This window comes from Thioalkalivibrio sp., from assembly GCF_041685615.1.
Lineage (GTDB): Bacteria > Pseudomonadota > Gammaproteobacteria > Ectothiorhodospirales > Ectothiorhodospiraceae > Thioalkalivibrio.
Window position 1 is genome coordinate 1 of sequence record NZ_JAWLFK010000007.1, and the last position, 55,700, is coordinate 55,700.

The window sequence follows — 55,700 nt, forward strand, 5'->3', positions numbered from 1 at the left end:
CGGAGTGCTCGCCCTCGGGCGTGCGCTGGTAGCCATGGCGGATGGCGACGGTCTGCGGGTCGTAATCAGTGGGGTCGAAGTCGGTCATCGCGGCATCCTTGAATGCGGGATGCGACAGTGTATCAGCGTGCCGGCTGCAGACGGTCCGCCACGCGGGTCAGAAGCTCGTAGCTGATCGTGCCCGCCGCGCGCGCGACGCGTTCCACCGGCAACCCCTCGCCCCACAGCGTCGCCATGTCGCCGACCTGCGCCTCGGGCACCCCGCTCAGGTCCACCGCCAGCATGTCCATGGAGACACGCCCGATCAGCGGGCAGATCCGGTTCTTCACGCGGACCGGGGTACCCGACGGGGCGTGGCGCGGATAACCGTCGGCATAGCCCATCGCGACGATCCCGGCCCGGCCAGGTCCGCTGGCCGTCCAGGTCGCGCCATAACCGACCGACTCGCCGGGCTCCAGCGACTGGGTCGCGATGATCGGGGCGCGAACGGTCATCGCCGGGCGCAGGTCCCCCTCGGGCCCCTCGGGCGGGCACGCTTCCGGGACCGAGGCCGGGTGCGCGCCGTAGAGCATGATGCCGGGGCGCGCCCAATAGTCACCGGGTGCGGCCGCATCGCCGCCGCGGCCCCAGCCCGCGAACAGGGAAGCCGAGTTGGCCACGCTGCGGTGTCCCGGAAACGCCGCCACCGTGTCGGCAAAGCAGGCCAGCTGCCGGGCATTCTGCGGGTGGTCGGGCGCGTCGGCGCAGGCCAGATGGGTCATCCAGTGCAGCCCCTCGTGCCCGTGCCCGGCGGTCTGCAGGCGCGCCGCCACGTCGGCCGCTCGCCGCGGATCGAAGCCCAGGCGGTTCATGCCGGTGTTCAGTTTGACCCAGACCTCGGGGAGTGTGGCACCAGCGGCATCGAGGAGGTCAAGCTGCGCGGGATCGTGCACAACGGGCTGCAGGCCGAATTCGGTGCAGGCATGAGACTCGGTGACGTCCCGCGGCCCCTGCAGGACCAGCAGCGGCCCGTCGAAGCCGGCAGTGCGCAGGGCACGCGCCTCGCCCACCTGGGACACGGCGAGACCATCGCTGTCCGGTCCCAGCACCCCGGCCGCCCACAGCAGACCGTGGCCATAGCCCTCGGCCTTGATCACCGACCACGTGGGGACACCCGGGGCCAGGCGGCGCGCCACGGACAGGTTGTGCCGCAGGGCTTCCGGATGGAGATGGAGGGTGGCCGCGCGTTTCACGCCGCTGGTCAGGCCTGGTGGCCCATCTCGCCGTAGACGTCGGGGGCATAGTTCTCGAAGCGCGTGAACTGCCCGCGGAAGGTCAGGCGCACGGTCCCGATGGGGCCGTTACGCTGCTTGGCGATGATAATCTCCGCCGTGCCCTTGTCCGGGGATTCCTCGTTGTAGACCTCGTCGCGATAGACAAAGGCGATGATATCGGCGTCCTGCTCGATGGCCCCGGACTCGCGCAGGTCGGACATCACCGGGCGCTTGTTTGGCCGTTGTTCCAGCGAGCGGTTGAGCTGCGACAGCGCGATCATCGGGACGCTCAGCTCCTTGGCCAGGGCCTTCAGGCCGCGCGAGATCTCGGAGATCTCGTGGGCGCGGCTCTCGCCGGCCCCGGGAAACTGCATCAGCTGCAGGTAGTCGACCACGATCAGCTTGAGCCCCTTGTGCTCGCGCATCAGGCGGCGCGTGCGGGCGCGCAGCTCGGTGGGCGACAGCGCCGGGGTGTCGTCGATGTACAGCGGCGCCTCTGAGAGCATCTGCACCGCGCTGGTCAGGCGCGGCCAGTCGCCATCCTCCAGGCGACCGGAGCGCAGCTTCTGCTGGTTGATCCGCCCCATCGAGGACAACAGGCGCATCGCCAGCTGCTCGCCGGGCATCTCCATGGAGAAGATCGCGACCGGTTCGGCGTTCTTCATCGCCACGTACTCGGCGATATTCATCGCGAACGAGGTCTTGCCCATAGACGGGCGCCCGGCCACGATCACCAGATCGCCCGGATTCAGCCCGGACGTGAGGGCGTCCAGGTCCTCATAGCCCGTGGCGATCCCCGTGATGGGGTTTTTGGTCTCGTAGAGTTCTTCAATCTGGTTCACCGCCGCCGTCAGCAGCGGTTTCATCCCGCGAAACCCCTGGGCACCCCGAGCGCCCTGCTCGGCGATACGGAACACCTTCTGCTCCGCCACGTCCAGCAGTTCCTTGGAGTCGCGACCGTCGGGGGTATAGGCGGAATCGGCGATCTCGGTGCCGACCGAGATCAGCGAACGCAGGATGGAGCGCTCGCGGACGATATCGGCATAGGCCACGATGTTCGCGGCACTGGGCGTCTCGGCAGCCAGGCGCCCGAGGTACGCCATGCCACCGGCCGGTTCCAGCTCCGCCGTGCGGTCGAGCTGTTCCGACACGGTCACCATGTCGAACGGGGCATTGCGATCGGCAAGCGTGGACACCGCCCGGAAGATCAGGCGGTGGTCGTGACGATAGAAGTCTTCTGCGGTGATGCGGTCCGCCACCCGGTCCCAGGCGGCGTTGTCCAGCATCAGGCCTCCGAGGACGGCCTGCTCGGCCTCCTCGGAGTGCGGGGGGACCCGCGGATTCGGGGCCATGGGCGAGTTCACGCAGCGAACCCGCCCATCTGCCGGGTATCAGCGACCCGGTGGGGCCACCCTCCCGACATCCGGTGAATCACTCTTCGCCGATCACGACGACGCGGATGTCGACGTCCACGTCCGAGTGCAGGTGCAGGCCGATCTCGAATTCGCCGGTCGTGCGCAGCGGGCCTTCCGGCATGCGCACTTCGCGCTTCTCGACTTCGGTGCCCTTCGCGCTCAGGGCATCGGCGACGTCGGCCGGGCCAATGGAGCCGAACAACTTGCCTTCGCCACCGGACTTCGCGGTGATCTCGAGCACGGTACCGTCCAGCTTTTCCTTGCGCGCCTCGGCCTCGGCCAGGGCCTCGGCGGCCGCCTTCTCCAGTTCGGCCCGGCGCGCCTCGAACTCGGCGATGTTCTCGGCGGTGGCGAACGTGGCCTTGCCCTGCGGCAGGAGATAGTTGCGCGCAAAGCCCGGACGCACGTTGACGCGGTCACCCAGGGTGCCCAGGTTGTCGATCTTTTCCAGCAGAATGACTTCCATCTTTGGTATTCCTGTAACGTTTGATCAGCCCCCGAAGGGGCGCATTCTACACCGGTCGTGGACCGGTCTCACGGATTGTTGTCACCGTCCTGCCCGCCTGGTGCGGAACCAGGGCCCAGGCGCGAGCGGATATCCGCCCAGGCGTCGATGACCCCGATGGTCGCCAGCAGCAGAAACAGCTGTGGCAGCGCCAGGGCCAACAACACATACATCCCCACTAGCCAGAAACTGCTCATCCCCTGGCGGAAGGTCAGCGCGTGCATGAGCGCGATCCCCTGCAGGAAGAACAGCACCGCCAGGATGAACGCCAGCTCGGTGGCCAGCGGCACCGGCCCCAGATGACCGATCCCTGCCAGCAGCAGCGTGGCCGCGCTCATTGCGTGTCCGAACTGCAGCGCCCGGAACTCCTCGCCGAATGCCCCCGGGTTGTACAACAGCGCCTGCCAGTAGCGGCCCAGCACCACGGCCAGCGTCAGGCTGAGCAGCAGCATCCCGGCGAACAGCCCGGTCAGGTACGGGGCGGCACGGCGCAGCCCCGCCTCCAGTTCCTGCGGGCCGGTCTCGCTGCCCTCGACGAGCGGCCCCAGCAGGGCCATGCCGGCCTCGGCCCAGGTGGACTCGAGATCCGGGACCAGCATGTGTACGGCCAGCACCCCGATCCCCGCGATCCCCACGGCGGCCTGCATCGTCATGCGCCACGAGACGGTGCGCCGTAGCAATTCGGCGAGCAGCGCCACCGGCGCCCACTGCACGATCCCGGCGATCACACCCGCGAACAGCGGGGCCTCGGGCATCAAGGCAAACATCGCCACCCCGAGCACCAGCGCGGAAAGCACCATGACCAGTAGCGCCTGCCCGAGACCGATGCGCAGCCCCACCAGGGCGATCAGCGCACTGCTGAGGAGCGCGACCGGCGGCAGGAACAGTCCCGCCACGCCAAAGCCGGCGACCGCGCCCACGGCACGGCCCCGGCTCTTCATCGCGAATTCGGCCAGTACGCGCATGGCGACGGCCCCCGGCGAACCGGTACGTGACTTAGTGGTTGTCGCTGTACGGCAGCAGGGCGAGGAACCGCGCGCGCTTCACGGCGGTGGCCAGCTGACGCTGGTACTTCGCGCTGGTGCCGGTCACGCGACTGGGCACGATCTTGCCGGTTTCGGTGACGAAACCCTTGAGCAGGTTCAGGTCCTTGTAATCGATGTAATCGATGCCTTCGGCGGTGAACTTGCAGTACTTGCGGCGACGCGGAAAACGGGCCATGTCAGATCTCCTTCAATCAATCGATCAGCGAACGGGCGGGGCTTACTCGGCGGCGGCCGAGTCGTCGGAGGCGGCTTCACCACCCTCGTCGTCGCGTTCGCGGCGACGGCCCTTGGAGCCTTCCTCTTCCTGGCCCTTGGCCAGCGGGGAGGTCTCGGTCACGGCCTCTTCCATGCGCATCGCCAGGTGGCGCAGCACGGCATCGTTGAACCGGAAGGCACTGGCCAGCTCTTCCATCGCCTCTTCCGAGGCCTCGATGTTCATGAGCACGTAGTGGGCCTTCACCAGCTTCTGGATCGGGTACGCCAGCTGACGGCGACCCCAGTCTTCCAGACGATGGACCTTGCCTTCATGACCTTCGACCAGGCCCTTGTAGCGCTCGATCATCGCCGGGACCTGCTCGCTCTGGTCCGGGTGGACCAGGAATACAACTTCGTAGTGACGCATCGGGAACTCCTTGCGGGTATCAGCCTCCCGTCCACGCGGTGAGGCAAGGGTTCGACCCCGCGGGCACACCCGCGGGGCAGAAAGGCGCGATACGATAACCGAAGCGCGCGGCAACAACAAGCCAAAGCCGGGGAAACGGACGTGGACGCCACACCGGGAGGCCCGAAGGCGGAAGCCTTTCCTCAGGCCAACCCTGGCACCGGTCCGGCCTGGCGCTGACGCACCGCCTCGAAAAGGGTGACGCCCGTGGCAACGGAGACGTTGAGACTCTCCACCGTTCCCCGCATCGGCAACGCGACCAGATGATCGCAGGCCTCCCGGGTCAGGCGGCGCAGCCCCTCGCCCTCGGCCCCCATCACGATCGCGCTCGGCAGGCGCAGGTCCACCTGGTAGAGGCTTCCCTCCGCCTCGCCGGCCAGGCCCACGGTCCACATGCCGGCGTCCTTCAGGGATGCCAGCGTCCGCGCCAGATTGCCGACGGTCACCACCGGAACGGTCTCGGCCGCGCCGGAGGCCACCTTGATCGCCGCCGGGGTCAATGCCGCACTGTGGTGGCGTGGCATGATGACCGCACCGGCTCCGGCCGCATCGGCGGTACGCAGGCAGGCGCCTAGATTGTGCGGATCGGTCACGCCGTCGAGCACCAGCAGCAGGTCGAGGCCATCGCGAACACGCCGGACCAGGGCCCGTTCATCCACCGCCGGACGCGGTGTGCAGTGTACGATCACGCCCTGGTTCTGGAAGCCGGGGTGTTGCTGGTCGAGGCGCTCGCGACCGACCCGTTCGACCGACAGGCCGCAGTGCCGGGCCCGCTGCAGCAGGCGCTCCAGGGCGGGTTCCACCGGATCGGTGGCCAGCTGCAGGCGCTTGACCCTTTCCGGGGCGTGCTCCAGCACGGCCGCCACCGCATGGATCCCGCCGAAGGCCTCCGCGCGGCTGCCCTTGCCCCCCTTGCTCATCGCCCGACTCCGACCGCCCGGAGCTCACCGGTCAGGAACCCCGAGTCGACGCCCGGGGCTACCGGGGCCGCGCATGACCGTGCGGACGGATGCGGGCGCACCGGTCGCCTCAGGACGAGGACGGACGCCGACGCCGACTCCGGCGACGGCCGGAGCCCGCGGGCTTCTTGTCCGCCGGCTGTACCTCGGGCTCGGCGATGGTATTGCCATCTTTGTCGGCCTCGGGCCGCGGCGGCGGAACCGCCTCGTTGCCGGGTTCCGGGGTATCCGGGGTGTCGTCGTGCGGCTCGCTCGGCGGGCCCGCTTCGTTCCCCGGCTCGGGCCCGTTGTCCGGGCCGGACTCGCTGGCCGGATTCGACTCACCGGACGCGGCGCCGCGGCGGCGCCCGCCGCGACGGCGGCGCTTTTTCTTCGGCGCCGGGACCTCGTCGTCGCCAGCGGACGCCTCCGGTCCGGGCGTTGCCGACCCGGCAGCGGCCTCCACCGGGGCGGCGTCCGCCTCCTTGCGGCGCTTGCTGCGGCGGCTGCGCTTCTTGGGAGGCGCATCCGTGGGCTTCGGCTTGCCCGGCTCCTCGGCCAGGGCCAGGTCGATCTTGCGATCATCGAGGCTTACCCGCGCGACCTGGACCTTGAGCTCGTCGCCAATGCGGAACACCCGGCCTCCGCGCTCGCCGGTCAGGCTGTGACGCGCCGGATCAAAGTGATAGAAGTCGTTGTCCAGGCTGGTCACATGCACCAGGCCCTCGATGTAGACATCCTTGATTTCGACGAACAGGCCAAAACCGGTGACCCCGGAGACCACGCCAAGGAACGTCTCGCCGACCTTGTCCTGCATGTACTCGGCCTTCAGCCAGGCCACCGCGTCGCGGGTCGCGTCGTCGGCCCGGCGTTCGGCCATCGAGCAGTGCTCGCCCAGCTGTTCCATGTCACCGTGCGAGTACGGGAATGCCTTGGCGCTGCCCTTGCGCAGGACATGGCGGATGCCACGGTGCACCAGCAGGTCCGGATAGCGCCGGATCGGCGAGGTGAAATGGGCGTAGTCGTCCAGCGCCAGACCGAAATGGCCGTCCAGCTCCGGTGCGTAGACTGCCTGGCTCAGCGAGCGCAGCAGGACGGTCTGGATCAACTGCTGGTCGGAACGCTGGCGCGCCGCCTTCAGGACCGCGGTGTAATCGGCCGGCGTGGGTTCCGCCCCGCCACCGAGGCTCAGACCCGCGCCGTTCAGGAATTCGCGCAGTTCCTCGACCTTGTCCGACGGCGGCTGGTCATGGATGCGGTACAGCGCCGGCACCTTGTGCTTCTTCAGGAAGCGCGCAGCGGCGACGTTCGCCATGATCATGCATTCTTCGACCAGGCGATGGGCATCGTTGCGCTCGGTCGGGACAATCTTCTCGATCTTGCGGTCCTCGCCGAAGACGATCTTCGTCTCGGTGGTATCGAAGTCGATCGCGCCACGGCGATTACGCGCCGCGTGCAGCGACTTGAAGACCTTGTGCAGAGTCTCGAGGTGGGGCAGCACATGGGCGTTCTTCTCGCGCAGGCCCGAATCACCCTCAAGCATGGCGGCTACGTCCTCGTAGATCAGGCGCGCGTGCGAGCGAATCAGGCCCTCGTGGAAGCGGAAGCTCTTGAGGGCCCCACGGGCGCCGATCTCCATCTCGCAGATCATGCTCAGGCGGTCCACGTTCGGGTTCAGCGAACACAGGCCGTTGGACAGGGCCTCGGGCAGCATGGGGATGACGTTATTCGGGAAGTACACCGAAGTGCCGCGGGTTTGCGCCTCGCGATCCAGCGCGGCATCGCGCGCGACGTAGTGCGACACGTCGGCAATCGCGACCCACAGGCGCCAGCCTTTGCCTTCCGGCTCGCAGTACAGGGCATCGTCGAAGTCGCGGGCGTCGTCGCCATCGATGGTGACAAACGGCTTCTCGCGCAGGTCGAGGCGGCCCTTCTTGTCCGCCTCGGCCACCTCGGCACCGAGCTCGTCGGCGGCGGCCGTGACCTCGTCTGGCCATTCGTGGGGCAGACCATGGGCACGGATCGCGATGTCGATCTCCATGCCCGGAGCCATGTGCTCGCCGAGGACCTCCTGCACGTCGCCGCGCAGACGCGCGGTGCGCGAGGCCGACTCGCGGATGCGCACGACCACGATCTGGTCGTCCTCCGCCTCGCCCAGGCCATCCGGCGGCACGAGGATGTCGTGGGTGATGCGCTTGTTGTCCGGGGTCAGGATGCCGACGCCGTCCTCGATCTTCAGGCGCCCCACGACCTGCGTGGTGTTGCGCTCCAGGACCTCGACGATCCCGCCTTCACGCCGGCCGCGGCGGTCCACGCCCATGACCCGGGCAAGGACCCGGTCGCCATGGAACACGCCACGCATCTGCTTGGGCGACAGGAACAGGTCATCGTCCTGCTCGTCCGGCACCAGAAAGCCAAAGCCATCCGGATGACCGATCACGCGGCCACGGATCAGGTCTTCCTGGTTGACGGGCAGGTAGGCGCCACGACGGTTGCAAAGGGCCTGGCCGTCGCGCTCCATCGCCTTCAGGCGGCGGCGCAGGGCCTCGAGACGATCATCATCGTCGATCTGCAGCCGCTCCGCGATCTCGTCATAGGACAGCGGATTATCGGCTTCCTGCAGGAGCCCGAGGATGAACTCGCGGCTGGGGATGGGATTGTCGTACTTCTGCGCCTCGCGCTCGAAGTTGGGATCGGCGGGGGTCTTGCGACGTTGTCTTGGCATTCAGTGAACTCTGTGGATGTTGCAATGGGCAGCCCGTCGCCGGGGATCCGGCCGGGCGCGCAAGGGAAACGCTGATTCTTGTACACGCTCGCGACTTGGTCACTGCTGCGCGCCGACAAGGCGCACCGCGCGAGGTATGGCCAGGCCACACCGCAAAGCAACACCGCGAGCAGGCCCGTTCCCGTCCATGACGGGCGGTCGAGCCACCCCTTGCCGTCACTTGCCGGGCGGGTGGCCCTGGTTCCCCGAGCCTGCGCCGCACCCCGCATCAATCAAGAGCGGGCGGGCAGAACCACTGCCTCGACAGCGGCGTCTGGCCCCGGAAACAGGGGGGCGCCAACGCGAGCGTGTACATGTATCAGCGTTCCCCAAGGCGCCCATTATGAGGCATGCGGAATTTTGTTGCGCGGGCGGCCCGCTCGTGCCACCTGGCGCATGCCACCAGCGGCCATTTTCGCGCCCAGGGGCGTTGACAGCCTCACGACCGCGCACTATATTGCGCGCTCCTGAAGCGCAGGACACACGGTTTTCCCTGTGTGTCGTCCCTCGTGCCGAGGTGGCGGAATTGGTAGACGCGCTAGCTTCAGGTGCTAGTGGGGGTAACCCCGTGGAGGTTCAAGTCCTCTCCTCGGCACCATTTCTATGCTTCAACCCAATCCCGATCGAACTTGTCGACGCGGCATCCATATCGATGGCGTGATGTTGCTGTGTGGGCATCCTGCCGCCGCCTGGCATTATCCCGCCCGGGCCGCACACCCGGGGCCAGCCCGGTGTGCGAACTAGGCGTTCACGGGCGCGATCAGGTATCGAACGGGTCCCGCAGGACCAGGGTTTCGTCCCGGTCCGGGCCGGTGGAGACCATGTCCACCGGTACTCCGACCACCTCGCTCAGGCGCTCCAGATAGGCGCGCGCATTGGCCGGCAGCTGGGCGTATTCGCGGATCCCGACCGTGGACTCCGACCAGCCGGGCATCTCCTCGTAGATCGGCGTGCAGGCGGCATAGGCCTCGGCCCCGGACGGCGGCGCCTCGCGCATCTCGCCATCGCAGCTATACCCGACGCAGATCTGCACGTTCTCAAGCCCGTCCAGTACGTCCAGCTTGGTCATGCACAGCCCGCTGATGGTGTTCACCTTGACCGCGCGCTTCAGTGCGACCGCGTCGAACCAGCCACAGCGGCGCGCACGGCCGGTGGTGGAACCGAACTCGTTGCCCTGGCGCGCCAGGTGCTCGCCCATATTGTCGAACAATTCGGTCGGGAACGGTCCCGCCCCCACCCGCGTGGTATAGGCCTTGGTGATGCCCAGCACATAGTCGATGTCGCGCGGGCCCACCCCGGAACCGGTGGAAGCCCCCCCGGCCGTGGTGTTGGACGAGGTCACGAACGGGTAGGTCCCGTGATCGATGTCCAAGAGCGTGCCCTGGGCACCCTCGAACATCACGTCCTTGCCCTGCTCGCGCAGTTCGTGCAGGCGGCCCGCCACGTCGGTGACCATCGGCTGCAGGCGCTCTGCGTGCGCCAGGCACTGCTCCAGCACCTCCTGCTGATCGATCGTCGGGGCCTTGAAGTAATGCTTCAGCGCGAAGTTGTGATAGTCCATCACCTCGCCCAGCTTCGCAGCCAGGCGTTCGCGGTGGAAGAGGTCATCCAGGCGCAGGCCGCGGCGGGCAACCTTGTCCTCGTAGGCCGGGCCGATCCCACGGCCGGTAGTGCCGATGGCCGCCTTGCCCCGGGCTTTTTCCCGCGCGTGGTCCAGGGCCACGTGGTAGGGCAGGATCAGTTGACAGGCATCCGACAGGCGCAGGCGCTCGGCGACGGGCACGCCCCTCGCCTCCAGTTCCTTCATCTCGGTAAGCAGGGCCTCGGGCGAGAGCACGACGCCATTGCCGATCATGCACTCCACGCCCTGGCGCAGGATGCCCGACGGGATCAGGTGGAGCACGGTCTTCACGCCGTCGATCACCAGGGTATGACCGGCGTTGTGTCCGCCCTGGAAGCGCACCACGGCGGCGGCGTCCTCGGTCAGACGGTCGACGATCTTGCCCTTGCCCTCGTCACCCCACTGGCTGCCCAGTACGACTACAAAACGTCCCATCGCCATCAATGCTCCACCACTGTCCATTCCCCGGCGTGCTGTTCCAGACGCGCACCCGCGGATGATTCATTGTCCTCGCCGTCCAGATCCCGGACCACGCGCATGCCGCGCGCACGCAGATCCGCAATCGTCGCCTCCAGCGCGGCGTCGCCGGCAGCGGGCGCCCGTACGGTCTGGCGCGCCGGCTCGCCGCCCCGGCGCCGCACGAAGGCACGCAAGTCAGTACTGAACCCGGTGGCCGCCCGCGCCCGACCGAAGACGCGGCCGATATCGTTATAGCGTCCACCGCGGGCGATGGCCTGGCCCGAGCCCGGCACAAAGGCCGCGAATACGAGCCCCGTGTGATAGGCATAGCCACGCAGTTCGGCCAGATCCAGGTGCAGATCCAGCTCCGGTTCGCAGGCCTCGAGCCGCGCAACCACGGCCTGGAGGTGATCCAGGGCCTCCGCCAGCTCGCCCGGCGCACCCGCCAGGGCTCGGCGGGCCTCGTCCAGCACCCCGGCATCGCCGTTCAGATCCACCAGGGCGCGCAGGCGCGCGCAGGCCGCCGGGTCCATGCCGGAGGCCTGCCAGGCGGCTAGGGTCTGCTCGATCTCGGGCACGCTCTTGCGCTGCAACTGGTCGAAGAAGTCCTGTTCCTGGGCCGCATCAAGACCGGCGTCCCGCGCCAGTGCGCGGTAGATTCCGACGTGGCCCAGATCCATGCTCGGGCGTTCTGCACCGCAGATCAGCAGGGTCGCGAGCATCAGCCGGATGATCTCGAGATCGCTGTCGATCCCGTCATGGCCAAACAGCTCCGCCCCGGCCTGCAGCGGGCTGCGCGAGCCCGACCACTCGTCGGCACGGGTGCGCAGCGTCGAACCTACGTAACACAGCCGATTCGGGCCCTGAACACGCAGGCGATGCGCATCGATGCGCGCCACCTGCGGGGTCAGGTCCGCTCGCACGCCCATCATGCGCCCGGTGAGCTGGTCGGTCAGCTTGAAGGTCTGCAGGTCCAGGGCATGGCCGGCGCCCGTCAGGAGCGACTCCAGATACTCGGCGAGGGGAGGCATGACCAGGTCATAGCCCCAGGTATCGAACTGGTCCAGCACCCGCCGGCGGAGATCCTCCAGGCGGCGCGCAGCGTCCGGCAGGGCCTCCTCCAGCCCGTCCGGCAACAACCAGCGGTTGATATCGGTCATGTCGTCCCTGCCCTTGTACTGTGATCCACCAACGTCCGGCAAAAGTCGGGCCCGGAAACGTCCGGGCCCGACGCTGACGGCGACCTTCGGGACAGCCGTGGGTGGCTGCCCGGGTCCACGCCCCGCGTTATCGGGCTGGCAACGGGGCCGGGCGCTCGCCACCGGGGGCGTTGAAGTACTGGAAGAACTGCGAGTTCGGTTCCAGGATGAAGGTGCTGTTTTCGCCGCTCATGCTGTTGCGGTAGGCAATCAGGCTGCGATAGAAGCGGAAGAACTCCTGATCCTCGCCAAACGAACGCCCCAGAGTCTCGGTGGCAATGGCGTCACCCGCACCACGGATCTCTTCCGAGTCCCGATAGGCATTCGCGAGGATCACCGTGCGTTCACGATCGGCGCGCGAGCGAATACGCTCCGCCTCTTCCTGACCGCGGGCACGGAAGTCCTGGGCGACACGCTGACGCTCGGCGCGCATGCGCTCGTACACGGACTCGGACACCTCCTCCGGCAGGTCCATGCGGCGGATGCGCACATCGACCAGGTCAATCCCCAGTTCCTTCGCCGTCTCCAGCGCGGTCTGGCGCACAGCACCCATGATGGTCAGGCGTTCGCCCGAGACCACGTCCTGCAGTTCGAAACGCGCGAACTCGTTGCGCATCCCATCGCGCAGGATCTGCGCCAGGCGTTCTTCGGCCAGGCGCTCGTCCCCGCGAGTGGCACGGTAGAACTGGCCGACATCGTCAATCCGCCACTTGGCGTAGAAATCGACGATGATGTTCTTCGCTTCCGAGGTCAGAAACCGATCCGGCGGGATGTTCAGCGTCATGATTCGGGCGTCGAACTTCTCGACGTTCTGGATCAGCGGAAACTTGAAGTGCAGCCCCGGGCTCGGGTCGACCTCGCGAATCTCGCCCAGGGCGAACTTGATCACGCGATCGCGTTCGTCGACCGTGTAGGTCGACAACGCGACCACGATACCAAGCACGATCACGGCAATACCGGCTATGCGGAGCATTAGCGCACCTCCCGCGAACGCTGGGCGGCCGGGTTGCGATCACCCTGCGCGCCGCTCGTACCCGAGCCACTGTTGCTGAAGACACTGCGACTGGTATCCAGCGGTCGCGGTGTCGGCGTATCGCTGGAGCTGTTTCCGGTGCTCGACGTGCCCTCGAACAACTGATCCAGCGGCAGCATCATCAGATTGTTGCTGCTGCCCACGTCCAGCATCAGCTTTTGCGAACCCTCAAGCACGGCCTCGACCGCCTCCAGATACAGACGATCGCGGGTTACGTCCGGGACTTGCTGGTACTCCGCCAGCAACTGGTCAAAGCGCGAGGCATCACCCTCGGCGCGGGCCACCACCTGGTCGCGATAGCCCTCGGCCTCCTCGATGACGCGGGCAGCCTGACCCCGAGCGCGCGGGATCACGCCATTGGCGTACGCCTCGGCCTCGTTGCGGAAACGCACTTCGTCCTCGCGGGCACGAATAGCGTCGGCAAAGGCCCCCTGCACAGGCTCCGGCGGCTGCGCCTGCTCCATCGACACGGCGGTCACGATGATGCCGGCCCCGTAGGCGTCCAAATTCTCCTGCATCACCACCCGCGCGGACGAGGCGATCTCCCCGCGACCCTCGCCAAGGATGAAATCCAGATTATTCTTGCCGATGCGCTCTCGAATGGCCGACTCCATGACCTGATTCACGGTGGTGTCGGGGTCGCGAACATTGAAGAGATAATCGACCAGATCGAGGATCCGGTACTGCACGGCGATGTCGACATCGATAATGTTCTCGTCGCCGGTCACGATCAGCGCGCGATGGGAGAGGGTGCGCACGTTGTCGACATTCTCGATCTCTACGCGCTCGATCGGGTACGGCAGGTGCCAGCCCGGCCCCGGGTTGTTCACTTGCTGGAATTCACCGAAACGCAGCACGACGCCGCGCTCACCTTCCGAAATGATATGGAAACCGGATGCCAGCCAGATCACGACGGCGATGATCAGGCCGAGGCTCACCAGCGCCTGGGCGCCTCGCCCCATGCCACCGCTTCCGGAACCACCACCACTACCACCCCCGCCGAAGATGCCGTTCAGCTGCCGCGACAACTTGCGCATCATTTCTTCGAGGTCCGGGGGCTGATTGCCGCCCCCTCCGCCACCGCTTCCGCGCTGGCCGCCGCCCCCCCCACTCCAGGGGTCACGGTTGTTGTTTCCCGGTTCGTTCCAGGGCATGGACTGGACTCCGTCACTCGCTCAGGGCTGCGCCCGACGCGGCATCTACCGACACCGACAGGCATAAGGGGCCACATTCTAGGGAGCCACCCCCGGTCCGGCAAGCGCGCCCGGGCGGAATTGAGGGTATAGCACCGGCTCAGCGCCGGGAAGGGCTGGCCGCCTCCACGATGACGAAGGCCTGCGCGTACTCGCGCTCGTCGCTGATACTGAGGTGGATGGCACCGGCCCCCAGGCGCTCGGCCGTGGCGCGGGCGCGTCCCTCCAAAATGAACTCGGGTCGACCGCGGGCATCATGGATGACTCCGGCGTCGATCAGGGCCATGTCCGCCCCCACCCCGCAGCCGAGTGCCTTGGACAGGGCCTCCTTGGCAGCGAAGCGGCGGGCGAGAAAACCGGCCGGATCCTGCGCCGGCAGTGCCGCGCGCTCCAGCGGGTGCAGGATACGTCCGGCCAGGCGGGCGCCGTGGCGCTCCCACATGCCCTGCATGCGCGCCACCTGGACCAGGTCGGTCCCGATGCCGAGGATCACGGCTGGCTCAGACCGGGTACTGCCCGGCCGGCAGTCCCGCGCGGGCGGCATCCATGAGGCCGCGCATGTGGCTGACGGCTTCGGGCAGGCCGGTGAACAGGGCCCGGGCGACGATCGAATGCCCGATATTGAGTTCGTGAAAGACCGGGTTGGCCGCGATCGGGCGCACGTTGTCATAGTCCAGGCCATGGCCGGCGTTTATCAACAGGCCCATCCCCTGGCCAGACGCCGCCGCCTCGTTGAGGCTGGCGAGCAGCCGCTCGCGCTCGCCGGCATCATGGGCATTCGCGTAGGCACCGGTGTGCAGCTCGACCACCGGCGCGCCGATGGCCACCGCGGCCTCCAGCTGGCGCCCATCCGGCTCCACGAACAGCGAGACCTCAATCCCGGCGGCGGTCAGCGGCGCGACGAACTCGCGCAGCCGGTCAAGCTGCCCTGCGGCGTCCAGACCGCCCTCGGTGGTCAGCTCCTCGCGCTTCTCCGGCACGATGCAGCAGGCGTCCGGGCGCAGCTTGAGGGCAATCGCCTGCATCCCCTCGGTTGCCGCCATCTCCAGGTTCATCGGGACCTTGAGCCGGGGCTTGATACCGAAGACGTCATCGTCCTGGATATGCCGACGATCCTCGCGCAAGTGCAGGGTAATCGAATCCGCGCCGCTCGCCTCGGCCAGGCGCACCGCCTGCATCAGGTCGGGATACGGCGTGTGCCGCGCCTGGCGGATCGTGGCGATGTGGTCGAGATTGACCCCGAGCTTCAGCGGAACAGGATGCGACATGATGCGGTGCCCTTGTGTGGGTGCGGTCCGGAGAGCCTACAGCAGACCGCGGGTGCGCAGCGGACGGCCGGCCAGATGGGTATCGATCAGCCGGCGCATGAAGTCGCGGCTGACGCGGGCCTGATTATCGGGCACGTCGCACCCGCTGGCCAGCGACCGCAGGGCAACGCCGGGGATCGCCTCGCCACGACCGGCGGCCGCCGGTTCCAGGCCGGCGTCCGGGTCGTAGCGATACCAGGCATCGGGGTCCAGCGCGGACGGCTCCAAATGTTCCAGCCCGGAATCCAGCGGCGCGAGCAGGGCCCATTCGGCCCGACGCAACACGGCATCGGCGCGCTCGCCAGCGGCAAGCCGGGCATAGGCAGACAACAGCGCAGGCAGAGCCTCCGGGATCGGGGCCTCGCGCGGGTACAGCCGCAGGATCAGTTCGTTGAGGTACAACCCGCAGATCAGGGCACGCCCGGTCAGCGGGAAGACCCGCTGCTGCTCGGCCACGCTGAGGGTGGGCAGTTCGCCCCGCCCGCGCCAGGCCAGATCCAGCAGCGCGAAGGGCTGCACCGACCCGGCCTTGCCGCGCACCACGGCCGAAAGCCGGCCGGTCCCGGCGGTGAGCAGTTCGAGCACCCGGCTGTTCTCGCGCAGCGGCCGCGCGTGCAACACCACCCCCTGGGTGATTGCCGACGCCGCGCCACTCATGCCCGTCTCAGGGCCCTCATCGTGGTTCCTCGATGCCGAGCTCGCGCAGGGCACGCGGGTTGCGGGTCCAGTCGGCTTCCACGCGCACGTTCAGGCGCAGCATCACCTTGCGTCCCAGCAGATCCTCCAGCTGGACACGGGCCGCCTGGCCAATGCGCTTGAGACGGCGACCGCCCTTGCCGATCACGATGCCCTTCTGACTGTCGCGCTCGACCAGGATCACGGCGTCGATGTGGGTAGTGCGCGGCTCGTCCGCCCACGCCTCCACGCGCACCGCCACCGAGTACGGGACCTCCTGCCCCAGGTGCTCCAGCATGGATTCGCGGATCATCTCCTCGGCGCGAAAGCGCTGCGGGCGATCCGAGAGCTGGTCTGGGTCGTACAGAAACGGGCCCTTTGGGATGTGCGTCCGGATCTCCGCGATCAGCCCCTCCAGGTTGGAGCCGGTTTTCGCCGACAGCGGAACCACTCCGGTGTAGTCGAAGGCCGCGGCGCGAGCCTCGATGAACGGCAACAACTCTTCCTTCGCGCGGAACTGGTCGACCTTGTTGATGACCAGCAGCGCCGGGCGTCCGGAATGGCGGATGGTCTCCTCGATGCGCTCGTCACCGGGACCGAATTCGCCCGCCTCGACGATGAAACACGCCAGGTCGGCATCGGCCAGCGCCTGGCTGGCCGTGCGGTTGAGAACCCGGTTCACCAGCTGGGTCCGTTCGGTGTCGATGCCGGGGGTGTCCATCAGCACGACCTGATCCCGCCCCTCGGTCACGATGCCGAGGATGCGGTTGCGCGTGGTGTGCGGCCGACGGGTCGTCGCCGCCAGCTTCTCGCCGACCAGGCGATTCATCAGCGTGGTCTTGCCCACGTTGGGCCGGCCGATCAACGCGACCAGGCCGCAGCGTGTCGACTCGCCCGCTCGGCCTTCGTCGATTTCGCTCATTGTTCCTGTACCTGTTGCAGGCGTCTCAGGGCGGCCTCGGCCGCGGCCTGCTCGGCGCGGCGCCGCGAGGAGCCCTGGCCGCGCTGCCCCCAGCCCTGGGTCGGCAGGTGCACCGCCACGGTGAACTCGCGCTTGTGATCGGGGCCGGCCACCTCCAGCACCTCGTAGACGGGCAGCTCCGCATTGCGGCCCTGGAGCTGCTCCTGCAGACGCGTCTTGGGGTCCTTCAGCGATTCGGCCGACGGCAGATCGTTCAGGCGTTCCACGTACAGCGCCAGGGTGAATTCGCGCGCGGCCTGCATGCCCGCCTCGCGGTAGGTCACCCCGATCAGGGCCTCGACCGCGTCGGCCAGGATGGAGTCGCGCCGCTGGCCGCCGCTCTTGCGTTCGCCCTGGCCCAGATTCAGCGTACCCTCGAGACCGGTCTCCCGCGCGAGCGCCGCCAGCGATTCGCGATTGACCAGCGCGGCGCGCAGACGGGTCAGGTCCCCTTCCGGGGCATCCGGCAGCTTTTCGTACAGGGCGTCGGCAATCACCAGGCCCAGGACGGCGTCTCCGAGGAATTCCAGACGCTCGTTGTTGCGCCCGCCGGCACTGCGATGGGTCAACGCCTGGCCTACGCCTTCGCCGTCGCGCACGGCCGGCGGCAGCAGACTGCGAAAGTCACGACTCACGGAAACACCCTGCAAGGCATGCAACGAATCGACACCGCCCCGGTCAGGGAGCGAGCGTCTCGCTGTTCGAGAAGCGCGCAACCACGTCCACGTTACCGAGGAACTCGCGGCGCACCTCGTACTCCAGATGCAGACGGCGACCGTCCCCGTTCTCGGTCACGCTGAAGTCGCCTTCCTCGATCCCGTCATACACGGAGTTGATCTGGAAGCGGCGATCGATCTCGCGCCAAAGCTCGCGTTCGCTCTTGTCGGCGGCACCGGTCTGGGTGGCCACGTCCTGCATGATGGAGCGGACGGTCAGGAACTGGGTGTACTGCGTGCCCATCTTGATCACGAAGGTGCCGACCAGCAGCGCCAGGAAGATCAGCGCAAGAACCGTGACGGCGCCCGCGCCCTGCATCGAATGTCTGGAATGTCGCATGAATGCCCTGCCCCCTGTATGCCTGTACCCGCGGAACGGGCCTATCGAATCGCCTGGCCGATGCGGGAAAAGTCCAGATGCCTTTCATTGTAATCCCAATGCAACCAGATAAAGAGCGCGCGGCCGACCAGGAGTTCCTCGGCGACGAAACCCCAGACCCGGCTGTCATTGGAGTTGTCGCGGTTGTCGCCGACCATGAAGTAGTGCCCTTCGGGAACCGTGACCGAGCCATCCGGGCTCGCTTGCTGTTCCCGCATCAGGGTGTTGTAGGTGCGGCCGTCCAGCGTCTCCTCGAAGATCGACGCCCCCGACATGACCTGCCCGGAACCCTCGCCCTCGAAGGTGCCCACGCGCTCGGCCGGTTGCGGCTCACCATTCACGTACAGCACGCGGTCGCGGAAGGCGATGGTATCGCCCGGGAGGCCGATCACCCGCTTGATGTAGTCCTCCTGCGGGTTGCGCGGGAACTTGAAGACCACCACCTCGCCGCGCTCCGGTTCGCCGGTGTCAAAGACCTTGGTACGCGTCACCGGCAGGCGGATCCCGTAGGAGAACTTGCTGACCATGATGAAGTCGCCCACCAACAAGGTGGGCATCATCGAACCGGAGGGGATGCGGAACGGTTCGGCCACGAACGAGCGCAGGATCAGCACGATCAGCAGTACCGGGAAGAACGAGCGCGAGTAGTCCACGAACCAGGGTATCTCGCGCTGACGCTCCGGGCTTCGGCGGCGCCGAAGGATCACCCAGCCCAGCCAGATCAGTCCGGTCACGGCGGTTGCCAGCACCAGGATCAGTTCGAGATTTGCCATGCCGTGTCCTCTGTTCCCGGCGCGCCGGGGATTGCCTGGCGCCCCGTCCGGGCACCATGCCTTATTGTCACTTCTTGTCGTCGTCCACCGACAGCACCGCGAGGAAGGCCTCCTGCGGCACATCCACCCGGCCGATCGACTTCATGCGCTTCTTGCCGGCCTTCTGCTTCTCCAGCAACTTGCGCTTGCGGGTCACGTCGCCGCCGTAGCACTTGGCCAGCACGTTTTTGCGCATCGCCTTGACCGTGGCGCGGGCGATGATCTTGGACCCGATCGCCGCCTGGATCGCGACCTCGTACATCTGGCGCGGGATGATCTTGGCCATGCGCTCGATGATCTCGCGCCCGCGCGACTCCGCATGGTCGCGATGCACGATCGCCGAGAGCGAATCCACGCGATCGCCGTTGATGAGGATGTCCACGCGCACCAGCGGCGCCGCCTGGAAGCGCAGCGGCTGGTAGTCGAACGAGGCATAGCCACGTGTCGCGGACTTCAGGCGGTCAAAGAAATCGAGCATCACCTCGGACATCGGCAGCTCGTAGGATAGCTGCACCTGGCGCCCGAGGTACTGCATCTTCGTCTGCACCCCACGCTTTTCCACACACAGGGTAATGACCGCGCCGACGTACTCCTGCGGGACCAGGATGTTCGCCTCGATGATCGGCTCGCGGATCTGCGCGACCTCGTTGTTCGCCGGCAGTTCGGACGGATTGTGCACCGAAACCACTTCGCCGTCGTTGCGCTCCACCTCGTAGACCACAGTCGGGGCGGTGGTGATCAGGTCCAGATCGTACTCCCGTTCCAGACGTTCCTGCACGATCTCCATATGCAGCATGCCGAGGAAGCCGCAGCGAAAACCGAAACCAAGCGCCTGCGAAGTCTCCGGCTCGAACGACAGCGCGGCGTCGTTCAGGCGCAGCTTGTCCAGCGCCTCGCGCAGGTCGTTGAAGTCATCCGCGCTGACCGGGAACAGCCCGGCGAACACCCGTGGCTGGATCTCCTGGAAGCCCGGCACCGGCTCGTCCGCGGGGTTGTTGAAATCGGTAAAGGTGTCGCCCACCTTGGCCCCGGAGATGTCCTTGATGGTCGCGATCAGGTAGCCGACATCACCCACCTCCAGGGTCTCGCGGTCCACCGGCTTGGGCGTGAACACGCCGACGCGGCTGACCTCGTGGGCCCGTCCCACCGACATCGCCTTGATCTTCTGCCCGGCGCGGAAGCGACCGGCCTTGACCCGCACCAGCGCGACCACGCCCAGGTAGTTGTCGTACCAGGAGTCGATTACCAGCGCCTTGGGCGCGGCCTCGGCATCCCCCTCCGGCGGCGGGACGCGGCGCACGATCTCCTCCAGCAGTTCGGCGATGCCCTCGCCGGTCTTGGCGGAGACGCGCAGGGCGTCGGTGGCCTCGATGCCAATCACGTCCTCGATCTCGGCCGCCACGCGATCGGGCTCGGCGGCCGGCAGATCGATCTTGTTCAGCACCGGCACGACCTCCAACCCCTGATCGATCGCGGTGTAGCAATTGGCGACACTCTGCGCCTCGACACCCTGCGAGGCATCCACTACCAGCAGTGCGCCCTCGCAGGCGAACAGCGAGCGCGAAACCTCGTAGGAAAAATCCACGTGCCCCGGGGTGTCGATGAGGTTCAGCTGGTAGCGCTGGCCGTCCTGGGCGTCGTAGTACAGCGACACGCTCTGTGCCTTGATGGTAATGCCGCGCTCGCGCTCCAGATCCATCGAGTCCAGCACCTGCTCCGACATCTCGCGCTCGGTCAGGCCGTGGCAGCCCTGGATCAGGCGGTCCGCCAGCGTCGACTTGCCGTGATCGATATGCGCAATGATCGAGAAATTGCGGGTGAGGCGGGTGTCGGTCATGCAGGGCCCAGTTGGTCCAGCAGCGCCTTTCGGTCGAGGAAATGGCAGCAGAGAATGTCGCCGTCGACCGCAAGCACCGGGACCTTGACGTTGAAACGCGCCTGCAGGTCAGGGTCCTCGTCGATGTCGACGACCGTAAGCGCGAAAGTATAACGGCTTTTGAGGGACATGATCTCGGCCAGCATGTCATGGCAGAGACCGCAGCTCTCGCGGTGATACAGCGTCAGTTGGGTCATGCGCAAACAATCGGGAGGGCTGCCGACCGGGTCGACAGCCCTCCCTCTCCATGTCGGCCCCGGAGCCGGAGCTCCGGCGACGGTTTCAGTCCCGCGGGATGCGCAGGGCGATATAGGTCGGATTGTCGCCGCGGTAGACCAGCACCGGCACCGTGCGCCGGTCGCCGACATTGGCGATCAACTCTTCCAGCGTTTCCGCCGAGTCGACCGCGTGGCCGCCGAACTGCACGATCACGTCGCCAGGACGCACCCCGGCGGAGCGCGCAGGATTGTCGACAACCTCCTGCACCACCAGCCCCGCATCCACGTCCAGGTCCGCGGCACGTTTGGCGTCCAGCGGCTCCAGGACCATGCCCAGCAGGCTTTGCGATTCGGTCCGCTCCGGCGCCTGCTGCTGCGACCCGCCACGCTGCGCAGAGATGTCTTCGGGCAGGCGTTCGATCTCGACCGTAATGGTGCGGGTCTCGTCACCCCGGCGCACCTCGACCTCGGCCTCGGTACCGACCGGCGTACGGCCCACGATGGGCGGCAGCGCGGAGGAGTTGGGCACCTCGATGCCGTTGAAGGACAGGATCACGTCACCGGTCTCGAAGCCGGCCTTCTCCGCCGGGCTGTCGGCCTGCACACGGGCCACCAGCGCACCCGTGGGCTTCTCCATACCGAAGGAGTCGGCCAGTTCGCGCGTCACTTCCTGGATCAGCACGCCCAGCCAGCCGCGCTGCACCTCGCCGTGTTCGCGCAACTGCTGCACCACATCTTCCACCATCTCGATGGGCACGGCGAAGGACAGCCCCATGAAGCCACCCGTGCGACTGTAGATCTGGGCGTTGATACCGATTACCTCGCCGTCGAGGTTCAACAGCGGCCCACCGGAGTTGCCGGGGTTGATCGCCACATCGGTCTGGATGAACGGGACATAGTTCTCGGTCGGCAGGTTGCGACCCTTGGCACTCACGATGCCGGCCGTTACCGAGTGATCGAAGCCGAACGGCGAACCGATCGCCAGCACCCATTCGCCGACCTTCAGGTCGGACGACGAGCCCAGCTTCAGTGTCGGCAGGTCCTCGGCGTCGATCTTCAGTAGCGCCACGTCGCTTTGCGGATCCTTGCCGACGATTTCGGCGTCAAACACGCGACGGTCGGACAAGTGCACCACGACCTCGGAAGCCCCGTCCACCACATGGTTCGCGGTTACGATGTAGCCATCCTCGGTGTAGATGAAGCCAGAACCCAGCGAATTGCGCTGGAAGGTCTCGGGGGCCGGCCGGCCCTCGCCGCCCGGGGCTCCGAAGAAGCGTTCGAACAGGTCCTCGAAGGGCGAGCCCTCGAAATCCGGCATCTGGCTGCGATGCGGATTTTCGCGCTCGCGGGTGGTGGCAATATTCACCACCGCCGGGCTGTGTTCCTCGGCCAACGGCACGAAGTCCGGCAGCATGCGCGCCGAGGCCGGTAGCGACAGAGCCAGGAAGGTCAGGGCCACCAGTGCCCATTGCATCGGTTTCGTCATCATCATCCAACCCGCATTGGGACGTCGTAAGTTCATGGGTCTAGAAAGCCGGTCCCGCCCACAAGTTCCCGCGGACAGGTGCACCCTGTCAGGGACGCGGCGAGACCACGGACGCGGTCGGGTCGCGTACCCCCGCGGCCGGGTGGCGCGCCAGCAGCACCGGGGCCAGATCCGGGGCCCGGCGACGCAGCCAGACACGCACGACGAAAAGGCCCGCAGTGAAGCCCGCAACACCGGCAAGCAGGTGCGCGCCCTCCCAGAGGCCGGGCGCGACCAGCATCAACAGGGCCGGCGCCGCCACCAGCCCGGCCAGCGGGAACAGGTACATCGCCAGCGCTCCCGACACCAGGGCCTGATCACGGATGCCCAGGGTCACAGTATCCCCCGGCTGCAGCGTCCCCGGGTGGCCGATGGACACCTCCACCGCCTTGCGCCCGAGGACTTCGGAAAGTACCCCGCTGCCGCAGCCGGTGCGGGCCGAGCAACTGCCGCAGGTGGACTGGCGTTCGATGCGCACGCGCGCGGTGTGGCCCTCGACCGAAAGCACGGTGCCCTGTTCGCGAATCCAGTCACTCATGCGTGCGCGCCGCTATCCTTCCTCAATGGCCGGAGTGGTACACGACCGCGTCCAGCACAGCCTGCACCGTGGCACGCGGGACATCGCCCACTGCGGTCACCTGGTGTCCCGCGATTGAACGGGCGGCGCCATGGGTCGCACCAGCGCGGGTGGTGCCCTCGAACATCTGCTCACCGCTGGTCTTTTCGATATACACCGAAACCGAAGCGAGCCCGTCGCTCAGCACGAAGTGGCGCATGTGGGTTTCATTCTCCCCCACCCGGCGTTCGGTCGCGGCGATTGCGGTGAAGCCGTCCGGAAGATCTCCGAAGCCCCAGCCGTCCATGCCGGTCTGTTCGTCCCACTCCGGCTTCTTGTGACCATGATCGGCCCGCACCTCGATCCGCTCGACATCCTCGCGGGTGGGCTCGAGGGCCGCCTCCGCGACTTCCTCCAACCGTTCAAGGTCGGTGAAGGCCAAACGCTCCAGCAGCTTGCCGTGTCCGTCGTACAGCTCGCTCAGCAGCGGGATCGCGGTGGCCACGTGCAGGCAGTAGCGATGGCTGTAGCGCAGAGTGTCACGGGCACGCGCCAGCATCATGCGGCAGTCGAGACCGGCCACGCGATCTGCGCCCATATCCTTTAGTTCATAGTGGTCATGATGCTCCAGCAGGAATACCGGGGCACCGGCCGGCCAGTGCGGGGCCTCCCCGGCTACCGCGCGAGCACCCTTGAGGGCACTCCGCCGGTCGACGGAACGCAGGATCTCGCGCGGGGCGCCGGTCAGGGTTTCGAGGCGTTCGCGATAGCCGCCATTCTCGGCGGCATGCACCACGCGAATCGCATCCAGCAGGCCATCGCGCTGGAGCACAAAGGTACCCTGATAGCTTTCCGAATGCAGGCTGCCGGTCATGCGCTGCAGCCAGTCGGCGGGGGACTGCTCCCCCGCCAGGGCCGGCAACGAAAGGCAGCAGAACGCGGTGGCGGCAACCAGGGCGAACGGCAGGCCGCGGCGCATCACGCGTTACTCGTCACTCACCGAATAACGAACCTGACCCAAGGCGGCGGATCCCGGCCCGGTCAGCTCCGCGTGGTTCTCGAGATAGCGCGCAAAGCGCGGATCCAGCCCTTCGTGCTCGGCGGCCGGAGCGTCGCCACCGGTGGTGCTCGCAGGTTGCACGCCGTCCGCGACCTGCGCAGGGGCAGTGGTCTCGCTACTGGCGACCGGAGCGGTCTCCGGAGTGTCCGACTCGGGGCCCATCATCTGCATCCCGACCAAGGTGACCATCGCGACCGCGGCGGCCACCCCGGTCCCGGCCACCGGCTTCAGCCAGCGTGGCTGGGCCGGCTTCTGCGACACCGCCAGTGGCGCCTCGTCGGCCAGGGCCGCGTGGATGCCGTCCATGAAATTCGCGGGGGCGGTGCGGCGCATCCCGCCGCGCAGACTGTCGCCGATCAAGTGATAGCGTTCCCAGCGGGCGCGGTCCTCATCGGACCTCACCAGTTCGTCCGTCAGGCGACGTGTCTCGAAGTCATCCGTTTCTCCGTCCACCAGGGCCGACAGACGTTCATTCTTGGAGACTTGTTCTTTCATGGCGCTACTCGTCAGTTGTCGTCTAACAATGGACGCAAGGTCCGGTCGATGGCCTCGCGGGCCCGGAAGATGCGCGACCGGACGGTGCCGATCGGGCATCCCATCGTCTGCGCAATTTCCTCGTAGCTCAGTCCTTCGATCTCGCGCAGCGTAATGGCCATCCGAAGGTCGTCGGGCAGTTCCTCGATGGTGCGACGCACCGCCCCTTCAATCTCTTCGGACAACAGCTCCCCCTCCGGGGTTGCACTGTCCTTCAGGGCGGAGTCACCGCCCATCTGTTCCGCGTCCTGCGCATCGACCTCGGCCTCGGGCCGACGCCGTCCCTGGGAGACAAGGTGGTTCTTGGCCGTGTTGATGGCGATCCGGTAGAGCCACGTATAGAACGCACTCTCGCCGCGAAAGTTCGCCAGCCCCTTGTAGGCCTTGATAAAGGCCTCCTGGGCCACGTCCAGGGCAGCTGCATGGTCATGGACATAGCGCCCGACCAGATTGACGATCTTGTGCTGGTATTTCAGCACGAGAATGTCGAAAGCCGCCTTGTCGCCCTTCTGAACTCGCTTGACCAGGGCCTCGTCGGAAGCCTTCTCGCTCATGCGGGGACTCCCGCCAGCCCACCGGTCTCCGGTAATCTATGGTGCATGGACCGCCTGACTCGCATTAAGTTCGCTTTGCGCACAACACTGTTGCGCAAGGGCCACATTTTGCTCTGGCAACAAGCGCAGCACGTTACCTGACCCATGGGGACAGTACAACAACCGCGCCTGACGGACGTCCTCGTGATCGGAAGCGGCGCGGCGGGGCTCTCCGCAGCCCTCCATCTGGCCCCGCATCGGCGCGTCACCGTGATCAGCAAGGGCCCGGTGGACGAGGGCTCAACCCGCTATGCCCAGGGCGGCATCTCGGCCGTCCTCGACCGGACCGACTCGTTTGACGCCCACATCCAGGACACCCTGGACGCCGGCGCCGGCCTGTGCGATCCGGACGCCGTGCGTCGCACCGTGGCGGCCGGCCCCGAGGCGATCCACTGGCTGCTGAATCTCGGGGTGCCATTCACCCGCGAGCCACTGGAGGGGCGCAGCCGTCTGCACCTAACCCGTGAGGGTGGGCACAGCGCGCGCCGAGTCGCTCACGCCGCGGACGCCACCGGCCGGGCCATCGAGGAGGCGCTGGTCCGCAATGCCTCGGGCCTGGGCAGCATCGAGGTTTTCGAGCGCCACGTGGCCGTGGACCTGATCACCCAGGCGGTGGACGGCACACGCCGCGTGGTGGGGGCCTACGTGCAGGACGCCCGGACCCGCGAGGTGGAGACGATCCTCGCCCCGACCGTGATCCTCGCCACCGGCGGGGCCAGCAAGGTCTATCTCTACAGCTCCAATCCCGACGGCTCCACCGGCGACGGCATCGCCATGGCCTGGCGCGCCGGCTGCCGCATCGCGAACATGGAGTTCATGCAGTTCCACCCGACCTGCCTGTTTCATCCAAGGGCCAAGTCGTTCCTGATTTCCGAGGCGGTGCGCGGCGAGGGCGGGCTCTTGCTCCTGCCCGATGGCGAACGCTTCATGCCGCGCTTCGACGAGCGTGCAGAACTGGCCCCACGCGACATCGTCGCCCGTGCGGTCGACCACGAGATGAAGCGTCTCGGCATCGACCACGTGAATCTCGACATCAGCCACAAGCCGGCCGAGTTCATTCGCGAGCACTTCCCCACCATTCTCGAGCGCTGCCTGGAATTCGGCTTCGACATGACGCGCGAGCCGCTTCCCGTGGTGCCGGCAGCGCACTACACCTGTGGCGGCATCATGGTGAACCATTTCGGCCAGACCGACCTGCCGGGGCTCTACGCCGCCGGCGAGGTCTCCTATACGGGACTGCACGGCGCCAACCGCATGGCCAGCAATTCGCTCCTCGAGTGCCTGGTCTATGCCAGTGCGGCGGCCGATCACATCCTCTCGCAGACCGACCTGCCCGCCCCCGAACGGCTGCCAGTGCCGCCGGCCTGGGATGAATCCCGGGTCACCGAATCACAGGAAGAGGTGGTCGTCGCCCACGACTGGGACGAACTGCGCCGGCTGATGTGGGACTACGTGGGGATCGTGCGCGCCCGCGAGCGCCTGCACCGCGCCGAGCGGCGCATCCGCATCCTGCAGGAGGAGATCCACGAGTATTACAGCCACTTCCGCATCTCCCCGGACCTGCTGGAGTTGCGCAACCTCGCCATGGTTGCGGAGATCATCGTGAAGAGCGCCCTGTCGCGCAAGGAGAGCCGCGGACTGCACTTCATCCGCGACTACCCGGACACCGACCCGGCCCTGGACGGCCAGCCGACCATCCTTTCCCCCGAAAACGCCCTGCGCCCGGGCGACACCCGCCGCCCTTAGGGAAACACTGATTCTGCAGGGTCGTGATCGCGGCCCCGTCAGTGCGAAGAGCACCGCGATGAAGCAACCTCCCAACGCTGGCAGTGCGCCGGGATCAGGTGGTTAATCGATACCGATTAGACGTTGCATTCGCCCTGCGGGCCAAGTGTGTAGCCGCGTCACCACCACTTTTCATATTTCAGCTGCGCCTCGGGAATGCCCCATTCCGCCAGCAGGGTGGCCATATCCTCGATGAACTCGCGCGAGCCACAGAAATAGAACAGTGCATCGCGAGGCAGATCGAGCGATTCCAGCAGCCGATGGCTGATGCGCCCGGTATGTCCCAGCCAGTCCTCGGCCTCGCGCGTAACCGTCAGGCTGACGTCGATATTCGGTGCCTCCGCCATCGCCCCCAGCTCCTGCGGGAAAAGCACCTCGTCCTGGTGCGCGACGCTGTACACCAGATGGGCGTAGACCTCGGGCATATCGGCGTGGATCGCGCGCAGGATGCCGAACAGCGGCGTCACGCCGATGCCGGCGCCCAGGAGCACGACATTTCTTGCCATGCCGGGCTCGAAGAAGAAGCTGCCCTGCCCCGGGGTGATGTACACAGTGTCGCCTTCCTGCGCGACCGCGTGCAGGTGATGCGTCGCGTGATGGTGGTCGGCGTACTTGATGGCCAGTTGCAGGCGACCGTCCGCACGCGGCGCGGAAACCACCGAGTAGCCCCCGACGAAGGGCTTGCCTTCGGGCTGCGGGATCACCAGGTCCAGCCACTGCCCCGCCTTGCTGGTAAAGCGCTGCGGATCCGCCGCGAGGGTGAATACCTTGATCAGCGGCGTAACCTGCTCGATCGTCTCGATCCGGGCCGGCAGGAAATGATCGGGCAGTTCGACGGCATCGGTCATGTCGGGTCCTTGGTATCGAAGTCGTTCCGGGCAGCGCGCTCGCAGCGCCGCGCCTCTTGGTAAAGGGCCTCCTGGTCGGAGAAATCCAACGTGTCCAGGCTCGCGCCGCGGGCGACGGCCAGGGCCTCCATGCGGCGGAAGCGGGCCTCGAACTTGCGCGTGCTGCCGCGTAGCGCGCCTTCCGGATCCACGCCCAGGTGGCGCGCCCAGTTGCTCACGGCAAACAGCACATCGCCGACCTCCTCGGCGACACGCTCGGGCGGCTCGCCCTGGTCCACGGCCTCCTGCACCTCGGCCAACTCCTCGTGGATCTTGTCGACCACCGGCGCCGGGTCGTCCCAGTCGAAGCCCAGCCGGGCGGCACGACGCTGGCTCTTGACCGCCCGCGACAGGGCCGGCAGGGCCAGCGGGATATCGTCCATGGCGCTGGTCTGGGCGCGATCGGCACGCTCCCGTGCCTTGTCCGCCTCCCAGGCCGCCTCGCGCGCCGCATCCGAGGCGTGCTCGACATCCGCAAACACGTGCGGATGCCGGCGCACCAGCTTGTCGCCGATGGCGCTCGCAACATCGTCCAGATCGAAGCGACCCGACTCCTCGGCAATGCGGGCCTGGAACACCACCTGAAACAGCAGGTCTCCCAGCTCGTCGCGCTGCTCGCGGGTATCCACGTCCGAACCCTGGTCGCGGGCGATCACCTCGGCCAGCTCATAGGCCTCTTCCAGGGTGAACGGCACAATCGTGCCGGCGGTCTGCGCCCGGTCCCAGGCACAGCCCGACTCGGAATCGCGCAGCCGTGCCATGATCGCCCGCAGGCGATCGAGCGGCCTCGGCTCGTCAACGGGTGTGTGTTCGGTCATCGCGGGAGTGTACGGGGTCCGGCAGGCGGTAAAAACCGCCCACCGGATCAACATTCGGAACCGGTGGCTCCTGGCGGGGCCACCGGGCGGGGTCGGACTACCCCTGCTGATCGGTTTCGCAGAGGCGCTTCTTTTCGTCCGGCAGGTTGTCGGGGCAGATTCCGCAACCCTCGTTGCCGGGCAGGGCCCAGTCGATCTTCTTCGGATATGGCAGGTCCATCTCGTCCATGATCTTGACGAACTCCGCCTCCGCCTTGCCCTTGCCCAGGCGCGGGTTGCGCATCTTCTCCTGACCGATGGTGGTGATCTGGCGCTCCTCGTAATCGTGCGCGGGATACACCAGGGTCTCGTCCGGGAGGGTGAAGAACTTGTCGTGGATCGAGTGATAGAGCGTCTTGGCATCCCCCGACTGGAAGTCAGTGCGGCCGCAGGCCTCGATCAGCAGCGCGTCGCCGGAGAACAGCATCTTCAGGCCCACGTGGTCCATCAGATACGCGTGGTGCGCATCGGTGTGCCCCGGGGTGTAGAGCGGGTTGACCACCAGGTTCCCCACCTGGAAGGGCTCGCCCTCTCGCAGGCCGAAGTCGCGACAGGGGAGTTCGTCCATCGCCGGCCCCCCCAGCTTGCAGCCGGTCTTCTCGCGCAGCATCCGTGCGCCGGTGATATGGTCGGCGTGGATGTGGGTCTCGATCACGTAGTCGAGGCTCAGCCCCATCTCCTGCAGCACGCGCAGGTCACGGTCGACCGTCTCGATAACCGGGTCGATCAGGGCCGTCTTCCCGGTATCCGGGCAACTCAGCAGGTAGGTGTAGGTGGACGACTCGTCCTCGAACAGTTGCTTGAAGATCATTGCCTTTGCCTCCATGGCCCGGCGGGCCGGTCGATGATGACCTGATGCTAGCGAGCCGGTTCGGGTCAAACCAAACCACCCCGACTTTCCATGCAGGTGTTCCGATGTGAGCCCCGCACCGGGGTACGAGTTCCGCGTGTGGGGGCACTTCATGTCGGGCCTGGCGCCCGGCTATCATCCGCGACTGACATTCGCACTCATCATCCGCACGCAATCGGGGGACACATCATGGAAGCCAGCCAAGTGGCCGAACTCATCCGCGCCGGCCTGCCGGAGGCCGAAAAGGTCGAGGTCACCGGCGGCGAGGGCAAATTCGAGGCCCTGGTCGTCAGCCCGCAGTTCGCCGGCATGAACGCGGTCAAGAAGCACCAGACCGTCTACGCCACCGTGCGCGATCAGATCGACTCCGGCGAGGTGCACGCCCTGTCCATTCGTGCCTTCACCCCCGAGGAGGCACCGGGCGCCTGAGGCGCCCGCTTCGCGCGCCGATGCTGTCGCCCAAGGGCCGCGAGGAGATCGAACGCCTGCTGGAGGGCGGTCTGGTCCATGACTGGGGCGAGGCCGAAACCACGCTGCGCAATGTCACGCGCATGCTGCTGACCACCCGTCCGGACCTCCTGCGCCTGTACTTTACCCACGAGGCTTGGGAAGAGATCACCGCCTGGCCGCAGAAGAAAGCCGCCAACGCCATCATCGCGGCCCTGCGCACCGGGGTGGTGGACACCCTGGGACGCCCGGCCATCGCCAACCGCGAGCAGGCCCGGTTCTACCTGCTGTGCTTCCAGGACGATCTCGCCGAGCGCGTTGACGCCTGGTGCCGCGAACACCCCGACGAGTGTCCGCGCCGGAGCCGCAAGCACACCACCGCCCTGCCCGGCCGCCACGACGCATGAGTCCCTCGGGCATCCAGACCTGCGGCGATCCCGCCCTGCAGGCCCACCTGGCGAACCTGCTCGCGCGCTACGGCCTGCGTCTGGTGCCACACCCGGCCCGGTCCCCGCTGCCCGGCAGCTGGTGGGGCGAACCCGAGGCCGGAATCATCGGCCACGAGGTGCACGTGCGCCCCGACACCCCGATTCATTCGGCCCTGCACGAGGCCGCGCACGTCATCTGCATGGATGCCGCGCGCCGCGCCATCCTGCACACCAACGCCGGCGGCGACGATCTCGAGGAATGCGGGGTGTGCTATCTGCAGATCCTGCTGGCGGACGAACTTCCCGGCGTCGGCCGTGAGCGGCTGATGCAGGACATGGATGCCTGGGGCTACAGCTTCCGCCTCGGCAGCACTGCCGTCTGGTTCGGCGAAGACGCGGCCGATGCGCGCCGCTTCCTGCAGGTCCATGACCTGATCAACGCCGACGACCGGCCGCGTTTTGCCTGCCGCGGGGCCGTGTCGCCGGTTCCCGTGGCGCAATCGGATGCTACACTGGCGCCATTCGAATAGCCCGCGCATGCGCGCACTTGCCGCTGCTCACCACCCGCGGCAGCGGCGCGGGAATGGATTGGCACAGCACGGATCGGGAACCACCCCATGGATAGCACCAGCATTGACGCCCTGCTGCAGGACCTGGATCTGACCTCCAGCCTGTCGGAGCAGGCCCGCGGTGAACTGGCCTCGGCCTGCCAGGCCCGGGAGCTGGACGCCGGGCGGCGCTTGCGCCCCCAGGAGGTCGAGGACCGTTACTTGTTTCTGCTGAGTGGACAGCTGGTGCGGGTGAGCGGCGGCGCCCCGGCCCGCATCACACTGGACGCGGCCGATCCCGACAGCCCCCTGCAGATGTTCGACCACAACATTGGCCCGCAGGATTTCCTGATCACCGAGCAGCCCTGCCGGATACTGGAGATCCCGACGTCTGCACTGGAGAAGGCCCACAGCGCCTCGCTGGTCGTGCACGACACCGATCTGGACGACACCGAGGGGGCCTTCTTCGGCGAGCTGTACGACCTGATCACCAGCAACCGCCTGGAACTGCCGACCATGCCGGAGATCGCCCTGCGCATCCAGGAACTGACCAACGACCCCGACGCGGACCTGGACAAGCTGACCGAAGTCATCCAGCGCGACGGGACCATCGCCGGCGCCCTGCTGCACGCCACCAACAGCCCTCTTTTCCGCGCCGCCAAGCAAATCCAGTCGGTCCGCGACGCGGTCAACCGCCTGGGCTTTCGCAACACCCGCATGCTGGCGATGAACATGGCCCTGCGCCAGGCCTTCAAGGCCAAGCATGCCTCCACCCGCTACGCGATGGAGGCGAGCTGGAAACACGGCGCCCTGCAGTCCGCCTACAGCTATCTGATCGCCGACTCGCTGAAGCTCCTGGACCGCGAACGGGCCCTGCTGGCCGGGCTGGTCGCCGGCATCGGCGCGGTCCCGATCGTCCAGTTCGTGGAGCTGCGCGAGGATCACCCCGACACCGAACGCGTGCAGTCGCTGGTGCGGCGTCTGCGCAACCTGGCCGGCGTCCTGGTCATCAACTACTGGGATCTTGGCGGCGACCTGGTCACCGTCGCCGAACACGCAGGGGACTGGGGCTATCGTGCACCCGAGCCCGATTACGCCAGCATTGCCCTAGTCGCCGAATGGGCCGCCCGCCGTGCCGAGGGCGAGACCGTGCCCGATGCCGCGGAGGTCGCCGCGTTTGCCACCCTCGGCATCACGCCCCCGGCGACGGGCGAACCGATCGCCTTCCTCGAAGAGCGCGCCGATGACCTCGCGGAACTCCGCGCCATGTTCAACGTCTAGATCGCGGTGATCGAGGAACGCCTTCCCCAGCTGCGCCCGTTCGCCGAACTCAGCGAGCGCGCCCGCAACAAGCTGCTGCAGCACGCCCGCACCATGACGGTGGACCCGGGCTTCAAGCTGCATGCGCGCGACGAATCCCGCAGCATGATCTTCCTGCTGGAGGGCCGCATGATCCTCGCCAGCGGCCGCAACTCGGTCATGCTGAAAGGCGACTCCAGCGAGGCCCTCAATCCGCTGTTCGACACCCACGACTACCATAGCCACGCGATTGCGGCGACACGCGCGACGCTGGCGATGCTGGACCGCAAGGTCTTTGAGACCCTAGTGGACGGCGGCGGACAGGAGAGCGTCGAGGTCAGCGAGATCGAGTTGTCCGACCTCGAGGGCGAGTTGTTCAGCAGCATCTATACCCATGCCTATTCGGGGGAGCTGGCCCTGCCCCAGCTACCCGAGGTCGCGCTGCACCTGCAGCAGGCCCTGAAGGACCCGGATCTCTCCATCGCCGGCGCGACCCGCATCATCGAGGAAGACCCGAGTGTCGCCGGACGCCTGCTGAGCGTGGCCAACAGCCCGGCCATGGGCAGCCGCCGCGAGGTCGCCCGCCTACAGGACGCGGTCGCCCGCTTGGGCCTGGAACGCACCCGCCAGCTGGTGATGGCCCTGGCCATGCACCAGGTCTTCATCGATCGCGACAGTCCCTACCATGACCTGCTGGAGCGCCTGTGGCGCCGCTCCGCCCGCATCGCGGCCATCAGCTGCGTCCTGGCCGACCAGAGCGAGGCGATCGACCCGCAGACTGCCCTGCTCGCCGGCCTGCTGCATCGAGTGGGGGCCCTGCCCGTGATCGCCGAGATCGCCCGCACCCACCCGGGACGCACACCCGAAGATGTCGAGCGCGTACTATTCCGCCTGGAAGGCCTGATCGGGGAACTGGTTGCCCGACAATGGGATCTGGCTTCCGATATCATAAACGCCATTCGCGATTCCGGCGGTCCGGAAAGCCCCGAGGCCCCGGTCCTGACGGACATCGTGCGGATCGCCCGCGCCGCATGCCCGCGGGATGCCGAGGACGACCCGCTCGCCGACCGCATCCCGCTCGCCGACCTGCGGGCCGTGGAACGGCTCGGCTTCGTCCTCGACGAGGACGGCAGTCTGCCGGCCATCGAGACCGCACAACAGGAAGTCGAGGCATTGATCCGTCAGGTCGCCTGACCCGGTGCCGCCCCACGCCGGCCGACTGCATCCCGGCCGCCAGAGAGATTCAGGGAAGTTCCATGGACACTCGCACCCGCCCCCAGCCCGGAGAGAAACAGCGCGCCGCCGACAAGGTCGCCCGCATCCCGGTCAAGATCAATCCGACCGAGCGCCCGCAGCGCAAGCCCAAGTGGATTCGCGCGCAGAGCCAGGCACGCCCCGAGGTTCAGCGCATCAAGGGCATCCTGCGCGAGCAGAAACTGCACACCGTCTGCGAAGAGGCCAGCTGCCCCAACCTGGGTGAATGCTTCGCGCACGGCACCGCCACCTTCATGATCATGGGCGACATCTGTACCCGACGCTGCCCGTTCTGCGACGTCGCCCACGGGCGCCCGGAGGCGCTGGATACGGACGAGCCTCGGCACCTGGCCGAAACCATCCAGGCGCTCGGCCTCAACTACGTGGTCATCACCTCGGTGGACCGCGACGACTTGCGTGACGGCGGCGCCGGGCACTTCGTCGACTGCATCCGCGAAGTGCGCACTCTCAACCCGAAGACGAAGATCGAGATCCTCGTGCCGGACTTTCGCGGCCGCATGGACCGCGCGCTGGAGATCATGCACCAGGCCCCGCCGGACGTATTCAACCACAACCTCGAAACCGTCCCGCGACTGTACCGCGAGGCGCGCCCGGGCGCTGACTATGCCTGGTCGCTGGAGCTGCTTCGCCAGTTCCGCGAGCAACACCCGGGCGTGCCGACCAAGTCCGGCCTGATGCTGGGCCTTGGCGAAACCCGCGAGGAGCTGCTGGAGGTCCTGCAGGATCTGCGCGATCACGGCTGCGACATGCTAACCTTGGGCCAGTACCTGCAGCCCTCGCGTCACCATCTGCCGGTCACGCGGTTCCTGTCACCCGAGGAGTTTGACGAGCTGGGCGTGCGCGCCCGCGAGATGGGCTTCAAGCAGGTCGCCAGCGGACCGATGGTCCGCTCGTCGTACCACGCCGATCTCCAGGCCCAGGGCCTCGAAACCGCCTGACCCGTCCCGGGTGCCTTGCCGCGGCAACGCGTCCGGTGCGGCCTGGCTGCTCCGAACGTTCACGTGTCGTACCAGCGCAGCCCGTAGCTAGAGCGGCTTGAAAACCGGTTGTTTGCAAGGCCTCGCGCCACCGCCTGCCTGGTCGTGGCTGGCCCCGGTTCATCCTCTGGTGTTTACGGTGGCTCCGGTCCGCATACTGCCCGGCGCTGACTCGCCAGCGCGCCCCGAGGCACTTTCTTGCTTGCCCAAGAAAGGACCCAAAGAAGGGCACCCGGATTCCGCCCGGGAACCTTGCTCCAGGGCCCTCGGGCCGGCGGCGCTGAACTCGCTTCGCTCAGACATCCATCGCCTTCTTCCGCCCGAGCGCCCTTCCGCAAGGGGCTCCATACGGGAGGCGAAGGTCAAAACAGAAGGTATCCCTACGCCACGACACCACAAAGGCTCTGCCGCCCGAAAGCCCCCGGCGCCCGCTTGCGGGCGCGGCACGCAACGGCCAAAGGCCAAGCCTGCCCAAGATGGCCGAAGACCTCGCCCTCATCCACTGGCAATAACGCCGGGACAGCCGTTGTCTTGACCTCCCTCCCCGTTGTCGTCGCGCCGAGTGGAGAGGCTTTTCGCGGGAGAAAAGGCACTGGATGTCTGAGCGGAGCCGAAGGCGCAGCGAGTTCAGCGCCGCCCGCGAAAAGCCTCGGAGCGAGGGAAACCCCGGCCCGCACAGCGGGCCGGGGTCGCGGCAGTCGGGCGTGTTTCTTGGGTACTTCCTTGCACGAGCAAAGAAGTACCTCGCGGTGCGCTCGCGAGAGAGCGCGTGGCAGGCGGCCGAGCGAAGGCTCGTAAACACCAGATGATCAACCGGGGCCAGCCACAACCCAGCCTTAGGAAGGCCAGGCGACGTGTTACGGCGCCGGGCTGCGGCCCAATGCCTGCACGCGCACCAGTTCAGCGGGCAACGCCGCCTCGTGCCGAAGCGCGACATCCCCCCCCCCGAATAGCAGCACGACGAGATTCGCCAGGAGCGCGTCGCGAACGCGGTCGATCGCGACCGGCCCGCCCAGAAGCGCCCGCATGGAAGTAGTCGCCAGGCCCGCATAGCCACAGGGGTTGATGCGCGCAAACGGCGCCAGCACCGGCGCCACGTTCAGGGCAAGGCCATGGATACTGCGGGCATGCCGCACCCGCAAGCCGAGTGCCGCAATCTTTGCGTGCCCGACATAGACGCCGGGTGCATTCGTCCGGCGTTCGGCCTCGATACCCCATCGGGCAAGCGTATCGATGATGGCCTGTTCCAGGCACTCGACCAGACGGCGCACGCCAATCCCGAGGCGCCTGAGATCCAGCAGGGTGTAGACGATCAGCTGGCCGGGCCCGTGATAGGTGATCTGCCCGCCGCGGTCGATCGCTACCACCGGAACAGCAGCGGGATCCAGAAGGTGTTCCGGGCGGCCATTGCGCCCCTGCGTGAAGACCGGGGGATGCTGCACGCACCACAGGGCATCGGGAGCATCGGCCGCACGCTCGCGCCCATGCAGCTGCATCGCCTGCCACACCGGAACGTAGGGCTGCAGCCCCAGCTCGCGCACCTCGACCCGCGCCGGGGCCGGCGTCACAGGATCATGCGCACCCGGTCGCAACGGCCAAGGGAGCGGTAGAAGGCGTCCAGCTGTTCCTGGCTGGTCGCGGTAAAGGTGATGGTGATGCCGACGAAACGACCGGCGCGCGAGGCGCGCTGTTCGATCACTGCGTCGTCGGCATCCAGGTGCTCCGCCACGCAGCCCTCGACTGCCTCCATCAGTTCCGGGTGCGCGTCGCCCATTACCTTCACCGGGAACCGGCAGGGAAACTCGATCAGCGTCTCGCGGTCGCTCATGCGGCACCTCCAGACTGCATGGGTTCGCTCACCTGAGCGCCTGGCTTGGCGGCCTGGTAGGCCGCGTGCACGGCCTGCCAGGCCGGTCCGGGTCGGCCGGCACCCACAGCGCGGTCGTCCAGGCGCGTGACCGGAAGGATCTCGCGCGTCGAACTGGTGAGCCAGATCTCTCTCGCCCGGGCCAGCTCGTCCGCGCTGATCCCGCGCTCTTCCACCGGGTAGCCCAGCTCGCGCGCGAGTTCGAGCACCCGCCAGCGGGTAATCCCCGGCAACACCGAGGCGTCCAGTGGCGGCGTGATGACCCGCCCGTCGAGGACCACGAAGACATTGCTCGCCGCACCCTCGGTCAGCTTCCCGTCGCGCAACAGCACGGCCTCGACGGCACCTCGCTCCATCGCATCCTGGCGGTTCAGCACGTTGGCCAGCAGCGTGGTCGCCTTGATGTCACAGCGTTCCCAGCGACGATCCTCGGCCGTCACCGCCGCCACCCCCTCCACGCGCACAGCCTCCGGCAGGGGGCGAATCGGGTTCGCCATCGCCAGGACGGTCGGCTGCGCATCCGCGGGGAAGGCATGATCGCGCGGGGCCACGCCACGCGTCACCTGCAGGTAGATGCCCAGGTCCGGGGTGGCGGGATCGGCATTGCGCGCCAGCAGATCCTTCAGCAGCGCAGTCCACTCCCCGGGCGCAAACGGGTCCGGGATGCGTATGGCCTCGAGGGACCGCCTCAATCGCTCGAGATGTTCGGGCAGCAGGAAGAACTCGCCGGCGTAACTGGGAATCACCTCGTACACCGAGTCCCCGAACAGGAAGCCCCGGTCCAGCGGCGAGATCCGAACCTCGTCCAGCGGCAGGTACTCCCCGTTGAAATAGGCAATGCTCATGATCGGTACGCGGTTCAGAACGGCCAGGCCGCCTGGATACCAAGGGCCGCGCCGTCCCACAGGCGCCGGACAAGACCGCCCTCTTCCACCGGCTGCAACGCGACCAGCGGCTGGGTCCGTACCACCTCGCCGTTCAGCCGCACCACGACTTCGCCCACCGGCTCGCCCGCGGCAAACGGCGCCTCCAACGGTTGGTTCACTTCCATCGACGCGTCCAGATCGTCCTCGCGCCCCGGCGGGACCATTACCCAGAAGTCCTCGGCCAGCCCGACGGCCACCTCGGTCTGTGCCCCGCGATAGACCCGCGGAGTCCCCAGTTCGTCCCCGCCATCAAACAGCTTGCGTGTCGCGGTAAATCGCATGCCCCAGTTCACCAGTGCCTGCGATTCGTTGGCGCGACGGGTGCCGCCCTGCTGGTGGTCGGACGCCTCGATGCCCATGACCACGGCCACCAGACGGCGGTCGTTACGCTTGGCCGAGGAGACCAGATTGTAGCCGGCATTCGAGGTCCAGCCGGTCTTCAGGCCGTCGAATCCGGCATCGCGCCAAAGCAGCATGTTGCGGTTGCTCTGCGAGATGTCGTTGTACTCGAACGAGCGTTCACTGTAGTAGCCATAGAGATCGGGGAAGTCCCGGATGAGCGCCCGCGCGAGTAGCGCCATGTCCTGCGCGGTGGTGTACTGCTCCTCGGATGGCAAACCGTGCGGGTTGGCAAAGTAGGACTGGCGCATCCCCAGTTCGCGGGCCTGGGCATTCATCATGTCGACGAATGCCCCTTCGGAGCCGGCGACATGCTCGGCCAGGGCGGTCGAGGCGTCGTTACCGGACTGGACGATCATCCCGCGGAGCAGATCCTCGACGGCTACCTCCTCGCCGACCTCGATAAACATGCGCGACGCCCCACGCATGCCGGTACGCCAGGCGCGCTCGCTGACGGAGACCATGTCGTCCAGCGCCATGCGGCCGTCGGTAATCTCGCCGAAGACCACGTAGGCCGTCATCAGCTTGGTCAGGCTTGCCGGCTCGCGTTCCACGATCGGTTCGCGGCTGGCCAGCATCAAGCCGGAGTCGAAGTCCATCAGTGCATAGCTTGCCGCCGTCACGTCCGAGGGCGGGCTCGGGATGCCGCCGGGCACGCTCGCACCCTCGCCGGCCACCGGCAGGTCCGACACCTGCGCGTGCGCCGGAACAAGCGCCACCACGAGCACCAGGATCACCGGCAGACAGACCGCCAGAAGCGGCAGGAACGGGGTGCGGACGGACAAATTCATGATTGGGAAGGACCTCCTGAAGGACCGGACTACGATAGCAGAATCAGGGCCCGGAACGGGCCGGGAGAGCACGGAACGAATGCTACGGCGCGTCGTTGACCACGCGATAATCCACATGCGCCGCGCCCTGCAGACGATCGGTAGTCGTGCGGACGGCCTCGCCATCGGCCAGCGGACCGATACGCACGCGGTGCAGGTCCGCGCCGTTGTCCCGCTCGACGCTCGAGATTCGCACCGACTCGAACCCGAGTGCGCGCAAATCCTCACGCACCTGCTCGGCGGAGTACCGATCGGCGAACGCCCCCACCTGGACAAAACGCCCGGACCCACTCGCCTCGCCATTGCCTGCGTCCGTGTCCTTCGGGGCGTCCTGCGGATCGGCTGCGGCGCGCGTCTGCGGGGCCGCGCCCTCTTCGAGCGGTTCCGGCTCCGGTGCCGCCGCGACACGGGAAGAGGTGCTATCACTCGGCCCAACCGCGCGGATGCGCACCCGCGCGACCCCGGTATCCGTCATGTCGATGCGATGGGCAGCGGCGTACGAGAGATCAATGATGCGCCCGTCCACGAAGGGCCCGCGATCATTGACCCGCACCACGACCTGCTTCCCATTATCCCGGTTGGTCACCTCGACGTAGCTCGGCAGCGGCAGGGACTTGTGCGCGGCGGTCATCGAGTACATGTCATAGGGCTCGCCGCTGGAGGTTCGCCGACCGTGAAACTTGGTCCCGTACCACGAGGCAACCCCCTCCTCCTCGAACCGGTCACTGGTCTCGAGGGTGCGATACCGCTGACCGAAGACCTCGTACTCGGGTGGATTGCCATAGCGACTCGGGGGCTCGTCCCGCGGCTCCGGTTCCGGAAGGAGCGCGAGGTCCTGTGGCACGTGCGTGGGGTCGGGGTAGCTGTCGTCCGCGGCATCGCCCAGCGGGCGATCCGGGTCGGCCTCGCGGTCGGGGGTGGACGAACAGCCCGCCAGGACCAGCGCCAGCAAGGCCGCGAACGCAGCACCTACCGCATGTGCCCGGCGCCGGTTAATCGACCAGGGCCTCGGCCAGTTCGTGCGCGGCCATCGCATACAGCGGGCTCCGGTTGTAACGGGTGATCACATAGAAATTCGGATACCCGAGATAGTACTCGTAGCCGTCATCGCCCTCGAGCCGGATAAATGAATACTCGCCGCCCTCGTCCACGGCCTCGTCCGGGTAGATCCCGTGTTCGGCCAGCTCGTCGAGGTCGAAGCGGGCCTGATAGTTGCGGCTGACCAGTTCCTCGTGGGCATCGCCTTCGACGCGGGCCTTCGCCACTACCGGCTCGCCGTGGTTCCAGTGGTGCTCGCGAAAATAGTTGGCGACCGAGCCGATCGTGTCCGGCCAGGAGTTCAGCAGATCGCGCTGACCGGACCCGTCGAAGTCCACCGCATAATGGCGATAGCTCGACGAGATGAACTGGCCACGCCCCATGGCTCCGGCGTAGGAGCCACGCGTCTCGCGCGGATCGAGGCCTTCCTCGTCTACGAGCGTCAGGAACTCGCCCAGCTCGCGACGGAAGAAGTCGGACCGCGGCGGGTAGTCGAAGCCCAGGGTGGCCAAGGCATCGAACACGCGAAAGCCCCCGGTGTTGCGGCCATAGTAGGTCTCGATCCCGATGATCGCGGCAATGATCTTGGGGTCCACGTCAAAGCGGTCCTCGGCGCGCTGGAACCATCGGTCATGTTCCTGCATGAACTCGCGGCCCCGTTCGATGCGCTCGTCGGTGATGAAGATCGGCCGGTAGTCCTTCCATGGCCGCGCCTCGGCCGGGCTGGAAATCAGGTCGAGGATGCGCTGCTGCGGGTCGGCCGCAGAAAACATCGCCTCCAGCGCCTCGCGGTCACGGCCCGCGGCGACCTGCTCGTCGATGAAGGACTGAACCTCGTCGCGCTCGAGATATGGCGAATCACCGGCGCGGAAGTCGCTTTCCGCCGCCACCGGGACGGACGTGGCCGCCAGGGAAACGGCCAGCCCGACGGACAACAGGAGCGGACGGGCGAGGCGGGCCCACACGGGGCGCAGGGTCACGGTCATCGATTCACCAGGCGTTTCTGGGAGGCTATGCTCATGAGAATACCGAAGGCGACCATCAGGGTCACCAGCGAAGTTCCCCCGTAACTGACGAGGGGCAGCGGCACGCCGACCACCGGCAGCAGCCCGGTCACCATGCCGATATTGACCACCATGTAGACCGCAAAGGTCAGGCTGATACTCCCGCCCAGCAGCCGGGCATAACGGTCCTGCGCCAGCGCGGCGATCCACAGCCCGCGGGCGACAATCGCAAAATACAGCAGCAGGAGCAGCGCGACACCAATAAAGCCGAATTCCTCGGCGTAGACCGCAAAAATGAAGTCGGTGGAACGCTCCGGCAGAAACTCCAGCTGCGACTGGGTGCCGTTCAGCCAGCCCTTGCCGTAAAGCCCGCCGGAGCCGATCGCGATCTTGGACTGGATAATGTGGTAGCCCGCCCCGAGTGGATCGGATTCCGGGTTGAACAGTGTCAGTACCCGCTGACGCTGGTAATCGAGCATCTGCGACCACAGGACGGGAATGGCAGCCGCGACGGCTACCCCGAGCCCGAGGAACCAGCGCCAGCCCAGCCCCGCGAGGAAGACCACCAGAAATCCCGCCGCCCCCACCAGCATCGAGGTCCCGAGATCCGGCTGCTGCATGATCAGGTACACCGGCACCAGGATCAGCGCCGCGGTCGCCACAAGGTCCCGGAAGCGCGGACGCCCGTTGCGCAACGACAGGTACCAGGCCACCATCATCGGAACGGCGAGCTTCATGACCTCAGAGGGCTGGAAGCGCATGAAGCCGAGATCCAGCCAGCGCTGGGCGCCCTTGCCGACATCGCCGACCCACATCACCGCCAGCAACAGCAGTACCCCGGCCACGAACAGCCACGGCGAGATGGCGCGCAGGGCGTGCACGGATACCTGCGCTATCAGCAGCATCGCCGCCAGACCCAGGCCGATGCGCATCAACTGGCGTTCCAGCGCGATCACGTTCTCGCCCGTGGCGCTGAACAACACCGCCAGACCCAGCAACAGCAGGATGGAAAGCAACACCAGCAACACGCTGTCCAGGCGCAGGCTGCGCAGGGCCCACTGGCTAATGGACATTTCCCGTCCGGTCACGCTGATCATTCGTTCTCCGGGACTTCGAGGGTCATACCGGACCCCTCCAAGAGATAGGCATCCATCACCTCGCGGGCCACGGGCGCGGCGACCCGGCCCCCGGAGCCCCCGTGCTCGACCAGCACGGCGACCGCGATGCGCGGGTCCTCGGCCGGGGCGTAGCCCACGAACAGTGCGTGGTCCCACAGGCGCTGGGCCAGCTCCTCTTCGTCGTACTCCTCGTCCTCGCCCAGGCCGAACACCTGCGAGGTGCCGGTCTTGCCGGCAATGGTGTATTCCGGACGGGTACTACCCACGCTGCCCCAGGCGGTCCCGTGGCGGGCGTTGACTGCCTCCACCATCGCGCCATGGATCGCGTCCCAGTGCTTCCCGTCCACCGTTACCGGCTCGCGATTCACGGGAAGGGGATATTCCGGCTCGCCACGCCCGTTGTCCATGGCACGCAGCAGATGCGGCTGGTAGCGCTCGCCCCGCGCGGCCAGGGCTGCGGTGAAATCGGCCATCTGCAGGGGTGTGGACAGCATGTAGCCCTGGCCGATGGCGGTGATCAGTGTCTCGCCGGGGAACCACACCTCGTCGTGCGTGGCCCGCTTCCAGTCGCGACTGGGCAGGATGCCTGCTCGTTCGCCGGTTGAATCGATGCCGGTCCGCTGGCCGATCCCGAAGGCCCCAAGGATGGGAACCATGCGATCGATGCCCATGGTGTGGGCGAGGTCGTAGAAATAGACGTCCGAGGACACCGCAATGGCCCGCGACAGGTCCACCCGGCCATGACCCTCGCGACGCCAGTCGCGATAGCGCCGCTCGTGCCCAGGGATCTGGAAGTACCCTCGGGCGAACATCTCGCGGTCAGCGGTGGTGACGTCCTCGTTCAGGGCGGCGAGTCCGACCAGTGGCTTGATCGTCGAGCCCGGCGGGTACTGGCCACTCAACGCGCGGTTGAAGAGCGGTCGACGCTTGTTATCGCGCACTGCGGAAAAGTCGGCCTGCGAGATCCCGTGGACAAAGGCCTCGGGATCGAAACCCGGGGCGCTGACCAGCGCCAGCACCTCGCCGTTGTTGGGGTCAATGGCCACGATGGCGCCATCCCGCCCGGCCAGCGCGCGGTAGGCGGCCTGCTGCAGGCTCACGTCCAGAGTCAGGGTCAGATTCGTGCCGGGTTGCGGCGGGGTCACCGAGAGTTCGCGGATCACCCGCCCCTGAGCATTCACCTCCACCTGGCGGTAACCCGGCCGACCGTGCAGCAACTCCTCGTAATAGCGTTCGACACCGCCCTTGCCGGTATGCGAGGTACCGGCGTAGGCCCGCCCGTCCAGACGCTGCAGGTCCTGCTGGTTGATACGCCCGACGTAGCCGACCGCGTGCGAGAACTTGGAGCCCAGAGGATAGAAGCGCAGCGGCCGCGCCTCGATCTCAACGCCTGGAAGTTCGTGCCGCGAGACCGCGATTCGCGCGACCGTCTCGTCGTCCAGACCGGCCTTCAGCAGCACTGGCTGGAACGGACGCCGCTGCCGAACGCCCCGGCGGAAGCGTTCGATATCCGCCTCGCTCAGCTCCAAGTAGCCACGGAGCCGGGTCAGCAGGGAATCCAGATCCCCGGCCTGCTCCACCGTGACCTCCAGCTGGTAGGAAGCACGATTGCCTGCCAGCAGGATGCCGTTGCGGTCCCGGATCACGCCCCGGGTCGGGGCGATCGGCTCCACCCGCAGGCGGTTGTTCTCCGACAGCGTGGTGAAATGCGAATGCGCGCCGACCTGCAGGCCCGACAACCGCCAGCCAAGCGCCAGCAGGATCGCCGCCAGAATCACCAGTGCCAGCAGGATCCGGACCACGAAGCGCTCGCGATCCTGCTGTTCCTCGCCATAGGCGTCGCGTTCGGCCATGTCAGCGGGTCACGCCGCCACGACCCGGCCGGTCGCCCGCCCGCACGAAAGCCGAACCGCCCCGCTGGGACGGCCCGGCGCTTGCCGATCGCTGCATGCAGCGGGTTGCGGCGTCAGATCTTGCTCTTCTGGTAACGCTTGTAGCTGGCAACAATCTCCGCCTTGGCTTCCTCGGCGCCAACCCAGCCTTCGACCCTGACCCACTTGCCCTTCTCCAGCTCCTTGTAGCGCTCGAAGAAGTGCTTGATCGAGTCGAGCAATTCCGGCGGCACGTCTTCCGGGCCCTGGAATCTCGCGGACTGGGTGCAAAGCTTGTCGACCGGCACCGCAAGGATCTTCGCGTCCACGCCGGCCTCGTCAGTCATCTTCAGCATGCCAATCGGGCGCGAGCGCACGACCGAGCCCGGCAGAAGCGGCACCGGGGTAATCACCAGCACGTCCACCGGGTCGTCGTCTTCCGACTCTGTGTTCGGGATGAATCCATAGTTGCACGGATAGAACATCGCGACCGCCATGAAGCGGTCGACCACCAGGGCGCCGCTGTCCTTGTCCATCTCGTACTTGACGGGCTGGCCCTGTGTGGGGATCTCGATCACCACGTTGATGTCGTTGGGGAGATCCCTGCCGGCTTCGATCTGGTTAAGGTCCATGCTTGAGTAGTTTCCGATTGCTTTGGAGAGCGGGGGATTATACAGGGGAGAGCACCCGCAATGGCACCCGTTTTCCGACAACCCCGGAGAATGTGGATGAACGTCGGCGGTTGCGGCGCATCCGCCTCAAGCGGTATAAGACCGCGCTCGGGAAACGGTTTGTGTCCGTCTGCTGCAACCCGTTCACCAAGACCATTCACCGCGCCGCTCGATACCCGGCTTGTGCTGCGGTTCGGCGACGCAACGGGCAGCAGGAGTCAATCATGCGAATTGTCCTGATGGGCGCGCCGGGGTCCGGCAAGGGCACTCAGGCCAAGAAGATGGTCGCCACCTTCGGCATTCCCCAGATCTCCACCGGCGACCTGCTGCGCGCCGCGGTCGCCGCCCAGACCGAACTCGGGAAGAAAGCCGAGAACGCAATGGAATCCGGCAATCTGGTGCCGGATGACCTGGTCCTGGGCCTGATCCGCGACCGCCTGCAGGAACCCGATGCGCAGAAGGGCTTCATCCTCGATGGCTTCCCGCGCAATGTCGCCCAGGCCGAGGCCCTGGACACCATGCTGGCCGACATCGAGTCGCCACTGGACCGCGCCATCCAGATTGACGTCCCGTTCGAGGAACTCAAACAGCGCCTCACCGGCCGCCTCGCCTGCGGGGATTGTGGCGCGGTGTTCAACACGCATACCTTCCCGCCGCAAAAAGAGGGCGTATGCGACCTGTGCGGCGGCGAACTGATCCACCGGTCGGACGACAACGAAGAGACCGTGGTCAACCGCCTGAAGGTGTACGAGGAGCAAACCCAGCCGCTGATCGAATACTACGATCACCGCGGCCTGCTCAAGCATATCAACGGCACCCGCGACATCGAGCTGATCTTCGACGAGATCCGCCAGTTGCTGTCCTGAACCCCGGATGAGCCGACGCCCCCCCAACTCTGTGCCGCACCGTCGCCCGATCGCGCGGCAGGTCGCGGTGGGCCTTGGCCTGGTGAGCGCCAGCCTGGCCCCGGTGACCGTGCCCGCTGACGACCGCCCGGCAGGATGCGAATTCGCCCCGGGGATCGAATGGCCCGAACTGCGCCCCCTCGAGGGTGGCCTGACCGAGATTGACGCCGATCACGTTCGCCGCGAAGGCGAACGCGTCTCGGCCACTGGCAATGTCCAGCTGTTCGAGGCGGACCAGCGGCTGGATGCCGACTTCCTCGAATACGACCGCGCCGCCGGCAGCGCCCGCACCGAGGGCGATACCCGGCTGTTCGACGGCGATCTGCTGCTCCACACCCAGGGCGGCGAGTACCGCCTGGATGCGGAGACCGGCGAATTCCGCAGGATCGATTTCCTGGTGCAGTCCATCCCGGCCCGCGGCAGCGCGGCGCTGGGCATCCAGCAGGCCCCGCACCTCCACGAGTTCGAGGATGCGGAATACACCACCTGCCCGGTCGGCAACGACTCCTGGTGGCTGCGCACCCGCGACCTGAAGCTGAATCGCGAGACCGGCGTAGGCGTGGCGCGCAACGCAACGATTCGCTTCAAGGGCGTGCCCATCGCCTACACCCCGTATATCAGCTTCCCGCTGGACGACCGCCGCAAGAGCGGTTTCCTGCTGCCCAGGGCAGGCACCGGCGGGCGCACCGGGTTCGATCTCGCGACGCCCTGGTACTGGAATATCGCGCCCAATTATGATGCCACCTTCACGCCGCGCATCATGCAAGACCGCGGCATGATGCTCGGAACCGAATTCCGCTACCTCCAGCCCCGGCACAACGGCATTCTCGACGTGCGCTACCTGCCGGATGACCGGCAGACCGGGGAGGACCGACACTTCGCCCAGTGGCGCCACCAGACCCGGATCACCTCCAACCTGAACCTGCGCGTCAACGCCGCGGATGTCTCCGACCGCGAATACTTCTTCGATTTCGGCAACTCGGACCGCTACGGAGGCTCCACACCGTTCCTGCGCCGCTCGGCCGACCTGTCCTGGAACCAGCCCGCCTTTCGCCTGCAAACGCGCATCGAGGACTACCAGATCGTCGACCCTGACCTGAGCGGCGCCGGCGAACCCTATCAGCGCCTGCCGCAGATCACTCTGGAGGCAGGGGAATACCTGGGCCGCGGCCTGTCCTGGGATCTCGACACGGAGTTGGTGCGTTTCGAGCGCGACGAGGACCTGTCCGGGCGCCCGGTGGGCACCCGCCTCGACCTGAACCCCGAAGTGCGCTGGCGCCATGACACCGGTGGCTTCTTCTTCGAGCCCGCCGTGGGCATCCGTCACACCCGCTACGAACTGGACCGCCAGGACAACCGTCCCGAATCGATCAGCCGCACCGTGCCGCGCGCCTCCATCGACACCGGGCTGATCTTCGAGCGCCCGATCGCGGACGGTGGACATCTGCAGACCCTGGAACCGCGCATCTTCTACGGCTACGCGCCCTATCGGAACCAGGACGACATCCCGATCTTCGATACCGGCGAGGCCGACTTCAGCTTCGACAACCTGTTCAGCCTGGACCGCTTCGTCGGCGTTGACCGGGTGGGCGACACTCACCAGATCACCACCGCCCTGACCACGCGGATCTTCGACCAGCAGACCGGCCGCGAGCGTCTGAGCCTGTCCGCCGGCCAGATCCACTACCTGGAAGACCGCGAGGTCCGCCGGAGTCCGGGAGACGACCCACTAACCAATTCACGATCCGATCTCGCGCTGGAAGGCCGGGTCCGCATTGGTGATGCATGGGACGGCCGCGGATCCATCCTGTACAACCGGGATGCCGGCGAAACCACCCTGGCGGCGGTCTCCGTCGGCTACAGCCCGAGAGAACGCGCCCGGATCAACGTAGGCTATCGCCAGCGCGAGGCCGGTGCCCGCTCCATCGACCAGACCGATATCTCCGTGATGTGGCCGGTCACCGAGCGCATCGATGCCATCGGCCGCTGGAACTACAGCCTGCAGGAAGAACGCGATCTCGAACTTCTGGCCGGGCTTCAGTATCGTAGTTGCTGCTATGGTATCCACGTGGTTGCGCGCCGCTCGTACGGCTTCGACGGGACCTACGACAACTCGATTTACTTCCAACTCACGCTGGACGGGCTGGCACGGTTCGATTCCGGCGTGGATTCGCTATTGCGCGAGGGTATTGCCGGATATGACGCACGTCCCTGAACAACGCCGCCGCGGCGGGATCCGCTTCCTGTTGCCGCTGCTGGCCGCCCTGGTCTACATCCTGGGCCTGCCGGCGATGGCCCAGACGAGCGGGCCCTCGGCCGGCGACCTCTCGCAGGGCGCGGTCGAGGCCCCGGTCACCCCCGGGGCCGCCCGCGACAGCGGTTCCCCGGCCGCTCCGATCACCCCCGAGGGCGACCGCTTCACCGACCGCATCCTGGCCGTGGTGGGCGACGACGTGATCACCCAGCGCGAGCTGGTGGAACGCATGAACCTGGTCGCCCAGCAGATGGTCGAACGCGGCAACCGCCCGCCGGACCAGGACACCCTGGCGCGCCAGGTCATGGAGCGCCTGATCGTCGAGCGCGTGCAGCTGCAGGAGGCCGAGCGCGTCGGCATCAACATCGACGAAATGACCCTGAACCGCGCGATGGAGAATATCGCCCGCGAAAACCGCATGACCCTGCCACAACTGCGCCAGGCACTGATGCAGGACGGCGTGGACTTCAACGCCTTTCGCGAGCAGATCCGCCACGAACTGACCGTCAACCAGCTACAGCAACGCCAAGTCGACCAGCGCATCCGCGTATCGGACCAGGAGATTGCCGACCTGATCGCCTCCGAGAGCGGCGCCATTGACCGCGGCGTGCGCTATCGCATCGCACAGATCATGGTCGCCCTGCCGCAGGGGGCCGACGCCCAGCAGATCGCCGAGGCACGCGAGGAGGCCGAAGCGCTGCGCGAGCGCGTACGCGAGGGCGAGGACTTCGCCACCGTCGCGGTCAGCGAATCCGAAGGACCAGATGCCCTGGAGGGTGGCGATCTCGGCTGGCGCTCGGCCAGCGAGATCCCCACCGTTTTCGCGCGCGAGGCCGTGCTGATGCGTTCCGGCGAGATCAGTGAGGTCCTGCGCTCGCCCAGCGGCTTTCACATCATGAAGCTGCTGGACCGCGAGGGCGGTGACCAGACACGCGTGCAGCAGACCCGCGTGCGCCACATCCTGATCAGCCCGGACCAGGTGCGCAGCGACGAGGACGCCCGGCGCCAGGCCCAGTCTCTTTATAACCGCATCCGCGAGGGCGCGAGCTTCGAGGACCTGGCACGCGCCAATTCGGACGATCCGGGTTCGGCGGCCCAGGGCGGCACCCTCGGCTGGATAAGCCCGGGCGAGCTGGTGCCCGGTTTCGAGGAGGCCATGAACGCGCTGGAACCGGGCGTGGTCAGCGAGCCGGTGGAGAGCCAGTTCGGCTGGCACATCATCGAGGTCCTGGAACGCCGCGAGGTGGACACCTCACGCGAACAGATCCGGGCCCGCGCCCGCGAGATCCTGCAGAACCGCAAGCGCGAGGAAGAGCTCGAGCTGTGGCTGCGCCGCCTGCGGGACGAAGCGTATGTCGAATACCGGGTCGACGGCTTCGGTTCCTGATCCGCGCGGGGCCGATCCGGTCCCGCGCCTGGCCCTGACGGCTGGCGACCCGGCCGGCATCGGGCCTGACCTGCTGATCGCCATGGCCCGGAAGCGCGGCCACGCCCAGCGCATCGCCATCGCCGACCCCGGCGTCCTGGAGGCCCGTGCCCGCCAGCTCGGCGAGTCCCTGCGCCTGGTACATTTCGACCCGAAACGCCCGCGCGAGGCCACCCCGGCCCACACCCTCGAGATCCTGCCCGTGCCGGTGGCCCGCCCGGTGGTCGCCGGCACCCTCGACCCGGCCAACGCCGAACACGTGCTGGCCCTGCTCGCCACGGCCGCCGACGGCTGCCTGGAAGGCCGCTTCGAGGCCATGGTCACGGGACCGGTCCACAAGGGCGTAATCAATCGCGCCGGGATTGCCTTCAGCGGGCATACCGAATGGCTGGCCGAACGCGCCGGTGCACCGATGCCGGTGATGATGCTGGCCACCGAAGGACTGCGGGTTGCGCTCGTCACCACTCACCTGCCCCTGCGTGCCGTCCCCGACGCCATTACCGCCGAACGCCTGGAGACCGTGACCCGCGTCCTGCACCACGACCTGCGGCGCGACTTCGGCATCGAGGAACCCGTCATCGCGGTCTGCGGCCTCAACCCGCACGCCGGCGAAGATGGCGTTCTCGGACGCGAGGAAATCGAGATCATCAATCCCACCCTGGAGCGCCTGCGGGATGCCGGCATGCACCTGCGCGGCCCCCTCCCGGCCGACACCGCGTTCACCCCGCGCGCCCTGGAGGGCGTCGATGCCGTGCTCGCCATGTATCACGACCAGGGGCTTCCGGTCCTCAAGCACTCCGGCTTTGGTGGCGCGATCAACGTCACCCTGGGCCTGCCCTTCATCCGCACATCGGTGGACCACGGCACCGCGCTGGACCTGGCCGGCACCGGGCGCGCCGAGGTCGGCAGCTTCCAGGCCGCCGAACGCCTGGCCGAAACCCTCGCGGCCCGCGCCGCCGCCCGCCGGGGCACCACCAGGGCATGACCCGCATCAAGACCTCGTCGCCGATCCGCAAGCGCTTCGGCCAGAATTTCCTCCACGATGCCGGCATCCTCGGTCGCATCGTCGCGGCCATCGACCCGCAACCGGGCGACGCCGTGCTGGAAATCGGCCCCGGCCGGGGCGCCCTGACCGCCGCCCTGCTGGAACGCCTCGACCACCTCGTCGCCGTGGAGATCGACCGCGACCTCGCAGCCGGCCTGCGTGCGGGTTTCCCGCCCGAACGCCTGGAACTGCACGTGGGGGACGCCCTGGACATGCAGCTGACCGAGATCGGCACGCTGCCCGAACGGGGCTGGCGCGTGGTCGGCAACCTGCCCTACAACATCTCCACCCCGCTGATGTTCCACCTGCTGGAGCAGGTCGGCGCGATCCGCGACATGCACTTCCTGCTGCAACGCGAGGTGGTGGAACGCATGACCGCCGCGCCCGGCAGCAAGCGCTACGGACGCCTGACCGTGATGCTGGCTGCCCGCGCCTCGGCGACCGCCCTGTTCACCGTACCCCCCGGGGCCTTCCACCCCCCGCCCAAGGTCTACTCCAGCGTGGTGCGCATCACGCCCCTGGCCGAGCCACGGGTCGCGCCCGCGCTGTACCCGACCTTCGCCCGGGTGGTGAACCAGGCGTTCTCCAGCCGCCGCAAGACGCTACGCCGCGGACTCTCCGGCCTGGTCGGGGTCGCGGACCTCGAGGCCGCCGGACTGGATCCGGGAGAACGCCCCGAAAACATCGACATCCGCGGGTTCGAGGCCCTGGCCCGACGCCTCCACGACGCCGCCTGAACAGGCGGCACCCGCGATCCGCTACCATGGCCCCATGGACCTGATCGTCGCCGATGTCGGCGGGACCAACACCCGCGTCGCCCGCGCCCGCCACAGCGCGGATGGCTGGTCGTTGCACGAGGCTCAGCGCTACCCCAGCCGCGAGCACCCCGATCTCGCCAGCATCCTCGAACGCTGGCACCGCGAACGGGCCACGGTGGATACCTTCGCCGCCGCCGGCCTGGCGGTCGCCGGCCCCGTGCATCAAGGCCAGGCACGCGTCACCAATCTGACCTGGCCACCGCTGGAAGGGGCCACGCTGGGCGAGCGCCTCGGCATGCCGGTCACCCTCCTGAACGACTTTGCCGCCATCGGCGCCAGCCTCGACGCCCTGCAGCCCGGGGACACCGCGACCCTGCAGGACGCCACGCCCGACCCGGACGGACTGCGCCTGGTCGCGGGGGCCGGCACCGGTCTGGGCACCTGCCTGGTGGGGCCTCCCGGTGCCGCCACGATCTACCCGGGAGAGGGCGGGCATGCCCGATTTTCGCCCAGCGGGCCCGAAGAAACCGCGCTGGGCGACTTTGTGGCCCGCGAACTGGGGTATTGCACCCGCGAACACCTACTGAGCGGGCGCGGGATCGCCCGCATCGGACATTTCGAGCTCGACCGGCAACCGGACCCGGAGCTGGAACAGGCCCTGGCCGCCACGGACCCGGCCGCCGCCATCGGCGAACTGGCACGGATGGGAAACCCGGCCGCCCGGCACGTCATCGAACGCTTCGTGCGTCTCTATGCCGGTCAACTGGCCGACATGGCGCTCACCGCACTTCCTACTGGCGGGGTCTATCTCGCCGGCGGCATCGCCCCGCGCTGGGTTGACACCTTCCGCGGACCCCGCTTTCGCAGCGCCTTCCGCAATCGCCCACCGATGACCCACTTGCTTGAGCAATTGCCCGTGGCCCTTATCATGCATCCCGAACCCGGCCTGCTCGGCGCAGCCGTCTGCGCGAGCCGGTCCGTGAAACCCTGAGCCGGGGCTGCCCCGCGTACAGGCGTTTCCCGCTCACGAACCTGGAGCCACAACCGAATGAACCAGCCCCAAGAGCACGATGCCGAAGCCCACACCATCGAGATCGAGGTCTCCACGGCCTATGTGGAGGACCAGTCCGAGCCCGATGACGACCGCTATGTCTTCGCCTATCACGTGGTGATCCGCAACGCGGGCGCGCTGACCGTACAGCTGCTCAACCGCCACTGGATCATCCGCGATGGCCGTGACCAGACCCAGGAGGTCCGCGGCGAGGGCGTGGTCGGCGAGCAGCCCAGCATCGAACCCGGCGACAGCTTCGAATATACCAGTGGCACGGTAATCGAGACCCCGGTGGGCACCATGGAGGGCTCCTACGGCATGCGCGACGAACGCGGCAACACCTTCGATGCGCCGATCCCGCCGTTCACCCTCTCCGTCCCGCGCACCCTGCACTAGGCCCGCCCAACGCGATGGCACTGTACGCAGTAGGCGATCTCCAAGGCTGCCGGGACCCGCTGGACCGGCTCCTCGATGAGGTGCGGTTCGACCCGGCCGAGGATCACCTGTGGCTGGTTGGGGACCTGGTCAACCGCGGACCGGACTCGCTGGGCTGTCTGCGCCGGGTCATCGCCCTGGGCGACGCGGCGACGACAGTACTCGGCAATCATGACCTGCATCTTCTGGCCACCGCCCAGGGCGTCCGCACGCCCGGCGGCAAGGACACCCTGCGCCCGGTGCTGGACGCCCCGGATGCCGCCGAGATGCTGGACTGGCTGGCGCGGCGCCCGCTGCTCCATTCCGACGCGACCAGCGGCTGGACCATGGTGCACGCGGGAGTGCCCCCGGCCTGGGACCTGGATGCCGCACACGCCGAGGCGCGACGGGTCGAGGCCGAGCTGAGCGACCCGGCGCGCCGTCACGCCTTCCTGGACGTTATGTTTGGCAACGAGCCGGCGCAGTGGAGCCCCGATCTCGACGGCTACGACCGCCTGCGTTACACCGTCAACGCCTTTACTCGCATGCGCTACCTCACCCAGGAAGGGGCCCTGGAGTTCACCGGCAACGGCCCGCCAGAGAAAGCGCCTCCCGGCCTTACGCCCTGGTTCCGAATGCCGGGCCGCGCGGCCGCCGGGCATCCGCTCGTGTTCGGCCACTGGGCGGCGCTCGGGCATCGGGTGGGGGCGGACTGGCTGGCGCTGGACAGCGGCTGCGTCTGGGGCAACGGCATGACGCTCGCCCGTCTCGATGATACCGGGGGCGATCCCGCGCGCGTCACCACCTGGCAGACGCCCTGCCCCACCTGATTGGTTCGCTACCGTACCTGTCACCACCTTCCCGATCGCTCGCCCTCGTCCAGCCGCCTGCCGGGTGGCGGCACCCTGTCAGCGGAGGAAGAGGGAATACGCCGGATTGGCGGTCTCCTCGTGCCATGGATACCCGACCTCCTTCAGAAACTCGCGGAACCGCGCCCGATCCTCGGCCGGGATCTGCATGCCGACCAGAACGCGCCCGTAGGCCGCCCCGTGATTGCGGTAATGGAACAGGCTGATGTTCCAGGTCTGCCCCATGTGGGTCAGGAAGTTCAGCAGCGCCCCGGGACGCTCCGGAAACTCGAAGCGGTAGATCCGCTCGTTACGGACCTCGCCCCCGTGCCCCCCGACCATGTGCCGCAGGTGCAGCTTGGCGACCTCGTTCTCGGTCATGTCGAGGACCTCGTATCCGGCGCCCTCAAGGGCTTCCAGGATCTCCTGGCGCTCGGCATCGCCACCCTCGAGCTTGATCCCCGCAAACACATGCGCGCGCTCGTCGTCCGCATAGCGATAGTTGAACTCGGTGATGCCGCGCTTGCCGATGGCCTGACAGAACTGGCGAAAGCTCCCCGGGCGCTCGGGGATGGTCACGGCGAACAGGGCCTCCCGATGCTCGCCGATCTCGGCACGCTCGGCCACGTGGCGCAAGCGATCGAAGTTGATATTGGCCCCGCTGAGTACCGCCGCCAGGTTCGCTCCCTGCAGGCCCTCGCGCTGGATGTATTGCTTCATGCCGGCCACCGCGAGGGCCCCGGCGGGCTCGGCCACCACGCGGGTATCGTCGAAGATGTCCTTGATCGCCGCGCAGATGGAATCGGTATCCACCAGCAGGACCTCGTCGACCAGATCGCGGCACAGGCGGAAGGTCTCCTTGCCGACCTGGCGCACCGCGGCGCCGTCCGCGAAGATGCCGACCTGCTTGAGGTTGACCCGGCGGTTCTGCTGCAAGGCCTTGTACATCGAGGGCGCATCATCCGGCTCCACGCCGATCACCTTGATCTCCGGACGCAGGCGCTTGATGTAGGCGGCCATGCCGGCCGCCAGGCCACCGCCCCCGATGCACACGAACACCGCGTCCAGTTCGCTCGGGTGCTGGCGCAGCAACTCCATCGCCACGGTCCCCTGTCCGGCGATCACGTCGGGGTCGTCGAATGGGTGAATGAACGTATAGCCATGCTTCTGTTCCAGCTCGCGGGCGTGCGCCGCGGCCTCGTCGAAGGAGTCCCCGTGGAGCACGGCCTTGCCGCCAAACCGGCGGACCGCGGCGATCTTGATCGACGGTGTAGTCACCGGCATCACGATCACCGCCTTGATGCCCAGATGGCTGGCCCCCAGCGCGACCCCCTGGGCGTGGTTGCCGGCGGACGCCGCCACCACGCCCTTGGCGCGCTGCTGTGGGGTCAGCTGGGCGATCTTGTTGTAGGCGCCGCGCAGCTTGAAGGAGAACACCGGCTGCAGGTCCTCGCGCTTAAGCCACAACGTGGATCCCAGACGCTGCGACAGGGTCGGCATCGGGTCCAGTGGCGTCTCACGCGCCACGTCGTAGACACGCGCCGTCAGGATCTTCTCTAGATAGGGAAATTTCATGGCGAAACCATAGCATGCGCGCCACTCACGGTTCCGCTTGTCCCGGGGGCGGAGCAGTGGGTATCCTCAATAGGTTATGGACCGTACATGCGAGAGACGTTGATGAATCAGGACGAAATGAAAAAGGCGGTCGCCGAGGCGGCGCTGGAACGGATCGAGAGTGGCTGGATCGTGGGCGTGGGAACCGGCTCCACCGCCAACTACTTCATCGACGCCCTGGCCGGCATCAAGGGCAAGATCGACGGTGCCGTGGCCTCCAGCGAGGCCAGCGCCGAGCGCCTGCGCGGCCACGGCATCGAGGTGTTGGACCTAAACTCCGCCGGCCCGCTGCCGATCTACGTCGACGGGGCCGACGAGGCCACCCGGCACCTGCACCTGACCAAGGGAGGCGGCGGCGCGCTGACCCGCGAGAAGATCGTCGCGGCGGCGTCGAAGACCTTTGTCTGCGTCGTCGACGAGACCAAGGTGGTGGACTACCTCGGTGCCTTCCCCCTGCCGGTCGAGGTCATCCCGATGGCACGCAGTCATGTCGCACGCGCGCTTTCGAGGCTGGGGGGGAACCCGGAGTTGCGCGAGGGCTTCAAGACCGACAACGGCAACGTCATCCTCGATGTGCACAACCTGCGCATCATGAATCCGGTCGAGCTGGAGTCCGAGCTGGACCACATCGCCGGCGTCGTGACCAACGGCCTGTTCGCCCGCCGTTCCGCCGACGTCATGCTGGTGGGCTCCGCCTCGGGCGTCGAGGAGATGGTCGCCCAGTAACAACGAGCCAGATCGTTCGCCATGACCGGGGCCGGCAAGTGGCTGATCATCATCGGCGGGCTGATCATGGTGATCGGCCTCCTATGGCCCTGGCTGGGTAAAATCCCCTGGGGCCGGCTCCCGGGGGACATCGTGATCGAGGGCGAGAACAGCCGCTTCTACTTCCCGCTCACCACGATGATCATCGTCAGCGTGGCGATCTCGATCCTGCTGGCGCTTTTCCGGCGCTGATACCGCTTCAACCAAAAGGGCCGGGATCGCGAGACCCCGGCCCTTTTCGCTG

The 55,700-nt window shown here is 67.3% G+C and carries 56 protein-coding genes, 1 tRNA gene and 1 pseudogene; 18 read left to right on the forward strand and 40 right to left on the reverse strand.

Annotation, left to right across the window (positions count from 1 at the left end; genetic code table 11):
• Window positions 1-122: 122 nt before the first annotated feature.
• The 8 genes from alr to rnr form a co-directional block, all read right to left on the reverse strand.
• Window positions 123-1,232 (reverse strand): alanine racemase, encoded by a 1,110-nt coding sequence (gene alr, locus ACESLR_RS02390; protein ID WP_373024914.1) that lies wholly within the window; start codon window positions 1,230-1,232, stop codon window positions 123-125.
• Window positions 1,233-1,240: 8 nt separating this feature from the next.
• On the reverse strand, window positions 1,241-2,605 hold the full coding sequence (gene dnaB / locus ACESLR_RS02395) for a replicative DNA helicase (RefSeq protein WP_373024913.1): 1,365 nt from the start codon (window positions 2,603-2,605) through the stop codon (window positions 1,241-1,243).
• Window positions 2,606-2,684: 79 nt separating this feature from the next.
• Window positions 2,685-3,134 carry a 50S ribosomal protein L9 gene (gene rplI / locus ACESLR_RS02400; protein ID WP_024327123.1) on the reverse strand — a complete coding sequence of 150 codons (450 nt, stop codon included), beginning with the start codon at window positions 3,132-3,134 and terminating at the stop codon, window positions 2,685-2,687.
• Between the two features lie 68 nt (window positions 3,135-3,202).
• On the reverse strand, window positions 3,203-4,138 hold the full coding sequence (locus ACESLR_RS02405) for a DUF2232 domain-containing protein (RefSeq protein WP_373024912.1): 936 nt from the start codon (window positions 4,136-4,138) through the stop codon (window positions 3,203-3,205).
• A 31-nt stretch (window positions 4,139-4,169) separates the two neighbouring features.
• On the reverse strand, window positions 4,170-4,394 hold the full coding sequence (gene rpsR / locus ACESLR_RS02410) for a 30S ribosomal protein S18 (protein ID WP_017940974.1): 225 nt from the start codon (window positions 4,392-4,394) through the stop codon (window positions 4,170-4,172).
• Between the two features lie 42 nt (window positions 4,395-4,436).
• A complete protein-coding gene (rpsF, locus tag ACESLR_RS02415; RefSeq protein ID WP_373024911.1) occupies window positions 4,437-4,841 on the reverse strand; it encodes a 30S ribosomal protein S6 in 405 nt (134 codons plus the stop codon).
• A gap of 182 nt (window positions 4,842-5,023) precedes the next feature.
• Window positions 5,024-5,800, reverse strand: a complete 777-nt coding sequence (gene rlmB / locus ACESLR_RS02420; protein WP_373024910.1) for a 23S rRNA (guanosine(2251)-2'-O)-methyltransferase RlmB — start codon at window positions 5,798-5,800, stop codon at window positions 5,024-5,026.
• A 109-nt stretch (window positions 5,801-5,909) separates the two neighbouring features.
• Window positions 5,910-8,543: a ribonuclease R gene (gene rnr / locus ACESLR_RS02425; protein WP_373024909.1), complete on the reverse strand. Its 2,634-nt coding sequence runs from the start codon at window positions 8,541-8,543 to the stop codon at window positions 5,910-5,912.
• A gap of 550 nt (window positions 8,544-9,093) precedes the next feature.
• Between rnr and ACESLR_RS02430 the strand changes: the two genes are divergently transcribed.
• Window positions 9,094-9,180: transfer RNA gene (locus ACESLR_RS02430), tRNA-Leu, on the forward strand.
• A 162-nt stretch (window positions 9,181-9,342) separates the two neighbouring features.
• Here the strand turns inward: ACESLR_RS02430 and ACESLR_RS02435 are convergent.
• The 18 genes from ACESLR_RS02435 to rpoE all read right to left on the reverse strand — a co-directional run bounded on the left by ACESLR_RS02435 (window position 9,343) and on the right by rpoE (window position 25,260).
• Window positions 9,343-10,644 (reverse strand): adenylosuccinate synthase, encoded by a 1,302-nt coding sequence (locus tag ACESLR_RS02435; RefSeq protein WP_373024908.1) that lies wholly within the window; start codon window positions 10,642-10,644, stop codon window positions 9,343-9,345.
• Window positions 10,644-11,822, reverse strand: a complete 1,179-nt coding sequence (locus tag ACESLR_RS02440) for an ATP phosphoribosyltransferase regulatory subunit (protein ID WP_373024907.1) — start codon at window positions 11,820-11,822, stop codon at window positions 10,644-10,646. The genes ACESLR_RS02435 and ACESLR_RS02440 overlap by 1 nt, the downstream gene beginning before the upstream one ends.
• Window positions 11,823-11,949: 127 nt before the next feature.
• A complete protein-coding gene (hflC, locus tag ACESLR_RS02445; RefSeq protein ID WP_373024906.1) occupies window positions 11,950-12,834 on the reverse strand; it encodes a protease modulator HflC in 885 nt (294 codons plus the stop codon).
• A complete protein-coding gene (hflK, locus tag ACESLR_RS02450) occupies window positions 12,834-14,048 on the reverse strand; it encodes an FtsH protease activity modulator HflK (protein ID WP_373024905.1) in 1,215 nt (404 codons plus the stop codon). Before hflK ends, hflC begins: the two co-directional genes overlap by 1 nt.
• 139 nt (window positions 14,049-14,187) lie before the next feature.
• Entirely contained in the window at window positions 14,188-14,580 is a 393-nt protein-coding gene (gene acpS / locus ACESLR_RS02455; RefSeq protein WP_373024904.1) for a holo-ACP synthase, read from the reverse strand.
• A 7-nt stretch (window positions 14,581-14,587) separates the two neighbouring features.
• A complete protein-coding gene (locus ACESLR_RS02460) occupies window positions 14,588-15,355 on the reverse strand; it encodes a pyridoxine 5'-phosphate synthase (RefSeq protein WP_373024903.1) in 768 nt (255 codons plus the stop codon).
• Between the two features lie 36 nt (window positions 15,356-15,391).
• The gene (gene recO / locus ACESLR_RS02465) at window positions 15,392-16,051 is read right to left on the reverse strand and encodes a DNA repair protein RecO (RefSeq protein ID WP_373024902.1); all 660 of its coding nucleotides are present in this window, start codon (window positions 16,049-16,051) and stop codon (window positions 15,392-15,394) included.
• 16 nt (window positions 16,052-16,067) lie between these two features.
• Entirely contained in the window at window positions 16,068-16,991 is a 924-nt protein-coding gene (era, locus tag ACESLR_RS02470; RefSeq protein ID WP_373024901.1) for a GTPase Era, read from the reverse strand.
• Window positions 16,988-17,665: a ribonuclease III gene (gene rnc, locus ACESLR_RS02475; protein WP_373024900.1), complete on the reverse strand. Its 678-nt coding sequence runs from the start codon at window positions 17,663-17,665 to the stop codon at window positions 16,988-16,990. Before rnc ends, era begins: the two co-directional genes overlap by 4 nt.
• A gap of 43 nt (window positions 17,666-17,708) precedes the next feature.
• The gene (locus ACESLR_RS02480; protein ID WP_373024922.1) at window positions 17,709-18,065 is read right to left on the reverse strand and encodes a DUF4845 domain-containing protein; all 357 of its coding nucleotides are present in this window, start codon (window positions 18,063-18,065) and stop codon (window positions 17,709-17,711) included.
• Window positions 18,066-18,127: 62 nt separating this feature from the next.
• Window positions 18,128-18,898, reverse strand: coding sequence for a signal peptidase I (gene lepB, locus ACESLR_RS02485; RefSeq protein WP_373024899.1), 771 nt, complete (start codon window positions 18,896-18,898; stop codon window positions 18,128-18,130).
• Between the two features lie 67 nt (window positions 18,899-18,965).
• Entirely contained in the window at window positions 18,966-20,774 is a 1,809-nt protein-coding gene (lepA, locus tag ACESLR_RS02490) for a translation elongation factor 4 (RefSeq protein WP_373024898.1), read from the reverse strand.
• A complete protein-coding gene (locus tag ACESLR_RS02495) occupies window positions 20,771-21,010 on the reverse strand; it encodes a glutaredoxin family protein (RefSeq protein WP_373024897.1) in 240 nt (79 codons plus the stop codon). Before ACESLR_RS02495 ends, lepA begins: the two co-directional genes overlap by 4 nt.
• 85 nt (window positions 21,011-21,095) lie before the next feature.
• Window positions 21,096-22,520, reverse strand: a complete 1,425-nt coding sequence (locus ACESLR_RS02500; protein ID WP_373024896.1) for a DegQ family serine endoprotease — start codon at window positions 22,518-22,520, stop codon at window positions 21,096-21,098.
• 85 nt (window positions 22,521-22,605) lie between these two features.
• Window positions 22,606-23,094, reverse strand: a complete 489-nt coding sequence (locus ACESLR_RS02505; protein WP_373024895.1) for a SoxR reducing system RseC family protein — start codon at window positions 23,092-23,094, stop codon at window positions 22,606-22,608.
• Window positions 23,095-23,116: 22 nt separating this feature from the next.
• Window positions 23,117-24,091, reverse strand: coding sequence for a MucB/RseB C-terminal domain-containing protein (locus ACESLR_RS02510; RefSeq protein ID WP_373024921.1), 975 nt, complete (start codon window positions 24,089-24,091; stop codon window positions 23,117-23,119).
• Between the two features lie 6 nt (window positions 24,092-24,097).
• Window positions 24,098-24,667, reverse strand: a complete 570-nt coding sequence (locus tag ACESLR_RS02515) for a sigma-E factor negative regulatory protein (protein ID WP_373024894.1) — start codon at window positions 24,665-24,667, stop codon at window positions 24,098-24,100.
• Window positions 24,668-24,678: 11 nt separating this feature from the next.
• Window positions 24,679-25,260, reverse strand: coding sequence for an RNA polymerase sigma factor RpoE (rpoE, locus tag ACESLR_RS02520; protein ID WP_024327143.1), 582 nt, complete (start codon window positions 25,258-25,260; stop codon window positions 24,679-24,681).
• Between the two features lie 144 nt (window positions 25,261-25,404).
• Between rpoE and nadB the strand changes: the two genes are divergently transcribed.
• Entirely contained in the window at window positions 25,405-27,045 is a 1,641-nt protein-coding gene (nadB, locus tag ACESLR_RS02525) for an L-aspartate oxidase (protein ID WP_373024893.1), read from the forward strand.
• A 158-nt stretch (window positions 27,046-27,203) separates the two neighbouring features.
• On the opposite strand, the gene ACESLR_RS02530 is transcribed toward nadB, so the two are convergent.
• The 3 genes from ACESLR_RS02530 to ACESLR_RS02540 are packed head-to-tail and all read right to left on the reverse strand — an operon-like array spanning window position 27,204 to window position 29,639.
• On the reverse strand, window positions 27,204-27,932 hold the full coding sequence (locus tag ACESLR_RS02530; RefSeq protein ID WP_373024892.1) for a ferredoxin--NADP reductase: 729 nt from the start codon (window positions 27,930-27,932) through the stop codon (window positions 27,204-27,206).
• Window positions 27,929-28,843 carry a nucleoside triphosphate pyrophosphohydrolase gene (gene mazG / locus ACESLR_RS02535; protein WP_373024891.1) on the reverse strand — a complete coding sequence of 305 codons (915 nt, stop codon included), beginning with the start codon at window positions 28,841-28,843 and terminating at the stop codon, window positions 27,929-27,931. The genes ACESLR_RS02530 and mazG overlap by 4 nt, the downstream gene beginning before the upstream one ends.
• Window positions 28,844-28,886: 43 nt before the next feature.
• Window positions 28,887-29,639, reverse strand: a complete 753-nt coding sequence (locus tag ACESLR_RS02540; protein WP_373024890.1) for an MBL fold metallo-hydrolase — start codon at window positions 29,637-29,639, stop codon at window positions 28,887-28,889.
• Window positions 29,640-29,867: 228 nt separating this feature from the next.
• On the opposite strand from ACESLR_RS02540, the gene ACESLR_RS02545 reads away from it, so the two are divergent.
• The 6 genes from ACESLR_RS02545 to lipA all read left to right on the forward strand — a co-directional run bounded on the left by ACESLR_RS02545 (window position 29,868) and on the right by lipA (window position 34,613).
• On the forward strand, window positions 29,868-30,107 hold the full coding sequence (locus tag ACESLR_RS02545) for a BolA family protein (protein ID WP_024327148.1): 240 nt from the start codon (window positions 29,868-29,870) through the stop codon (window positions 30,105-30,107).
• A gap of 20 nt (window positions 30,108-30,127) precedes the next feature.
• Entirely contained in the window at window positions 30,128-30,532 is a 405-nt protein-coding gene (locus tag ACESLR_RS02550; RefSeq protein ID WP_373024889.1) for a hypothetical protein, read from the forward strand.
• The gene (locus ACESLR_RS02555; protein ID WP_373024888.1) at window positions 30,529-31,083 is read left to right on the forward strand and encodes a hypothetical protein; all 555 of its coding nucleotides are present in this window, start codon (window positions 30,529-30,531) and stop codon (window positions 31,081-31,083) included. Before ACESLR_RS02550 ends, ACESLR_RS02555 begins: the two co-directional genes overlap by 4 nt.
• A gap of 87 nt (window positions 31,084-31,170) precedes the next feature.
• Complete coding sequence (locus tag ACESLR_RS02560) at window positions 31,171-32,382, forward strand: HDOD domain-containing protein (protein WP_373024887.1); 1,212 nt, start codon at window positions 31,171-31,173, stop codon at window positions 32,380-32,382.
• A gap of 6 nt (window positions 32,383-32,388) precedes the next feature.
• A complete protein-coding gene (locus ACESLR_RS02565) occupies window positions 32,389-33,594 on the forward strand; it encodes an HDOD domain-containing protein (protein WP_373024886.1) in 1,206 nt (401 codons plus the stop codon).
• A 62-nt stretch (window positions 33,595-33,656) separates the two neighbouring features.
• Window positions 33,657-34,613 carry a lipoyl synthase gene (lipA, locus tag ACESLR_RS02570; protein ID WP_373024885.1) on the forward strand — a complete coding sequence of 319 codons (957 nt, stop codon included), beginning with the start codon at window positions 33,657-33,659 and terminating at the stop codon, window positions 34,611-34,613.
• A gap of 334 nt (window positions 34,614-34,947) precedes the next feature.
• Here lipA and ACESLR_RS02575 read toward each other — a convergent pair.
• The 10 genes and pseudogenes from ACESLR_RS02575 to ppa all read right to left on the reverse strand — a co-directional run bounded on the left by ACESLR_RS02575 (window position 34,948) and on the right by ppa (window position 44,337).
• Window positions 34,948-35,151 (reverse strand): annotated as a pseudogene (locus ACESLR_RS02575) (hypothetical protein).
• Window positions 35,152-35,509: 358 nt separating this feature from the next.
• A complete protein-coding gene (gene lipB, locus ACESLR_RS02580) occupies window positions 35,510-36,220 on the reverse strand; it encodes a lipoyl(octanoyl) transferase LipB (RefSeq protein WP_373024362.1) in 711 nt (236 codons plus the stop codon).
• Window positions 36,217-36,480: a YbeD family protein gene (locus ACESLR_RS02585; RefSeq protein ID WP_373024361.1), complete on the reverse strand. Its 264-nt coding sequence runs from the start codon at window positions 36,478-36,480 to the stop codon at window positions 36,217-36,219. The genes lipB and ACESLR_RS02585 overlap by 4 nt, the downstream gene beginning before the upstream one ends.
• The gene (locus tag ACESLR_RS02590; RefSeq protein ID WP_373024360.1) at window positions 36,477-37,364 is read right to left on the reverse strand and encodes a D-amino acid aminotransferase; all 888 of its coding nucleotides are present in this window, start codon (window positions 37,362-37,364) and stop codon (window positions 36,477-36,479) included. Before ACESLR_RS02590 ends, ACESLR_RS02585 begins: the two co-directional genes overlap by 4 nt.
• A 14-nt stretch (window positions 37,365-37,378) precedes the next feature.
• Window positions 37,379-38,635, reverse strand: coding sequence for a D-alanyl-D-alanine carboxypeptidase family protein (locus ACESLR_RS02595; protein WP_373024359.1), 1,257 nt, complete (start codon window positions 38,633-38,635; stop codon window positions 37,379-37,381).
• Window positions 38,636-38,717: 82 nt separating this feature from the next.
• Window positions 38,718-39,710, reverse strand: a complete 993-nt coding sequence (locus ACESLR_RS02600; RefSeq protein ID WP_373024358.1) for a septal ring lytic transglycosylase RlpA family protein — start codon at window positions 39,708-39,710, stop codon at window positions 38,718-38,720.
• On the reverse strand, window positions 39,667-40,698 hold the full coding sequence (gene mltB / locus ACESLR_RS02605) for a lytic murein transglycosylase B (protein WP_373024356.1): 1,032 nt from the start codon (window positions 40,696-40,698) through the stop codon (window positions 39,667-39,669). Before mltB ends, ACESLR_RS02600 begins: the two co-directional genes overlap by 44 nt.
• On the reverse strand, window positions 40,695-41,813 hold the full coding sequence (gene rodA, locus ACESLR_RS02610; RefSeq protein WP_373024355.1) for a rod shape-determining protein RodA: 1,119 nt from the start codon (window positions 41,811-41,813) through the stop codon (window positions 40,695-40,697). The genes mltB and rodA overlap by 4 nt, the downstream gene beginning before the upstream one ends.
• Window positions 41,810-43,687 (reverse strand): penicillin-binding protein 2, encoded by a 1,878-nt coding sequence (gene mrdA, locus ACESLR_RS02615; RefSeq protein ID WP_373024353.1) that lies wholly within the window; start codon window positions 43,685-43,687, stop codon window positions 41,810-41,812. Before mrdA ends, rodA begins: the two co-directional genes overlap by 4 nt.
• Window positions 43,688-43,800: 113 nt before the next feature.
• Complete coding sequence (ppa, locus tag ACESLR_RS02620; protein WP_373024352.1) at window positions 43,801-44,337, reverse strand: inorganic diphosphatase; 537 nt, start codon at window positions 44,335-44,337, stop codon at window positions 43,801-43,803.
• A 263-nt stretch (window positions 44,338-44,600) separates the two neighbouring features.
• Here ppa and ACESLR_RS02625 point away from each other — a divergent pair, with 263 nt between their 5' ends.
• From ACESLR_RS02625 to ACESLR_RS02660, 8 genes are read left to right on the forward strand one after another with little or no spacing between them, the layout of a single operon-like run.
• Window positions 44,601-45,242: an adenylate kinase gene (locus ACESLR_RS02625; RefSeq protein WP_373024351.1), complete on the forward strand. Its 642-nt coding sequence runs from the start codon at window positions 44,601-44,603 to the stop codon at window positions 45,240-45,242.
• Between the two features lie 7 nt (window positions 45,243-45,249).
• Window positions 45,250-47,496 (forward strand): LPS-assembly protein LptD, encoded by a 2,247-nt coding sequence (locus ACESLR_RS02630; RefSeq protein ID WP_373024350.1) that lies wholly within the window; start codon window positions 45,250-45,252, stop codon window positions 47,494-47,496.
• Window positions 47,480-48,922 (forward strand): peptidylprolyl isomerase, encoded by a 1,443-nt coding sequence (locus ACESLR_RS02635; protein WP_373024349.1) that lies wholly within the window; start codon window positions 47,480-47,482, stop codon window positions 48,920-48,922. The genes ACESLR_RS02630 and ACESLR_RS02635 overlap by 17 nt, the downstream gene beginning before the upstream one ends.
• On the forward strand, window positions 48,888-49,946 hold the full coding sequence (pdxA, locus tag ACESLR_RS02640) for a 4-hydroxythreonine-4-phosphate dehydrogenase PdxA (protein ID WP_373024348.1): 1,059 nt from the start codon (window positions 48,888-48,890) through the stop codon (window positions 49,944-49,946). Before ACESLR_RS02635 ends, pdxA begins: the two co-directional genes overlap by 35 nt.
• Window positions 49,943-50,743: a 16S rRNA (adenine(1518)-N(6)/adenine(1519)-N(6))-dimethyltransferase RsmA gene (gene rsmA, locus ACESLR_RS02645; RefSeq protein ID WP_373024347.1), complete on the forward strand. Its 801-nt coding sequence runs from the start codon at window positions 49,943-49,945 to the stop codon at window positions 50,741-50,743. Before pdxA ends, rsmA begins: the two co-directional genes overlap by 4 nt.
• Window positions 50,744-50,777: 34 nt before the next feature.
• Window positions 50,778-51,755, forward strand: coding sequence for an ROK family protein (locus ACESLR_RS02650; RefSeq protein WP_373024346.1), 978 nt, complete (start codon window positions 50,778-50,780; stop codon window positions 51,753-51,755).
• A gap of 57 nt (window positions 51,756-51,812) precedes the next feature.
• Entirely contained in the window at window positions 51,813-52,211 is a 399-nt protein-coding gene (apaG, locus tag ACESLR_RS02655) for a Co2+/Mg2+ efflux protein ApaG (RefSeq protein WP_373024345.1), read from the forward strand.
• A 14-nt stretch (window positions 52,212-52,225) separates the two neighbouring features.
• Window positions 52,226-53,059 (forward strand): symmetrical bis(5'-nucleosyl)-tetraphosphatase, encoded by an 834-nt coding sequence (locus tag ACESLR_RS02660; protein ID WP_373066613.1) that lies wholly within the window; start codon window positions 52,226-52,228, stop codon window positions 53,057-53,059.
• Window positions 53,060-53,137: 78 nt separating this feature from the next.
• Here ACESLR_RS02660 and ilvA read toward each other — a convergent pair whose 3' ends face one another.
• Window positions 53,138-54,652 (reverse strand): threonine ammonia-lyase, biosynthetic, encoded by a 1,515-nt coding sequence (ilvA, locus tag ACESLR_RS02665; protein WP_373024343.1) that lies wholly within the window; start codon window positions 54,650-54,652, stop codon window positions 53,138-53,140.
• A gap of 102 nt (window positions 54,653-54,754) precedes the next feature.
• Between ilvA and rpiA the strand changes: the two genes are divergently transcribed.
• Together rpiA and ACESLR_RS02675 are read left to right on the forward strand one after the other, a co-directional pair.
• A complete protein-coding gene (rpiA, locus tag ACESLR_RS02670; protein WP_373024342.1) occupies window positions 54,755-55,417 on the forward strand; it encodes a ribose-5-phosphate isomerase RpiA in 663 nt (220 codons plus the stop codon).
• Between the two features lie 21 nt (window positions 55,418-55,438).
• Window positions 55,439-55,648, forward strand: coding sequence for a DUF2905 domain-containing protein (locus ACESLR_RS02675; RefSeq protein WP_373024341.1), 210 nt, complete (start codon window positions 55,439-55,441; stop codon window positions 55,646-55,648).
• Window positions 55,649-55,700 lie beyond the last annotated feature (52 nt).

Excerpts from the sequence above, each read along its gene's own strand:
- ACESLR_RS02595 (WP_373024359.1), bottom strand. The coding sequence starts at position 38,635 with ATGAATTTGTCCGTCCGCACCCCGTTCCTGCCGCTTCTGGCGGTCTGT.
- ACESLR_RS02435 (WP_373024908.1), bottom strand. The coding sequence starts at position 10,644 with ATGGCGATGGGACGTTTTGTAGTCGTACTGGGCAGCCAGTGGGGTGAC.
- mrdA (WP_373024353.1), bottom strand. The coding sequence starts at position 43,687 with ATGGCCGAACGCGACGCCTATGGCGAGGAACAGCAGGATCGCGAGCGC.
- ACESLR_RS02545 (WP_024327148.1), top strand. The coding sequence starts at position 29,868 with ATGGAAGCCAGCCAAGTGGCCGAACTCATCCGCGCCGGCCTGCCGGAG.
- ACESLR_RS02675 (WP_373024341.1), top strand. The coding sequence starts at position 55,439 with ATGACCGGGGCCGGCAAGTGGCTGATCATCATCGGCGGGCTGATCATG.
- mazG (WP_373024891.1), bottom strand. The coding sequence starts at position 28,843 with ATGTTGATCCGGTGGGCGGTTTTTACCGCCTGCCGGACCCCGTACACT.
- lepB (WP_373024899.1), bottom strand. The coding sequence starts at position 18,898 with ATGGCAAATCTCGAACTGATCCTGGTGCTGGCAACCGCCGTGACCGGA.
- lepA (WP_373024898.1), bottom strand. The coding sequence starts at position 20,774 with ATGACCGACACCCGCCTCACCCGCAATTTCTCGATCATTGCGCATATC.
- mltB (WP_373024356.1), bottom strand. The coding sequence starts at position 40,698 with ATGACCGTGACCCTGCGCCCCGTGTGGGCCCGCCTCGCCCGTCCGCTC.
- ACESLR_RS02495 (WP_373024897.1), bottom strand. The coding sequence starts at position 21,010 with ATGACCCAACTGACGCTGTATCACCGCGAGAGCTGCGGTCTCTGCCAT.
- ACESLR_RS02550 (WP_373024889.1), top strand. The coding sequence starts at position 30,128 with ATGCTGTCGCCCAAGGGCCGCGAGGAGATCGAACGCCTGCTGGAGGGC.
- rodA (WP_373024355.1), bottom strand. The coding sequence starts at position 41,813 with ATGATCAGCGTGACCGGACGGGAAATGTCCATTAGCCAGTGGGCCCTG.
- rlmB (WP_373024910.1), bottom strand. The coding sequence starts at position 5,800 with ATGAGCAAGGGGGGCAAGGGCAGCCGCGCGGAGGCCTTCGGCGGGATC.
- ACESLR_RS02540 (WP_373024890.1), bottom strand. The coding sequence starts at position 29,639 with ATGATCTTCAAGCAACTGTTCGAGGACGAGTCGTCCACCTACACCTAC.
- ACESLR_RS02600 (WP_373024358.1), bottom strand. The coding sequence starts at position 39,710 with ATGCGATGGCCGCGCACGAACTGGCCGAGGCCCTGGTCGATTAACCGG.
- ACESLR_RS02585 (WP_373024361.1), bottom strand. The coding sequence starts at position 36,480 with ATGAGCGACCGCGAGACGCTGATCGAGTTTCCCTGCCGGTTCCCGGTG.
- ACESLR_RS02635 (WP_373024349.1), top strand. The coding sequence starts at position 47,480 with ATGACGCACGTCCCTGAACAACGCCGCCGCGGCGGGATCCGCTTCCTG.
- ACESLR_RS02405 (WP_373024912.1), bottom strand. The coding sequence starts at position 4,138 with ATGCGCGTACTGGCCGAATTCGCGATGAAGAGCCGGGGCCGTGCCGTG.
- ACESLR_RS02510 (WP_373024921.1), bottom strand. The coding sequence starts at position 24,091 with ATGCGCCGCGGCCTGCCGTTCGCCCTGGTTGCCGCCACCGCGTTCTGC.
- rsmA (WP_373024347.1), top strand. The coding sequence starts at position 49,943 with ATGACCCGCATCAAGACCTCGTCGCCGATCCGCAAGCGCTTCGGCCAG.
- ACESLR_RS02460 (WP_373024903.1), bottom strand. The coding sequence starts at position 15,355 with ATGTCGCATCCTGTTCCGCTGAAGCTCGGGGTCAATCTCGACCACATC.
- rpoE (WP_024327143.1), bottom strand. The coding sequence starts at position 25,260 with ATGAGCGAGAAGGCTTCCGACGAGGCCCTGGTCAAGCGAGTTCAGAAG.
- ACESLR_RS02505 (WP_373024895.1), bottom strand. The coding sequence starts at position 23,094 with ATGAGTGACTGGATTCGCGAACAGGGCACCGTGCTTTCGGTCGAGGGC.
- era (WP_373024901.1), bottom strand. The coding sequence starts at position 16,991 with ATGAGCGAAATCGACGAAGGCCGAGCGGGCGAGTCGACACGCTGCGGC.
- apaG (WP_373024345.1), top strand. The coding sequence starts at position 51,813 with ATGAACCAGCCCCAAGAGCACGATGCCGAAGCCCACACCATCGAGATC.
- hflK (WP_373024905.1), bottom strand. The coding sequence starts at position 14,048 with ATGCCCTGGAACGAACCGGGAAACAACAACCGTGACCCCTGGAGTGGG.
- rpsF (WP_373024911.1), bottom strand. The coding sequence starts at position 4,841 with ATGCGTCACTACGAAGTTGTATTCCTGGTCCACCCGGACCAGAGCGAG.
- ACESLR_RS02440 (WP_373024907.1), bottom strand. The coding sequence starts at position 11,822 with ATGACCGATATCAACCGCTGGTTGTTGCCGGACGGGCTGGAGGAGGCC.
- ACESLR_RS02625 (WP_373024351.1), top strand. The coding sequence starts at position 44,601 with ATGCGAATTGTCCTGATGGGCGCGCCGGGGTCCGGCAAGGGCACTCAG.
- ACESLR_RS02555 (WP_373024888.1), top strand. The coding sequence starts at position 30,529 with ATGAGTCCCTCGGGCATCCAGACCTGCGGCGATCCCGCCCTGCAGGCC.
- rpiA (WP_373024342.1), top strand. The coding sequence starts at position 54,755 with ATGAATCAGGACGAAATGAAAAAGGCGGTCGCCGAGGCGGCGCTGGAA.
- ACESLR_RS02630 (WP_373024350.1), top strand. The coding sequence starts at position 45,250 with ATGAGCCGACGCCCCCCCAACTCTGTGCCGCACCGTCGCCCGATCGCG.
- lipA (WP_373024885.1), top strand. The coding sequence starts at position 33,657 with ATGGACACTCGCACCCGCCCCCAGCCCGGAGAGAAACAGCGCGCCGCC.
- ACESLR_RS02650 (WP_373024346.1), top strand. The coding sequence starts at position 50,778 with ATGGACCTGATCGTCGCCGATGTCGGCGGGACCAACACCCGCGTCGCC.
- ACESLR_RS02590 (WP_373024360.1), bottom strand. The coding sequence starts at position 37,364 with ATGAGCATTGCCTATTTCAACGGGGAGTACCTGCCGCTGGACGAGGTT.
- rpsR (WP_017940974.1), bottom strand. The coding sequence starts at position 4,394 with ATGGCCCGTTTTCCGCGTCGCCGCAAGTACTGCAAGTTCACCGCCGAA.
- rnr (WP_373024909.1), bottom strand. The coding sequence starts at position 8,543 with ATGCCAAGACAACGTCGCAAGACCCCCGCCGATCCCAACTTCGAGCGC.
- ACESLR_RS02560 (WP_373024887.1), top strand. The coding sequence starts at position 31,171 with ATGGATAGCACCAGCATTGACGCCCTGCTGCAGGACCTGGATCTGACC.
- recO (WP_373024902.1), bottom strand. The coding sequence starts at position 16,051 with ATGAGTGGCGCGGCGTCGGCAATCACCCAGGGGGTGGTGTTGCACGCG.
- ACESLR_RS02530 (WP_373024892.1), bottom strand. The coding sequence starts at position 27,932 with ATGACCGATGCCGTCGAACTGCCCGATCATTTCCTGCCGGCCCGGATC.
- ilvA (WP_373024343.1), bottom strand. The coding sequence starts at position 54,652 with ATGAAATTTCCCTATCTAGAGAAGATCCTGACGGCGCGTGTCTACGAC.
- ACESLR_RS02660 (WP_373066613.1), top strand. The coding sequence starts at position 52,226 with ATGGCACTGTACGCAGTAGGCGATCTCCAAGGCTGCCGGGACCCGCTG.
- ppa (WP_373024352.1), bottom strand. The coding sequence starts at position 44,337 with ATGGACCTTAACCAGATCGAAGCCGGCAGGGATCTCCCCAACGACATC.
- ACESLR_RS02500 (WP_373024896.1), bottom strand. The coding sequence starts at position 22,520 with ATGATGACGAAACCGATGCAATGGGCACTGGTGGCCCTGACCTTCCTG.
- nadB (WP_373024893.1), top strand. The coding sequence starts at position 25,405 with ATGGGGACAGTACAACAACCGCGCCTGACGGACGTCCTCGTGATCGGA.
- rplI (WP_024327123.1), bottom strand. The coding sequence starts at position 3,134 with ATGGAAGTCATTCTGCTGGAAAAGATCGACAACCTGGGCACCCTGGGT.
- ACESLR_RS02480 (WP_373024922.1), bottom strand. The coding sequence starts at position 18,065 with ATGCAGGGCGCGGGCGCCGTCACGGTTCTTGCGCTGATCTTCCTGGCG.
- dnaB (WP_373024913.1), bottom strand. The coding sequence starts at position 2,605 with ATGGCCCCGAATCCGCGGGTCCCCCCGCACTCCGAGGAGGCCGAGCAG.
- hflC (WP_373024906.1), bottom strand. The coding sequence starts at position 12,834 with ATGCTCCGCATAGCCGGTATTGCCGTGATCGTGCTTGGTATCGTGGTC.
- pdxA (WP_373024348.1), top strand. The coding sequence starts at position 48,888 with ATGTCGAATACCGGGTCGACGGCTTCGGTTCCTGATCCGCGCGGGGCC.
- ACESLR_RS02515 (WP_373024894.1), bottom strand. The coding sequence starts at position 24,667 with ATGAAAGAACAAGTCTCCAAGAATGAACGTCTGTCGGCCCTGGTGGAC.